We start from the raw sequence: 57,671 nt of genomic DNA, 5'->3' as shown, positions 1-57,671 counted from the left end.
GCTGCCAATACCACCAGATGACTGAAACTGGACTTGTGGATATTGCTTACACAGATCGATATACAGCTCAACATTGGAGCCCTCTAACGTGCCGTCTCGAGAAATGTCGGTACACAGCACATGCTTCAAGCCCACAGTCAGGTAATCATCAACCAGTGCTTCAATGGTCACTCCTGAATCTTCCTGCCAACCTGAAATAGCCACTCGCCTAACGCCTTGTTCATCGATATTAATGTCCAATGCGAGAACAATTTTTTCTGCGCCGTACTTTTCCATCCAGCCTTTGACCAGTTCAGGCTGCTTGACGGCTGTAGAGCCTACGACAACCCGCTGAGCCCCCGCTTCTAGCAAATCAACCACATCTTGCTCGGTTCTGACACCACCACCGATTTGAATATTGGCTGGTGTGCTCGCCAATAACTTAGCAATCAAATCTAGTTGTCGTGCTGAGGTATCTTTGGCGCCCGTTAAATCCACTAAATGCAACCAATTACCACCGGCTTGGTGGTAGAGATTGAACTGCTCAGCAGGATCGACTTTGTATTCTGTCACTTGACCATAGTCACCTTGAAATAGGCGAACAACCTGGCCTTCTATTAAATCTAATGCTGGAATAATCACGATAAATTCCTTTTCCTACGCTCAGAACGGTCACTACAGTTCTAAGAAATTTTGAATGAGTTTCGAACCGGCTTTGCTTGAACGTTCTGGGTGAAATTGAACGCCATAATAATTGCCACTTTGAAGTGCCGCCGTAAATGGAGTTCCGTAGTCACATTGCCCAATCGTGTATTCACCTACTGGCATCGCAAAACTATGGACAAAGTAAAAATACTCGTTCGTTTCTATACCTTTAAACAGCGGGTGATCAGGTGTCGCTTGAACGGTATTCCACCCCATATGAGGCAGCGGTAAATCGCCGGTTTGTAAGCGTTTAACTTCGCCTTCACACAGACCTAAACACTCGACAATTTGATCCGCTTTTTGACCTTTCTCCTGGGAAGCACGGCCCAAAAGCTGCATGCCTAGGCATATACCTAGCAGTGGTTTATCCACTTTTTTAACCAGTTCAATGAGATCGCGTTCTTGCAAGTTTTTCATTGCTTCGCTTGCGGTTCCCACCCCCGGTAGAAACAGCTTATCAGCGGCCAACACCACTTCTGGTTGCTTTGAAATCGTAACCTTGTAGCCCAACCGCTCGATGGCAAATTTCACTGAAGAGACGTTCGCACATCCTGTATCAATAATGACGACTTTCTGATCGCTCATAATACTTCCTTATTAAAGTACGCCTTTACTGCTCGGTAGTTCCGTTCCTTCCACTTTAATCGCTTGGCGAACCGTGCGACCAAACGCTTTAAACAGGCTCTCAATAATGTGGTGATCGTTGTCACCAGCCGAGGATAAGTGCAACGTACACGCTAATGTATCAGTGAGTGAGCGGAAGAAATGAACCACCATTTCTGTCGACAAATCACCAACTTGCTCTCTTGAGAACTTGGCATCAAATTTAAGGTAAGGACGCCCAGACAGATCCAGGGCACATTGCGCTAGACACTCATCCATAGGCAAACTAAAGCCAAAACGCCCAATGCCTCGTTTGTCACCTAAGGCTTCTCTAAGCGCTTCACCAAGGGCAAGAGCGGTATCTTCGATAGTGTGGTGATCGTCAATGTGAAGGTCGCCTTTGACATCCAGCTTTAATTGAAAGCCGCCGTGAGTGGCGATTTGATCCAGCATATGGTCAAAAAAGCCCATCCCAGTATCAATGCTGTTTCCACCGGTTTCATCCAGATTAACGAACACATTAATATCGGTTTCTTTGGTAGTACGAACGACTTTTGCAGTACGCGCATTGACCGTCAAGTCTTTCAGGATCTGTTTCCAACCCATTGTCTCAGGGTTGTACTGAATACCACGAATCGCCATGTTTTCAGCGAGCTGCAAGTCTGTTTCTCTGTCACCTATGACCACGGATTGAGCGAAATCGACTTTGCCACCCTGAAGATACTCTTTCACCATACCTAGCTTAGGCTTACGGCAAGAGCAATTATCTTCATCAAAGTGTGGGCAAATTAGCACGTCGTCAAAAATAACGCCTTGAGATTCGAAGATCTCCATCATCATATTTTGCGGTGCATCAAAGTCAGCTTGCGGGTAGCTATCTGTTCCTAAGCCATCTTGGTTAGTCACCATAACAAGGCGGTAACCCGCTGCTTGAAGTGATAGCAGGCTAGGAATGACGAACGGTTCCAATTTCAACTTATCTAAGCGGTCTACTTGGAAATCGATCGGAGGCTCAACAATTAAGGTGCCATCACGGTCAATAAATAATATTTTCTGTTGCTTACTCACACGAACTTCCTTTTAAAAAATAGTTTAGGCAAATAGGCTTTGCCCTAAAATACCTAAGCGTAGTAATTTCTAATAAAACCCAGTGTTTTCTCACACTCTTCACGATTACCAATACTGATACGAACGCAATTTTCGATTGGAGAGTTTCTTAATATGATGCCACTGTCCCAAGCGGCTTTGAATAGAGCATCACCATCTTGGAATTTCACCAATAAATAATTGCCCCAGCCCTCAAAGACCGTAAGTTGAGGCAAGACCGATAAGCCAGCCTGCAAATACGCTCTGTTCGCACTTAAATCAAGGACTTGATATTTCGCTCGAGCGAGCCCAGTTTCTGATAACGCTTGTTGTGCAATTTCAGCCACAGGAATCGGCACCGGATAAGGCGCGATAACCTTAAGAAGTACGTCGATGATTTCTTTGTTAGCGAGTGTAAAACCGCAACGTAATCCAGCCAATGCAAAAGCCTTAGATAAGGTACGTAATATCGCCAAATTTGGATATTGAGCTAACAAATCAACCGTTGACGCCTCAGGGCAAAAATCGATATACGCTTCATCCATGACAACAATGGCGCGATCTTTGGTCATTTCAAGCAAAGAAACAATATCTTCCCTTCTAACTAAGTTACCGGTTGGATTGTTAGGGCTGCATACGAAAACGAGCTTTACCTTGTCTAAGTTTTGTTTGATGCCCTCAAGATCCAATTGCCAATCGGAAGTAAGAGGGACGACCTTTCTCTCCACGCCAATGGTTTCAGCACTGATCGCATACATCCCATACGTTGGTGGGCAGTATAGAATGGCGTCTTCATTTGGTTCACAGAAGGCGCGAATTAAAAGCTCAATTCCTTCATCTGCACCCCTGGTTGTCAGCGTTTGCTCAGCAGTCACATTCGCGTAATCAGCATAAGCTTGTATCAAAGCCTTTGGCTGGCATTCGCTGTAACGGTTCAATCGAGCAAAATCTGTTTTGTATTCATTATTAAATGGAGATTCATTGGCATTAAGCCAAACATCCCCAGTGCCACCAATACGTCTTGCTGACAAATAAGGCGTTAAAGCCTGAACTTGCTTGCGAGCGAGCTTTTCCATCAGCTTTCTCCTTGCGCCAATTTTTCAATGCGAATAGTTACCGCGCGTTTGTGCGCATCTAAGCCTTCCGCTTCCGCCATTATCACAACGGTTGGAGCCAGTAGCTTAAGTCCATCTGCAGTGAGCTCTTGAACCGTCATTCTCTTCGAGAAATCGGCTAAGCCCAAGCTTGAATACGTTTTGGTATAGCCATACGTTGGTAATACGTGGTTCGTTCCAGACGCATAATCACCGGCAGATTCAGGAGACCAGTCACCTAAGAAAATCGAACCTGCATTATCAAGCAACGGCAACAACTCACGCGGGCTTTTCGTTTGAACAATCAAGTGCTCTGGACCATAGTAATTTGAAATAGATATCGCTTGTGTCACCGAGTCAGCAATAATCACCAAGCTCGATGCTAATGCCTTTTGGGCAATATCTGCGCGCGATAGTTCTTTTAATTGTCGCTGGACCGCATCGGTCACTTGGTCTGCGATTACCGCCGATGGTGTCACTAATACGACTTGTGAATCTGGACCATGTTCAGCTTGGCTAAGTAGGTCTGCCGCAATAAAGTCAGCGTCTGCTGTCTCATCGGCTAGAACTAATACTTCTGACGGGCCTGCAGGCATATCTATCGCTGCACCACGAAAATCATTGCTCACCTGCCTTTTCGCTTCTGTTACATAAGCATTTCCAGGTCCGAATATTTTGTCCACTTTCGTGATACTTTCCGTCCCATATGCCATCGCTGCAATCGCTTGACCGCCACCAACGCTGTAGACTTCATCGATTCCACATAGCTTCGCAACATATAAAATTTCATCGGCAATAGGCGGTGGAGAGCATAAAACCACTTTACGGCATCCTGCTATTTGAGCGGGAACCCCAAGCATTAAGACTGTTGAAGGTAGTGGCGCGCTGCCACCTGGAATATACAATCCAACCGTATTAATGGGCCGTGTTACTTGCTCACAAACCACACCTGGTTGTGTTTCGACACTCAATGGCTGAGGTATTTGTGCTTTATGGAACTTTGCAATGTTGCTATACGCTTGTTCAAGCGCAGCTTTTATTTCGTCCCCAAGCTTCGCTGATGCTGACTCGATTTCGTCGCTTGATACGCGTATAGAATCCAATTCAACGCCGTCAAATTTTTGGGTCAGTTCTTTAAGCGCTTTATCGCCTTCGTTGCGGACATTTGCAATGACGTCTGATACCGAGGCGGTAATGTTAGCGCCTTCTGTAATGGCTGGACGCTCCAATATCGAGTCTTGTTGAGATTCGCTTAATGATTGCCAAACAACTGTTCTCATGGACTTACCCCATCATTTTTTCAATTGGAAGGACAAGAATCGAGCTTGCACCCAGTTCCTTCAACTGTTCCATTGTTTCCCAAAATAGGTTCTCAGTACTCACTAGGTGAACAGCGACTTTCTCTGTATCAGAGGACAATGGCAATACTGTTGGATCTTCTGCTCCTGGGAGAAGCGCTTTAATTTGCTCTAGCTTCGATACAGGGGCGTGAAGCATGATGTACTTCGACTCTTTCGCCTGTTGGACGCCTTGCATACGGGTCAATAACTTATCGATAAGTGCTTGCTTATCAGCATCAAAGTCACCGTTGCGTTGAATCAATGTTGCTTTAGATTTGAAAATGACTTCCGCTTCTTTTAATCCGTTCGCTTCTAATGTGGCCCCCGTCGAGACTAAATCGGCAATGGCATCGGAAAGGCCAGCGCGAGGAGCGACTTCTACCGATCCCGTTAGCATACAAGCACTGTAGTCAACACCTTGCTCATCCATAAACGCTTTTAATAGCTGAGGGTATGTGGTTGCAATGCGCTTACCGGCGAGATCTTGAGGGCCGTTGTACTTTTCATCTTTATTGATAGCAATCGATAAGCGACAGCCACCAAAATCTAAACGTCGTAACGCTACATACTCGTTAGGTTTACCCAGTGCTTTGCGATCTAGGCGAACTTCTTCAAGTTCATTTTCACCAATGAAACCGAGATCAACCACACCGTCCATAATCAAGCCTGGAATATCATCATCACGCACAAGAAGCAGATCTATGGGCATATTCAGTGAATGAACAACAAGGCGTTCGCCCATCACGATAAATTTCACACCACACTTCTTAAGTAACTCTTGGCACTCTTTACTCAAGCGACCTTTCTTTTGAATAGCAATTCTTAGACGTTGTGTTTGCATTATTTCTTCCCTGTACAAATTGTTGAATTTATTAAATTTCGTTCAAGCTTAAAACTAAAAAACCCTCGGGAGACTGCATGTCTCCCGAGGGTTTGAATCTTGTTTTACCAATTTCACCTCCGGGAGCTTCTGCCTCCCGGGTATGCGTATATCTCCCCGAAAGACTAGATAGGGTGATGATGGTGATGAATATTCATAGTAATATAACGCATACTTATTGGCTCTGCTAATGTTGCTTCGTTGATAACCACACTAACTAAGCTATGTATCATTTGCAACCTTTAATTAGTACTTTTTAGTTTTTATTTGCTTTCCACAAAAAAAGAAGGCCTAAGCCTTCTTTTATATAGATAAGTCGTTAGAACTAAGCGTTTTGGTAACTTGTTACTTTTGATTTTGCAATCACGGACATTGCAAAACAAACCAACACAAAGGTAATCAGTGACGCTAGGAACGAGAACAATACCGACGCGGTAATACCCAGCACAATGAAGCCAATACACGACACCAACGCAACCGACAGTGCGTAAGGTAATTGCGTGGCAACATGGTCAATATGATTACAACGAGCACCCGTTGATGACAAAATAGTCGTATCTGAGATTGGAGAACAGTGATCACCAAATACAGAGCCAGCTAACACTGCGCTTAGCATCGGTAGCATCAGTGCAACATCCGTTGCGCCAGCCATATCACCCGCTATAGGCAGCATAATGCCAAACGTGCCCCAAGAAGTGCCCGTGGAGAAAGCCATTAAGCCAGATAATAGGAATAAAATAACCGGCAACCACATTGGGCTAATACTACCTTCAATCTGAGAAGATAAATAAGCACCGGTGTTCATGTCACCAATAACGGTACCAATCGTCCATGCGAAAATAAGAATCAAAATTGCGCCAAACATAGACTTAGCACCAATCCAAAGCGTCACACCAATATCACTAGGCGACATTTTTTGTTTTAGCACAGTCACTAACGCAACAACAAAACCCGTAATGCCACCATAAATAAGTGACATACCAACGTCGGTATTTTCAAATGCCCCCAATAATGAGAAAGCTTGACCGTCCGCCTTAAGCGCAGAACCACCTGTGTAAAGCATGGCAGAAACCGTCGCGACGATAAGACACAGAATCGGTAGGACCAGATCCGATACCTTACCGTGTTCACTTTCTTGAATATCTAGCTCTTCATTTAGTTCATGAGCTTGTGGTAGATCGGCTTCTTTATCCCCATCAAACCCACGGCCTTGAGATGCTTGAATTTCGTGTTTACGCATTTGCCCCACATCAAGCTGGAACCAAACAACCGCAAATACCATTAAGAGAGCAAACACCGCATAGAAGTTCATTGGGATCATGCGCACATACGCACCGATCGCTGAATACTCAGTGACACCGTGAGAAATTAATATTCCACCGACAATCGTCATGATGTAAGCACCCCAACTTGATGCAGGCATCAACACACACATTGGTGCGGCGGTAGAGTCGAGGATGTAGGCAAGTTTTGAGCGCGAAACATAATAGCGATCAGTGACGGGCCGGGAAATAGCGCCCACAGCCAAACTGTTAAAATAATCATCAATAAAGATGAATACCCCTAAGCAGGCGGCTAGCAGTTTAGAACCGCGTTTACTCTTCACACGAGTTTGTGCCCACTCGGCAAATGCTCGAGTACCGCCAGACATGGTTAAAAGAGCGGTCATCATGCCTAATAAAAGCAAGAAACCAACGATACTCATATTCCATGAGTTAATGCTTCCGTCTTCAATAAAGACACTTGATACGGTTTTACCGACGTACCCGGCCATGCCGGTGGCGGAGTAATCAGTAAGTAGCAACGCACCGAGTACGATGCCGACACCAAGCGAAATTAGAACGCGGCGGGTAATAATAGCAAGACTTAACGCCACAATTGGAGGCAAGAGTGACAAAGGGGATGATGCAAAATCGATTAAATTCATGATCTTCAAAAACCAGTTAGTAATGGCAAGAGATCTACTGCAGAAAAATTTCGTGATAGTAACTCATCGAAATTTCATTGAACGAAGTGAAAGGCTAACAATGACAAAAACCTAACTCTACAGTAGCGCTCCATAGTGTAAAAATTATAGACTATGGCAGTGATGTACCTATTGAGTACACCCCCAGCAAAAGGTGATGATTTCACACTTTCACTTCGGCGAAATAGCCTTTTAATGTTATTCATTGGCATCACCCCAATAACATCGACTCTTCTATCTCGCGCCTCTACCGTGCAAGGCATAAAAAACCGCCGTTACTTTAAATTAACAACAATTTAACTGGCCTCACACTTAAAGAAGATTCTATTGTACTTACAAACCACCTCTTTGCAATATTTAACTCGAAATAAGCTATCAATAATAAATTTTATCCACCAACAGTGCTAACACTCCACGCGCTTTATTATGCAACACGTGAAATACGTGAACTGTTCGACTATTTCTATTAAGGCAAACTTTTTTCTAATATCTGATACAACAATTACCTCTATTTACATTAATATGACGATATATAATCTATTTATATGCTAGTATTTATTTTGATTTCATTATTGTGTTAAATCTATTTGCAGATTAATATCAGCCAATACAATTTATTTTCATAGGAATAGACATGTCGGAACTATCAAAAACACTATTAAATATTCGTAGCCTTCGTGCCTTTGCTCGCGAATTAACCTTAGAGCAACTAGAAGAAGCCTTAGATAAATTAACGATTGTTGTTCAAGAGCGTAACGAAGCTGAAGCTGAAGAGCGTGCAGCTAAAGCGGAACAAGAACAAAAACTGGCCGCTATTGCTGAACAGATTTCAAAAGACGGTATTGATGTTGAAGCGCTTATTTCTGCGTTATCCGGCGAAACAAAAACTAAGACGGGTAAAGTAAAAGCTAAACGTGCTCCTCGCCCTGCAAAATATAAGTATGTAGATACTAATGGCGAAGAAAAGACTTGGACCGGTCAAGGCCGTACACCTTCTGCAATTCAAACTCAGCTTGATGCGGGTAAATCATTAGAAGAATTTGCACTTTAATTTCGTTTTTAAAACATCATTAAATATAAAAGGCTCCTTTAAAGGAGCCTTTCTCTTTTATCGTTCCCAATAAGATTCTTCTAAGCTGTCTTCCCTTTCAGGTAAACCCTTCGATAATCTTGGTGAATGCTGAGCTAATACTTCATAGCTCGCTCTATTAGAATATTTACACACTTGTGAAAACGATGAGTAAGTCAGAAATGTATGAGCATGCTTACTTGAGTTTGGAATATTTTCACGGTGATATGTGTTAGCAGCCATATCATGCAGTAACGCAGAGAGGGCGGCATCTCCTGCCCCATTGGTATTTTTAATTTTCTCTGGCCCGCCCATATATGGCGCTATATGTGAATACACCTTAATCGGATTATCACACATAGATTTCGCTGCAGGTCGGCTAAACTCATATCGATTAAATTCAGCAATCGATCCTGGCATTAATGGTAACGACGTTTCTCGTTTCGCCGCATCTTCCGTATAGCCCGCCATAAATAAGCCAACAGGGCCAGCCGTACATAAAACTAAATCAACCCAATTCAAAGTAATATCTGCAGCGACTAAAGGATCGTGTTCACCGGTTAAAGCTTCCGATTCTTCTTCATTCATTGCAACAACGGAAATATGTTCTTTTAAAAATTCTTGCCAGAATAAAGGATCATTCTGAATAACGTATTTTGTTCCTAACGTTAATACGACTGGGACATTATTCTTCTTTGCATACTCAATTGCTTTCATCGTTGCTAGAGGCATTGGGTCGCCCTCTTTACAGCGAACTAAATAAGCGGTGATAACCAGAGCTGAAGCATTTTTAAATATAGATTCAGGAATACTGTCTGGATGAAGTTGATTCATTTGACCTTCACTGATTGCAAAAGTCCGTTCTCCATCTTCCGTTATCAAAGCAAAACATCGCCCTATTGCGCCATCAACACCTTGCAGATGATTAAGATCCATTCGGCTCGACGTATTGCATAAATATTGATAACCATAACTGCCAATTTTAATATCTTGGCTCATCACCCCTAATAAAGTAGAACGGTCATCGGCTAACACGGAATAATTATGCAGCGTATTCCCAATGGTTCCGCCAGCATGTTCATTCGTGATGAGCTGCTCTTTTTTTAAATGATTGTATAGCGCTTCAGCGGTTGCATCATCAATAACTAATGAGTGCCCTTTGCTCAAATTATATTCTTCAATAAGATCAGAGGTTACTTTCGCTTCGATATCAACAAGCGTTTGATCAATGCCAATAATATGGGTTTGTGACATTTTTTTACTTTCTTGAGCTTGACTCACTAAAGGATCACGAGCGTGAACAGGAAAATAATGCTTGGATTTGCGTTGACCAGGGAATTTCATAAGCGACAGTTCGTATTAAGGATGAAGGGTGGATTCTACCGCGCTCAATAACACGCGGCAATCTAGCTAATTATAGCAAACGTTTGCGATGATGAAATTTATTCACCTTCCATAAAGCTCAGGTCTGGTAGACGATCTAAATGCTCTGAATAACGTTTTAAATTGAACTCGCCTTCATTTTTCATGACATCAAAAATCTCTATCGACATACAACATGCCATCATTGCAACCGCATCATCACGTGAAGTCCCTGTCATCATCAGGCGCATCAGCGTTTCTTTTACCTTCATTGGATTTCCATCTTCAAGCTGATTCTCAATCACTTGAATAAGCTCTTCTTCTTGCATGAATTCGTTTTGTTCAGACATTTTATGGCCTCGTTATTCGTTTCGTCGCACTATGCCATAGCTGAGCAAATAACTTCTACATTAATACGATTTTTTTCATCAAATGACGTTATGATTCTAGCCTAGAAACTGTCACCGCTTTCCTGTTTCTGTTAGAATCTGCGACCAGTTATAGTAAGTGGTAATAAGTCATGTCAAACAACAGCCAAAAGAAAGTCATTGTCGGAATGTCTGGGGGTGTCGATTCATCCGTTTCAGCGTATCTTCTTCAGCAGCAAGGTTATCAAGTCGAAGGCTTGTTCATGAAGAATTGGGAAGAAGACGATAATGAAGAGTATTGTACTGCGGCTGAAGATCTCGCTGATGCTCAAGCTGTCTGTGACAAATTGGGGATACACCTGCATACCATCAATTTTGCTGCAGAATATTGGGATAATGTGTTTGAGTACTTCCTAGAGGAATATAAAGCCGGAAGAACCCCTAACCCTGATATTCTTTGTAACAAAGAGATTAAATTTAAAGCATTCCTCGATTTTGCTGATGACGTGCTTGATGCTGATTATATTGCAATGGGCCATTACGTTAGCCGTACCTTTCCTGAAGGCGAAGGGAAACCACAAATGCTTCGTGGCCTAGATAGCAATAAAGATCAGAGCTATTTCTTATATACATTAAGTCATGAGCAAGTGGCCCGCAGCCTTTTCCCTGTTGGCGAACTAGAAAAACCCGAAGTGCGTCGAATTGCTGAAGAGCAAGGGCTAATTACTGCAAAGAAAAAAGACTCTACCGGTATCTGCTTTATCGGCGAGCGAAAATTCACCGATTTCTTATCGCGTTACCTACCTGCTCAGCCAGGTAAAATCGAGACACCAGAAGGCACTGTGATTGGCGAACATCAAGGTTTGATGTATCACACCCTAGGCCAGAGAAAAGGCTTACACATTGGCGGCCAAAAAGGCGGCGGCGGTAATGAAGAACCTTGGTATGTAGCAGAAAAAGATCTGAAACGTAACGTTCTTATTGCGGTACAAGGTGGCGATCACCCTCTTCTAAAATCTCAAGGGTTGATAGCATCACAGCTTCACTGGGTAGACAGAAACACGATCACCGAGCCACTCACCTGCACTGTGAAGACTCGCTATCGTCAAATAGACATTAAGTGCACCATTATCCCTATGGATGATGAAAACATTAAAGTCATTTTTGACGAACCCCAAGTTGCTGTCACACCTGGCCAATCCGCTGTCTTTTATTCAGATAATGTTTGCCTCGGTGGCGGTATTATCGAACAACGTATTTAACTAATTCGTAAACTGGAGTACTACTACGTGGCGAATTCTCTGTATGACCGTACTATAGCCTTTGCTGGTATATGCCAAGCTGTTTCATTAGTTCAACAAGTAGCCAAAGATGGTGAGTGTGATAGCGATGCCTTTAAAACCTCACTGCATGCTGTCATTAATACCAGCCCCAATAGTACCTTAGATGTGTTCGGCAGTGAGCAAGATCTAAAACTTGGGTTGCAGTGTTTGGTAAAAGGAATCGACAGTACACCCGCGGGCAGCGAAGTAACTCGCTATATCATCAGCCTAATGGCTCTCGAGAAAAAACTCAGTTTACGCAATGATGCTATGTCTCAGCTCGGTGATCGTATACAGATGTTGGAGCGACAGTTGGACCATTTTGAACTGCTTGATGACCAAATGCTCAGTAACCTAGCCAGTGTTTATCTGGATGTGGTTAGTCCTATAGGCCCTCGTATTCAGGTTTCTGGAACACCAGCTGTCTTGCAGCATACGACTAACCAGCACAAAGTTCGTGCATTATTGTTGTCGGGTATACGCAGTGCGGTTCTTTGGCGTCAAGTTGGGGGCAAACGTCGCCACTTAATTTTTGGTCGCAAGAAAATGGTCGAACAAGCTCAGATTCTATTAGCCAGAATGTAGCCAGGCTGAACATATACACAGCTTGCGAACTATCGCGAGCTGACTTTTTAGCCAACTCACTGTCTCTATTCGCTCAATGTAACTTTCGCGCAAACGATTGCGCAATATTCGTGACAACAAGAGCAGTTATTGGTATAAAGCTCACAATTATTTAGAAACATAAGTTTTGAAAACACAAATTTTGAAACTCAATTCAGGAGAACACCATGGATTTGTCAGCGTTAACTGCTGTATCACCGGTAGATGGCCGTTACGGAAGTAAGACGATTGCTTTACGCAGCATCTTTAGTGAGTTTGGACTACTAAAGTACCGCACTATTGTCGAAGTTCGTTGGTTACAAAAGCTTGCTGCAACGGCAGGTATTGCTGAAGTTCCAGCGTTTAGCGCAGAAGCGAATCAATTCCTAGATAACATTGCAGCGAACTTTAACGAAGAAGACGCAGCACGTATCAAAGAAATTGAACGCACGACTAACCACGATGTGAAAGCGGTAGAATATTTTCTAAAAGAGAAAGTCGCAGACAACGCAGAGCTTCATGCGGTTAATGAGTTCATCCACTTTGCATGTACTTCAGAAGATATCAATAACACGTCACACGCACTAATGCTAAAAGAAGCGCGTGAAACGGTTATCCTACCTGAAATTAAAAACATCATTGACGCGATTAAAGCACTGGCTGTTGAATACCGCGACATTCCATTGCTTTCTCGTACGCACGGTCAACCTGCCTCTCCAAGCACAATGGGTAAAGAGATGGCAAACGTTGCATACCGTATGGAGCGTCAATACAAGCAGATCGCTGATGTTGAAATTCTTGCAAAAGTAAACGGCGCGGTTGGCAACTACAACGCGCACCTTTCTGCTTACCCTGAACTGGATTGGCACAATTTTAGCGAAGAGTTCATCACTGAATCTCTTGGTGTAAGATGGAACCCATACACAACTCAAATTGAACCTCACGATTACATCGCTGAGCTATTCGATGCGATTGCACGTTTCAATACGATTCTTATCGATTTTGATCGTGATGTTTGGGGCTATATTGCTCTTGGTCACTTCAAACAGAAGACCATCGCTGGTGAAATCGGATCGTCGACGATGCCGCATAAAGTAAACCCTATCGACTTTGAGAATTCGGAAGGTAACCTTGGTCTAGCGAACGCAATGTTTAACCACCTATCTCAAAAGCTGCCTATTTCTCGCTGGCAACGAGACTTAACCGATTCAACGGTATTGCGTAACCTAGGTGTGGGTGTTGGCTATGCAATCATTGCTTATACTTCGACGCTTAAAGGTATTAGTAAGCTAGAAGTGAACCGTGAAGCACTATTGGCAGATCTTGATAAGAACTGGGAAGTACTTGCTGAGCCTGTACAAACTGTGATGCGTCGCTACGGCATTGAAAAGCCTTATGAAAAGCTTAAAGAGCTTACTCGTGGTAAGCGAATCGATGGTGAAGCTATGCGTAACTTTATTGACGGCCTTGAGCTTCCTGAAGCTGAAAAAGTGCGTCTAAAAGAGATGACACCCGCTAACTACATCGGTCAAGCCATTGAGCTAACTGATAAGCTATAACTGACACATTGCCATTGTAAACATGGCAAAAAACAGTAGAAAGTAACAAACAACAAAAAGGGCTCTAATGAGCCCTTTTTAATCTCTAATTATTTGTCACCCTTAAACCCTCTTGTCTCTGAATAATAAGGTTTAAGTCGATTGACTAGCCAGCCGTGTTTAGCTGTAATCGTAGCTTTTTAACGCTGCAATACGCTTATCCAACGGCGGATGACTCATAAGAAGCTCAGTCATAGAGCGCTTACCATTAATACCGAAGGCCATCATAGAACCTTCTAATTGGGGTTCGTGACTGACTTTCAAACGCTCTAGAGCCGCAATCATTTTATGGCTTCCCACCAGCTTCGCAGCACCATAGTCAGCATGAAATTCGCGATGACGGCTGTACCACATGGTAATAAAGCTTGCTAGGAAACCAAAAACCAGTTCCAGCACCATCGAAACACCAAAGTAAACCATCATATTGCTACCCCCCTCCCCTTCATCATTGTTATTTGATGCAACAATGTTGGCGATAAAGCGGGATAAGAAAATAACAAACGTATTGACGACACCTTGCATCAGCGTCATCGTGACCATGTCCCCATTAGCGATATGGCTAACTTCATGGGCGAGTACCGCTTCAGCCTCATCGCGCGTCATGCTGTGGAGTAACCCGGTCGACACCGCGACAAGTGAATCATCTCGCTTTGCTCCGGTTGCAAAAGCATTGATATCTGGCGCATCATAAATCGCTACCGTTGGCATCCCTATACCAGCCTGTTGAGATTGACGACTCACGGTTTCCATCAACCAATGTTCCGTTTCATTTCGCGGGCTTTCAATCACAACACCACCCACAGAGCGTAAAGCCAACTTCTTTGACATCAGCAGCGAAATAAACGAACCACCGAATCCAAATACGGCAGCCATGACCAATAAGCCAGATAGACTACCTGGTTGCATTCCCGTTACAGCGTAAACGATATTAAGTACAACACTTAGTACAAGCACCACTGCTAAGTTAGTGGCTAAAAACAGCATTATCCGCTTCATTCTTTCTCTCCGATGGGAAGCTTACACGACATGATAATAGAAAACTTTATCACTTATATTTATACATATAGTTTAAAGGGAAATAAAACAAGGTTAAGTGCTAAATTGAAACATTTGTTTTCTATTGTAATGCACGAGGTTACATATTGATTAGACTTTAGTCTTATTGCGCTTTGAGACCAAAGATAATACATTTTTACTATACATTTAGCCCCCAAAGAAAAGGACAATTTTATGGTGGAAGCTAACAACTATCAAATGGCGATTGATCTTCTTTGCTGTCATCTTGGCATCACTGAAAAAGAAGCAAAACAGCAACTGGGTATTAAATCGGACCAAGAAATACAGCAGACGGCCTTTGATACACAACAAGCACTCATGGGCTTAGTTCAAGACAAATAAACCGTTCGTTATCTTTACCGAAATAGCGCTGTTTTAGACCGATAATGATAATTTAGATACATAGTTCAAATACATAAAAAGAGGGCTGCAAAAAATGCAGCCCTCTTTTTATTGTGTTATCTCTGGTTATTGTTTTGTTTCTATTTATTGTGGCAGTGCTCGATTTTCACTACTGCAATAACTTATCTAAATCAATAAATCGACCAAGATCCGTTCGCTTCGCCGCTGGGATGTATGGAATCTCACCCAGTTTTGGTGCACCTAACTGAGCTTCAAGCGTATCGATAAGTTCAGCGTAATGCTCAGTACCCGGATTAACACGATTCGCCACCCAACCTACGATGTTGAGCCCGTCCGCTCTGATCGCTTCCGCCGTCAAGACAGAGTGACTTAAACATCCCAATTTAATTCCTACCACCAAAATAACCGGCAGTTGCTCTTGCTTAACCCATGTTGATAGATAATCCGTATCAGAAACCGGCACTCGCCAGCCGCCTGCACCTTCTATAAGAACAACATCCGCCTTCTTTTTATGCGACGCCAGCTTTTCACTCAATACCGCATAATCTATTTCTACATTTTCTCGTTTCGCAGCGATATGCGGTGAACATGCTAACTCTAAAGCGTATGGGTTGATATCATCATAATGTGTATCGAGTGTTGCCGCTTTTTGCAAATGAAGCGCATCTGAATTACGCATGCCTTCTTCTGTCTTATTACTTCCAGCAGCCACTGGCTTATAGCCAATCGTATTTAACCCTTTAGTAGCTAAAGCATGTAAAATTGCTTTTGACGCTACGGTCTTGCCTACATCGGTATCCGTACCAGCAATAAAAAATGCATCAATCATCGTTGAATTGCCCCTAAACATACCTGATATGTAACAGGTAGTTGATTGAGATGGTTTTTAAAGACTTGGTACTCATGTTCCACTTGAATCAAAGCCTTACGACTTGTTAGTCCTCTTGAGCGGCCATTGACATGGTTAGCGCCAATACCCTTGAGATCACGCATCACTGAAAACGCAGAGTCGTACCAAATAGTGATTTCATCGAAGTCTAGTTGAAGATTGTTAAATTGAGATTGAGCTAACGCAATTTTTACCTGATTAGGTGATATAAACGTATTTATATGTTGATTTTTATCAACCTTTTCCCAAGACATCTTTAACTCTTGCAACGAACCATCTAACAACGTCGAAAAAAACGCTTCGCCTTTTGGTTTCAATACGCGATTTATTTCTTTAAGAGGGACGGACAAATCTTGGCACCACTGCAACGCTAAGCTCGAAAAAACATAATCAACACGGTTTTGATTGAGAGGAAGACTCTCAGCATCAGCAACACAATATTGGATGCTTTTATCACCGCACCTCAGCCGAGCCTGTTCAAGCATCGATGCCGATAGATCAACGCAAATAACGTAAGCGCCTCGTGACAGTAATTTTTTTGAAAAGTACCCAGTGCCACAACCTAAATCAACCACGACTTTCCCTGACAGATCCAAAGGCATACGCTCTAATAGCTGATTACCGACATCGCGCTGAAATACAGCATGTTTGTCATAGCTTGCTGCAGCCTTGCTAAACGCAGCAGCAATGTCGCTCTTATCGGGGACACTTCCTAACAGCCATTCATTTTGATTTTGGGCACTGAGCGTATTCAACATCCGTTTCATTCTCCGAGTATTTTCTGAAGGCCATTCGTTAGCTGCTTCACCTGATTGTCTGTATGACTGGCCGTTAGGGTAATACGTAAACGACTCATGTTTGCTGGAACAGTAGGTGCACGAATCGCCGTAACACCCAAGCCAAGTTGCTCAAGTTTCTGAGCGGCTGACAGAGCCTGATCACAACCACCTATGATGATCGGATTGATTGGGGTCTGCGTTTCTATAACTTGCTCAAACCCGCTCAGTTGATCATTCAGAATCGATTTTAGATTGAACAGTTTTTCTCTACGCCAGTGCTGCGTTTGAATCATATGTAAAGCATGAGATAAAGCATAAGCTTGTGCGGGTGGTATCGCGGTTGAATAGACATGGTGCCGAGCAAACTGGGTGAGGTAATCGCCCACATCGCTATCACAAAGAATCGCTGATCCTGATAAACCAAACGCCTTACCGAAGGTCACAATAAGAATGTTGGGCTTTACCTGGTGGATATCACAACTGCCTTTCCCTTCATCCCCTAATACGCCAATCCCATGGGCGTCATCTACGGCTAACCAAGCGGTTTCACCGATCAGATTCGAGATGGATTGCAGTGGCGCTTTATCGCCATCCATACTAAACACACCTTCGGTAACAACCAATTTATTCGCTGTTTCGCTCATCGGATCCTTTAGTAATGAAGCCAAATGATCGGTATCGTTATGTCTAAATCGACGCATTGCAGCGGGTGACAGCATTCCCGCCTCCATCAGCGAAGCGTGGTTTAGCTTATCCTGATAAACAACATCGGATTTTTCTAACAATGTGAATAACAGCGCTTGATTCGCACTGAACCCCGATGAAAAGAGTATGGCTCGCTCAAAAGCCAACCACTCACACAGCGCCCGTTCAAAATTCTGATGGGCGGGTGTAAAACCTGTCACAAGGGGTGAAGCGCCACTGCCACACCCATAAATATCCAGGCCTTTGTGCCAAGCTTGAATCAGTTCACTATCGTTCGCTAACCCTAAATAATCATTACTGGAAAAGTTGATCAGTCGTTGGTTATTTCTAGTCAGCTCTGCGGTGTTTCCATTCAGCGTCGGCAGCAAAGATCGAGTCAGGCTTTGTGAACGCCTTATGTGCAGCGCTTTCTCTATTCTGCTGTTAAAGCCTTGGTTCATAGAGATTACACTGACGCTTCGTAAAACAAGTCGTCTTTCGTCGGGCGAGAAGCAACGCGCTCTGTCACGCGATCAAGTAATTCACTCTCTTGAATCTCATCGGGTTTTTGAACCACTTGCTGGCTATTAATGCCCAGTTTCTTAAATAGCTGCATATCGCTGTCTTCACCTGGATTTGGCGTGGTCAGTAGCTTGCATCCGTAAAAAATAGAGTTTGCACCGGCCATAAAGCACAGAGCTTGCATTTGCTCGTTCATCCCTTCACGCCCAGCCGACAGGCGAACCGCAGACTTTGGCATCATAATTCTGGCAACAGCGATTAAGCGTATGAAGTCAAATGGGTCAACATCATCGACTTCTTCAAGGGGGGTCCCTTTTACTTTAACCAACATGTTAATTGGCACACTCTCTGGTTGCACTGGAAGGTTCGCCAGCTCAACAAATAAGCCTGCGCGATCATTGGTGCTCTCGCCAAGGCCGATAATGCCGCCAGAGCAGATTTTCATTCCTGCGTCACGAACATGAGACAAGGTATCCAAACGATCTTGATAGGTTCGGGTGGTAATGATGTTTCCATAGAATTCTGGCGATGTATCCAAATTATGGTTGTAATAATCAAGGCCAGCGTCAGCCAGTACTTTTGCCTGTTTAGGCTCTAGCATGCCAAGGGTCATGCAGGTCTCTAGCCCTAGCTCTTTGACACCTTTGATCATTTCGGTCAGGTGCGGCATGTCGCGTTCTTTCGGATTTTTCCACGCGGCGCCCATACAGAAACGGGTTGAGCCCGCTTGCTTGGCTTTCTGCGCGGCATCCAGTACCCGGTCTACTTCCATCAAACGTTCTTTCTCTACACCGGTTTGATAACGAGCGCTTTGTGGACAGTATTTACAATCTTCCGGACAAGCGCCCGTCTTAATAGAGAGTAAAGTACTGACTTGGACATGATTATGCGGCTGAAATTCCCGATGAACGAGCTGTGCTTCAAACAACAGATCCATGAATGGTTTTTGCATTAATTGCTGAACTTCTGCATGAGTCCAATCGTGACGTATTTGCACAGCGCTTTCCTTATTAAGTAATTCATCATTATTGTTATGGATACTTGGCTAGTGTACTGATAAGCGATAGACTGTCAACAGCATAAAAACAAACAGGTTTACACTTGTACAAAAAACAAACAGAGAGTTTCTTTGCATGGATCTAGACTTCGATAAAAATCATATTTGGCACCCCTACACTTCGACCATTAACCCTTTAACCTGTTATCCGGTAGTGGGCGCTGAAGGTGTATTTATTGAATTGGAGACAGGAGAACAATTGGTGGATGGTATGTCTTCCTGGTGGTCGACGATTCACGGCTACAATCACCCTCATTTAAACCAAGCGGCGCATAACCAGATCGACAAGATGTCTCATGTCATGTTTGGAGGCATGACTCACAACCCGGCTATTGAACTGTGTAAGAAGCTTGTTCGCTTAACTCCCCCTAATTTAGAGAAAGTGTTTTTGGCCGATTCCGGCTCTGTTGCGGTTGAAGTCAGTTTAAAAATGGCGCTGCAATACTGGCATGCGAAAGGTCAGCCGAAATCAAAGTTCCTAACCCTACGCGATGGCTACCATGGGGATACATTTGCCGCAATGTCGGTAACCGACCCTGTTAACTCAATGCATTCTCTATATAAAGGATTCTTACCCGAGCATATTTTCGCGGACTCGCCAAAAATCGGATACTGGCAAGAATGGGATGACTCAGATCTCGATGATTTCAAACTCAAGCTAAGGGAACACCACAACGATGTAGCCGCGGTAATCCTGGAGCCCATCGTTCAAGGTGCAGGGGGAATGAGAATGTATCACCCTGAGTATTTGAAAGGCGTGCGTAAACTTTGCGATGAATATGGGGCGCTGTTGATTTTAGATGAAATCGCCACGGGCTTTGGCCGCACTGGCAAGTTGTTTGCTTGCGAACATGCTCAGATTGAGCCAGATATACTGTGTGTGGGTAAAGCCTTGACTGGCGGGTATATGACTCTCTCCGCAACCATCACTACCAGACACGTCGCTGATACAGTATGTGCGGGTGAAGCCAGCTGCTTTATGCATGGCCCAACCTTTATGGGGAACCCACTGGCTTGCGCTGTTGGCGCGGCAAGCTTAGAACTGATTGAGCAAGGAAACTGGCTAGCGCAGACTAAAGCTATTGAAGCACTATTTTCTCAGCAACTGCCTAAGTTACTCGAATATGAGCAAGTCAAAGATGTTCGCTGGCTGGGTGCGATTGGTGTGGTCGAGACACATCAGAACGTGAATATGGAAGTGATACAGGCCCACTTTGTTAAGCAAGGGGTATGGATTCGTCCATTTGGCAAGCTCATTTATATGATGCCCCCATTTATCTCCAGTGCAGATCAAATAAAGGTACTGGTTGACGCTATATCGACTGCAGTGCAGTCATCGCAGTGCTTTATAGAATAGCTCTTTGTAACCCCGCTCATCCAACGCCAATACATTAAGCCAATATAGGTAAGCTACCCCACCCAAGTATGTTCACATCAACAAAAAGAGGAGCACTAAGCTCCTCTTTCTATCTGTTCTCAAGTTATAAATCTCTTCAGATTTAAGTCTTTATTCTTGATCGATCATCCAACGGCGGAATTCTTTTTTCTCAGATTTTGATGCTTTGAGATACCAAGCTTTCAGTTGGTCTACATTCTGAGTATCTTCGATAGCCAACTTAGGCTGTTCATTGGCGATAGCCTCTGTCGCCACTTTGCTCTCAGCTGACGTTGCCACTACTGCGGTTGTTGTGGCGACAGCTGCTACACTAGCAGGGGCGACAGTTGCTTCCGTAAGCACACCATCGACAAAGAAGATGCCTTTATCTTCATTGTAATCGCTGACGATCGTATCTAGGCCCATAAATGGTAACATGCCTTTTTTCTTGGGTAACGGCTCTTGGCTGTAGCTTAGCTCGGTTCCATCTTGGGTAATACGCCACTGAGGAGATTTCGACTTAAATGCACTCTCTGCTTCAATGGTACTTCTTGCCACAGGATGATTAATCTTTAGTTCATCACCCGTTACGACCAAGTTCACGACATAAGGATCGGATGTGAATACTTCTTTACTATTACCCCGGCCAAGCTCTTTATCCATACGCACAATAAGCTGAGTTTCACCTTCTAACACGTTATTCTTGCCAATTTTAGCTTCTGCTTTTTGACCATTAATATAGAGAATGGACACACCCTTCGCAGGAATTAATGTCGCCGCATTCGTTGAAAATGCCATTATGCACGCGATAGAAATGGCCAATTTAATTTTATTCACTGTCAGTTAACTCCCTGAACTCGTATCCTATACTTAATATCGTCTCACTGTATCACGTTGATATCGTGACGAAAACTATATAAGTCGCTGTTTACAAAACTAAAAAAGCCACCTTGCGGTGGCTTTTCATAATTACGATATACTAGGCTTGATTAGAAGCTAGCTTTAACACCAACTGCAAAACCAGTATCGTCTTCGCTTACGTCGTTTCCACCAACTTCAACATATGCTGTTGTGTTTGGAGCAAAACCGTAACCAGCGTTTACAAACCAGTTGTCTTTGTCTTTAGAGTTAGCCACGTCAGTGCCTGTAACACTGTAACCAGCACCTATAGTTACTGCATCGATGGTGTAATCAGCAGCAAGTGCAATTGTATCGGCTTTAACTTTATCAGCACCAACTTCTTTGAAATCAACTAGGTAGTAACCAATCTCAAGGTTAAGGTTTTCAACACCAGCGAAACGAGCTTCTAGACCCAAGATTGAATCATCAGCTTGAGGCTGCGCAGTAGTAACTGTGTTTGAGATAGTGTAGTTACCATCTGGACCAGATACAACTACGTCAGATGTTTTTGATGATGTGCGGTTTTTAAGCGTTGCGTCACCGTAGTATGCTGTGAAATCAAAATCTGCTACACGAACACCCGCTTTAAGGTCAAGGTAAGAACCGTCTTTACCCATTTGATCTACGCTTTTCTTGTCTTGAGCAAGAGCAAGAGTACCGTAGAACATACCTGTGTCGATGTCGTAACGAGCCATTTCGTCAGCACAGAAAGAGCTCTTGTTGTTGAAGAAAGAAGTTACACCGAACTGGAAATCTGAACCAACACCAGCATCATCTAGAGCGCCACAAGTGCGACCAAATTTAATTGAACCGTAAGACTGAGAGTACATTGCTACGTAAACGTCGCCAACATCAGCACTGCTGCTTTTTCCATCAGTTACATCACCAGATGCACCGTCAAATTCCCAGTAACCACCAAATTGGAATTCGTCGTTCACTGCGTAACGAACGTCAAAACCAAAGTCTGCATCTTGAATTTCTTGAGTGAATTCTTTATCCACACCGATATCTTGTACGTAAACAACTTCGATGTCACCTTTAAGGTTAACGGTAACGCCTTCGTTGTTGTAAACTTCGATGCCTGCGTTCGCAGACGAAGCTGCAACCATAACACTTAGTGCTAATAGAGTCTTTTTCATGTTAATCCACTGCCTTTTCGTTAGATGGGAAATCCTTATCCGGTTCCCTTTATTTTGATGGTGGCTCAAGCTCTTATGGCTTAATGTCACCGTCTCTAAATTTCGTGGTCTAGATTGCAAAAGATAATCCTGCGTGTCAAATCTTCTAAAAATTTACCTAAAAAAACGTCAAAGCAATAAAAATCAATAAGTTACACTAATTTGTGCTTTTTTTTCGAGTCACATCTTAGCTTTTGGCGTAAAAAATAAAAAATTTAACAAACCAAAAATTAGATTAAAACCCTAAAAATCTTACCAATAGGTTAATAAATCAGAATATTTAACCGCAAAACCCATCTAGCTGGAGGTTTATATATTTTTAGTTATAAAATTAATCTAACCCCATGAAGGTTCAACTTTTTTTTGTGAACAAGATCCATTTTTTAGCTAATAGCATTCAATTTCGTGAACTAAGTACACACTAGAGATTTGTGCTAACATCGTCAGGTCACTATTTAGGTCACCGTATGTCAACCAGTAAAATTCAACAATCTATCCGCAAAAGTTATCAAAACCTGCAATTTCAGCTCGATAACTTTGTCCCTCGTCGAGCGCAGAACTATCTTGTTGCAGAAATCACAAAAACACTTTGTGGTGATTATCACAAAAAAAATCGCATCCTCGTTGGCGAAGCCGGAACCGGAATCGGTAAATCTTTGGCCTATTTAATGGCAACAATTCCGATTGCTGTCTTCAATAATCGTAAGGTTGTTATTTCGACGGCCACGGTCGCATTGCAAGAACAATTAATTAACAAAGACCTGCCGCTTTTTCGACGCATTACCGACCGAGAGTTTTCTTTCATCTTGGCGAAGGGACGACAACGTTATTGCTGCGCAGAAAAATTGGCCTCAGCGAGCGGTGTCGATGGTGGTCAGTTGGCCATGTTTGAATCGAAGCCCCAAAAAAATGAGCTTGATTTACTTCAAACCATGTATAAGTCACTGGTGGGTGGGAAATGGGACGGGGATAGAGACTCATGGCCAAAACCAATTCGTGATGAATTATGGCAATCGATCGTCAGCGATAAGCACAGCTGCAATAATAGTTTGCCCGCTCATCGTTCTTGCCCTTTTCAAAAAGCACGTTCTGAACTAGACAAAGCCGATGTCATTATTGCTAACCACAGTTTAGTCATGGCCGATGCTGATTTAGGCGGCGGTGTCATCCTTCCCGAACCTGAAAACACCATTTATGTTTTCGATGAAGCGCATCATTTACCTCGCGTTGCCCGCGACCATTCTTCAGCGTCAGCCAGCTTAAAAGGTGCAGCAACCTGGCTAGAGCGACTGAATAAGCTGGTCAGTAAGTTTGCTAACTTAGCGGATGAAAAACGAGTCGGTCGCTTCCAAAACCAGCTTCAAGATTCCATTCAGCAATTAATTCCCTCTTTAACTCAACTCAGTCAGCGCTTTGACCCTTCATTATTTGAAGAAGGGACCTATCGTTTTGAAGGAGGAGAACTCCCTTCTTGGCTAGAGAAAGAAGCGACAGAACTAAAGCAGCTGTCCAATAAAGGGGCTCAGGCCGCGGCAAAAGTAGCGGATCTGATCGCTGAGCGGTTAAAAGACGGAGAGCTATCGAGCAAGTTGGCAGAGCCTGCATTAGCAGAGCTGGGTTTTTACCTGCAACGGCTTGAAAACCTCGCTCAAGTTTGGACTCTCATGGCAGAACCAACACGCGAAAAAGGAGCGCCACTTGCACGTTGGATAGAAGTATCGAAAGAAAGCGACAGTGATTTCACGGTCAACGTTTCTCCTCTTGAAGTCGGTTGGCAGTTAGATCAGCAACTATGGAGCCGTTGCATTGGCGCTATTTTGGTTTCGGCCACAATGCGAGCGCTCAACTCCTTTCGCTTCTTCTGCCACCAGACAGGAGTCAGTGACAAACCCGATTCAGGCACTCAATTTTTAGCACTGGCTTCCCCTTTTGATTATCAAAACCAAGCTGAGCTGATTGTACCTGAAATGAAATATGAGCCTCAGGCGCCTCAATTTACTGAATATCTTATTGAAATATTGCCTAAGCTAATTGAAGACAAGAAGGCCAATCTTGTTTTATTCTCTTCTTACTGGCAAATGAACCAAGTTGCTGAAGGCCTTGCAAAAGGTTTTATTAAAAAAGGTTGGGCGATTCAAGTTCAAGGTGACAGCTCTCGCAACGAAATCCTAAACAAACACAAAACGTTGATTCAATGCGGGAAGACAAGCGTGCTGTTTGGTACGGGGAGCTTTTCTGAAGGATTAGATTTGCCAGGGGAGCTATTGGAGAATCTCATCATTACCAAGATTCCTTTTGGTGTCCCTACCTCACCTGTTGAGCAAGCGCACGCGGAATATATTGAACAGCGTGGCGGAAATCCGTTTATGCAAATCAGTGTGCCTGAAGCCAGTAAAAAACTGATTCAATCGGTTGGGCGTTTACTGCGTAAAGAACGAGACTCTGGTAAAGTGTACATCCTTGATCGCCGCATAGTGACAAAACGCTATGGGAAGTCGTTGCTTGATTCACTTCCGCCGTTTAAAAGAACGATAAAATAGTGCGTATTGCCGTTTTTGGTTCGTTCGTTTTGATTCTCACGGCTTTGGTTCTCACTGCTTTTAATTCACACAGGCCCAATAATAAACCGGCCTCGACAATAAAAATAAAATAGAAGAATAGTTTATGGAATTAATAGAGCCGACCATGCTGGTTGTGCTAGCGCTGGTCGCTTTTGTCGCTGGTTTTATTGACGCTGTCGCAGGCGGTGGTGGAATGCTAACCGTACCCGCCCTGCTTTCACTTGGGTTACCCCCACATATCGCGTTAGGAACCAATAAACTGGCGGCCACCTTTGCTTCTTCGACGGCTGCTTTTACCTATTACAAGAAAAAACTGTTCAAGCCTAAATTCTGGCGGCATGCGTTTGTCGCCACCTTATTTGGTGCAATTTTTGGGACGTTAATTGTTGATGCAATAAGCACGGAGTGGTTAGAAAAAGGGCTTCCTTTGATTATTCTCGCCTCCGCGGTTTACACCATTTTTCATAAAACGCCCCATTCAACTAAGAATGTCTTGCCAAAGTACACACCATCGATTCGCAAGAAGCAGATTATCCAGGGGCTAACATTGGGGTTTTATGATGGTGTCGCAGGGCCTGGAACTGGCGCTTTTTGGACTGTGAGTTCTATGGCGTTGTACCGCCTCAATATTCTATTAGCTTCTGGCCTTGCTAAAGCAATGAATTTCACCAGCAACTTTACCTCTCTTGTCACTTTCGCTGTTCTTGGCCACATTGACTGGGTACTTGGGTTAACCATGGGTGTTTGTCTTATGGCGGGAGCCTACGTGGGAGCACATTCAGCTATTCGATTTGGCGCTAAGTTCATTCGTCCTGTCTTTATAACTGTAGTGAGTGTATTGGCCGTAAAACTAGCGTATGAAGCATGGTTTGTGAGCTTATGATGGCCCCTGAAATCGTAACCCCATGGAACGAGTCGTATAATCTATGAGTCATTTTTCAAACTTAAAGCCCATTCTTGAACAATTGGCACATCAGGCCGCGCAATTAGATCGCTCTCGTGGTGAGCATCATAAACCCTTGTTCGATGAGCGCCTTTTTCATTGCCACGGGAGATTGCTGGTCCCTTGCGTCACTGAAACCCAGTCGACCTTTAAAACCATCATTCGTGAAGAACAAGCGAAAAAACTCACGGCCGATAGAGCGGAGTTTTTATCTGAACGTTTGCTCGCTCAAATAAGCGCTATTCAGAGAGAGCTTTCAACGCAGGGTATTCGCAAAAGTGAACCCAAGCATTCAAGCTACTACCGAAAGCCGATTAATGCACTTTATCAGGAACTGGCTCAACACCAGGAGTGGGAAATTCGCCTGCGTGATATGATAATAGAGAAACAGCTAGAGCTATCTCAGGCCCCTTCTTTTCATCAACAGCAGGCTCAGCAATCTTTACTTGCCACGGAACAAAGGTTACAGCGCTGCCAAGAAGCCAAGCTAAAGATAGAAAAGCAAATTACCTTTAGAGAAAAGAACCAATAATTATGTCTTACGAAAATATCCCGCATGAAAAGATGCCGAATGAAAATAATTCTCCGCTGGACAACGCGCCAGATGAAATCAAGTTGGCTGTGGATCTTATTTATCTTCTTGAATCCAACGAAGTCGATCTAACAACCGCCCTAAAAGCCATAGAGATAGTCAAGTCAGATATTGAATCCAAACTGTCATCACGTCTGTAGTCATTGTCATTGTAGTCACGCTATTTATACCCACCCTTAAATTGGTAAAAACATGTATCAACTTTCGTTTTCCCTAGATTCCTTTCTTGCTGAGTTTTGGCATAAAAAGCCCACCACTATTAAAGGAGGATTCGCACGTTTTGAAGACCCAATCAGCCCTGAAGAGCTGGCTGGCCTAACCATGGAAGAAGAAGTCGATTCTCGCTATGTGTCTAATTTTGATAATAAATGGATTGCAGAACATGGGCCGTTCGATGAAGCGAAGTTCAGCCAATTGCCTGCCTCACACTGGCAATTGATCGTGCAAGCCGCGAACCATTGGCACGAGGGCGTTGCTGAGCTATCTCACGCTTTTAAGCATCTGCCTCAGTGGTTGTTCGACGATCTCATGATCTGTTATTCCGAAACCGGTGGCGGAGTTGGCCCACACATCGATCAATATGATGTATTTATTATTCAGGGCAGTGGTAGGCGTCACTGGCGAGTTGGAGATAAAGATGTCGGGCAATACAAAGAAACGCAACGTGCGGCAGCCCTAAGACAAATAGAAGGATTCGATGCCATCATTGATGACATTCTAGAGCCTGGTGACATTTTGTATATTCCACCCGGTTTCCCACATGAAGGTGTCGCATTAGAGCCTTCGATGAGTTATTCGATGGGATACCGCTCACCAAAAGAACAAGAGCTGGTCAGCAACTTCGCCGATTATGTGTTAGCTCATGATATTGGGGATGTGCATCTTCACAATCCAAACTTGAAAACGCAAGCTCAGCACGGAGAGATTCTTTCTAGTGACCTCACTCTGCTGACAGAAATGCTAACACGAGCGATAGAAGAACCGGATACGCTCAAGGACTTTATGGGCAGCATGCTAAGCCAATCTCGCCATCAGTTAGCACTGTATCCGCCAGAAGACGTGTGGCAAAGTGAAGAGATCTCTCTACAACTCGCTAACGAGGTGACCTTTATGAAAGTCTCTGGATTACGTGCGTTATACAACGAGTCAGAGCCATGTGTCGCTTATATCGATGGCAACATGTTTAAAGTTGATTTAGAACAACAGGACTTTTTACACAGGCTTTGTAACTCTGACACGTTAAGTGCTTCGGATTTTAATCGACCAATCGGGAGCGCCGACATCGCTCTTCTTACTGATTTAGTAAACAAAGGTTACTGGTATTGTGACGAGCAGGTGTAAGCCTCAGATAGCCGCCTAGATTCTAGGCGTGCGAACCTCTTGTGAGTGATTTTCAATTAGCATCCGAAGGCGTTATATTCTCTTTCGCCAAGAACACCGTTAATCGCTCCATTGAAGGGATAGTTTAGCGATATGAGCTCATCATTAAGCCAAATAACCTTATTACCTGTTAACTCCTTTCCTTGGTCGAGCATGGCAGCGAAAGGCTCTAATACAATAACCTCTGCGCCTTGTCCCGCCATCCACAGCGAACATCTGCTTGAACTCGCCCCACACCCAGAACTCGGTTTCCTACCATTGGCTAGCGTCCTTTCAAAGAAGTATGCTCTGTCTCAGCTTAGAACGAGTCATACTAGGGCTTGTTGATATTGTTTATAATCTTCTGCGTGCTTTCAGAAATGCATTGCTAGGCTTCAGATACGAAAAAGCCCCTGATAAATCAGAGGCTTAAAATGTGGCGGTGAGTGAGAGATTCGAACTCTCGATACGTTGCCGTATACACGCTTTCCAGGCGTGCTCCTTCAGCCACTCGGACAACTCACCGTTTTGTGTGTTAACGTTATGCGTTAACGAGGCGCTAATTTAATGATTCTGCTCTACTTGGTCAAGTGCTATTGCTAAAAAAAGCCATCAACATTGATTAAGTGCTTACTAATTGACATTTAAGCGCATTTTTTCAGCAAAATGTCTTAGGCCTGCGGACAGTATCCTGGAACCTTAAACAACTTACGGCACGTATCTAGGAAGTATCCGTAAAGTACTCCCATCCCACATGAAACAACTGCGTTACTGGTCACTGCTGTCATGATTTGATCACTCGATGCTCCGACAACCAATAAAATCGCCGCGTAAACAGGAGATTGAAAAAGCACATAAGCAAACAAATCCGCAATATTCTTCACTAAGCCAGTATCAGAAATCCTTCTTCCCTGTCTCAATACGTAATCTCTAAATAACCCGTATGGCCATGCAATCGCTATATTGACTGGGATCGAAAGAGTTCTCGACGCCAAAGATTGCTCAAATGTCATACCAGAGATAAAAATTTCGATAATCATCCCCGATAAAAAACAAAATACTACCATCGCAAACGTATCTGCCGCAGCATGACGGATACAAAAAGGGGCGCGGGCTTTCATGGTCTTCCTCTGCAATATAAATAACTGGTTAAATAGCAAGTAGCTAACACAACAAACCAGCCTTGTAATTCAGGCTGGATTATTTCGCTATTAGAACACAGTAATTGCAGATATATACTTCGAATTTAAAATAGATCGGTAAATAAATAACTAATATTGAATGAAAAACTAGATACTCAAACTAGAAAACAAGATATAGCTCACTTTTCAATCAATTCCACCCGGTGTTGTGTAAGTTAATTACAGTACTTACTGAGCATTACGGTTATCACATCAACATCTTCGGTCTGGGGCTGCTCTTCCAATTCCAAACATCGAACAATTTCCTTGAGCTTATCCATCAATACTTGATCTTCGTAAGGAGTAAGAGTTATCGCAATGTCCTCAATAATCTCTTTCGCTTGAAAGAAATGTTGATTATCGAGCTCAACATAAAATCGAACCAATACCTCTTCTGATATGAGAACTTCTGAGCCCAAGCTCTTTTCTGAATGGTATTGATAAAGCTTGGAAGCATAACGGTAAAGGGCATCATCAAGTGCAGACTCATCTATCGGTTTGGAAATAATGTAATCAGTACCTGCACTTAGCATTCTTTCTCTTGTTTCGATAAACACATCAGCTGTGCACCCAAATATCAGCACTTTATTACGATCATCATTCATAGACCGAATGTTTGATGTCGCTTCAACGCCGTCCATTACTGGCATATGATTATCCATCAAAATAAGATCGTATTGTGTTTGAGCGACCGCCACCAGCGCTTGCTCGCCATTTTCAACACAATCACATTCGAAGCCTTTGCCTTTCATAAAAGTTTCAATGATGATGGTATTGGTTCTATTGTCTTCAACAATCAAGACCTTTAGCCCACTGTAGTTCAACTTCCTATGAACATTCAGTTCAACTGAGCCAGAGGACGTCGCTTCTATCAATAGCGAAACTTCGAAACTGGTGCCAATTCCCATTTCACTCGTAACGGAAACGCCTCCCCCATTAAGCTCGACGATCTGTTTCACGATCGCAAGCCCTAAGCCCGTTCCACCAAAGCGACGCGTGGTACTCGATTCGGCTTGCTCAAACGGTTTGAAAACACGGCTTTGTGCTTCTTTAGAAATACCAATACCTGTATCTCTCACTTTTATCAAAAGATGTAATTGCTCCCCGACCATCTTTTCCTTTAAATAAACCTCTACAAATCCTCTAGAGGTGAACTTAACGGCATTATTGAGTAAATTGAACAATATCTGTCTAAGGCGTGCTTTGTCTGCGTTGTACCAGCGCCCCGATGGAATCTCAGAGTAGACTTTGAATTGGAGACCTTTTTCGGTACACAATGTGTGGTAAACGCTGTTGATGCTGCCGATGATAGAATCAATAGGAAAAGGGGTTCGTTCGAATTCTAAATGGCCTTGTTCTATCTTGGAGAAATCCAGTATTTCATTAAGTAATGTCATCATATGCTCGCCTGATTCTTGCAGGCTTTTTAGATGCTTACGTTGGTCAGGCGTTAAGTTACTTTTCAGCAAAATTTGTGCCGTACCCAATACCCCATTCATTGGCGTTCGAATCTCGTGAGATAACACTGCTAGAAAGGCACTTTTCGCTTTGGTCGATGCCTGCGCTTTCACTTTTTCAGCTTCTAAATACACCGTTTTTTGATTGAATGTGTCGATAAGACGACGGATTTCATCGTTACTTCGATAAGCGACTTCAATGATGCCCCCCTCTTTAGACGCGTCGACTTTCTTTGCGATCAAGACAATCGGTCTTATTAAGAACTGATTGATCAGGTAATAGCCAGCCATAACGCACAATAATAGGATTGGCATGATACTGAGCTCTATACTGGTTACCAATGCATACACATTGTCGTTGACGGTTCTTTTTGCATTAACAACGTCTATCATCCATTTAAATTCGCCAAATTGGTGAGAACTGATATAGATAGTGTCTGATTTTTTAAAGTTGTGCTCGGTAATGACCTCATTCAATCCATCGCGAAGAATAAACCCCAAATCATGCTCTTTGGCATTGTTTTGAATAAAGTCGATCAAATCAGCCAAAGACAGATCCACTGTTGCCACGCCAGAGAATTGGTCATCAATATAATAGGGAGAAGTAATAGAAATCATCTGGATGTGGGTGTAGGCATCAATATAGACCTCTGACCAAAAAACACTTCCCTTCGGCGCATCAACCGCAACGGTATACCATGCTTCTTGAACGTAGCCCCCAGTACTTGGGTTATTCCATGACTTGATATTATCTACCTGCCCATCACTGGAACGATTGTAATAAAGGCTCATGTAAGGAATATCTTTATCAATGGTGTAAGGTTCAGGCCAAAGCCCACCACTCTCAACTGCACCGTCTAACGTTTTAAATAATGAGCTTAATATCTTGGCTTGAATCTTCTGTGAGTGATTGGCCTCTCCAATACTCGCGATTCCGTGAAGAACGCCAATTGCACTGTTGAGTGGTTGTTCTAATTGAGAAGCCAACAGCTCTGTTTTTAAGTCTAAGCTTTGCTCTAGCTTTGACCGCACTAGGGGTTCAACAACGAGGTAGGTCACCGTGCCGATCATAGCGATAAAGAAAAACAAATAGACGCCAAGCGCCAAAATGCTTTTTCTTTTTAGTGAGGAACTGATTTCCATATAATGACTTGAATTATTTTATGTTTATTAAAAATTATAGTGAATATTATCGGGCATCAAGTCTTTTTCGTTAGTATTTGAGTTGGTACTATAGGAATAACATCAATTCAAACCAATGGATCTATTTTGACTTTAGACAATATCCTCTCTTTACCTGAGCTAGAAGGAAAGCTTCTTAATGAAGCAAGAACGCAAGGGTTTGTAGCCTCAATGGCTGCTGCACCAAACGTCCTCCCACCTGAAGAGTGGCTACCGTTCTTGTGGGGAGGAGCAGACACAGCACCCTTTAGCGATGGTGAACAGCTTGAGCGTTACGTCGAACTCGTCATTCAAATTTGGAACTCATACCGCCCTGCGCTTTTAGATGGCAATTGGGAATGGCCAAATCTATGTGCACTCGATGAAGAAGATATTGTCACTAAACAAACCCGAGATTTTTGCGAAGGTATGCTGCAAGGTTGGCAATTAGCACGTGACGACTGGGAAACCATCATGCCTGAGCAAAGTGAAGACAATGCGCTTCTTGGCGGTGTATTGCTGTCGTTAAGCATGCTTTACGATCCTGAAACGTCGGTTAGCACGCTTGCTGAACAAGGCATCGAAGGGATGGAGCAATTTGAAGAAATTTTTAATGCCATTCCAGTAATGCTTTGCGGGTTGACTCAGCGTGGTGTTCTTTTAGCGGAACAGCAATAAGCGTTTGTATTGGGCTAAAGAGTTTTCCAAAAACAAAAAAGCCTACTTAGATAAGTAGGCTTTTTTATTTCACATGTCTATATTGATTTGTATGGCTTTTTACATCGTGCTTTCTAGTTGAAGCTCCGATACGTCCATCGGCACAACATAAAATAGCTATGTTCGTGAAGCAGTAGCCTGATAAAGAAGAGGATTAACCTCTATGCATTGCCTTTAACTTTAATATTGAGCTGCTCAGCAAAATCTAGCATACGATTTAGAGGGATCAACGATTTCACTCTTAACGCTTCGTCAACAAAGATCTCATGCTCATCACCGCCGTCACGCAGAGCCGTTTCTATCGCTTTGAGGCCATTCATCGCCATCCAAGGGCAATGTGCACAGCTGCGACAGGTAGCGCCCGCACCGGCTGTTGGCGCTTCTACTAGCTCTTTTTCTGGTACTAATTGCTGCATTTTAAAGAAAATACCTTTATCGGTAGCAACAATCAGTTTCTTTTGAGGTAACTCTTTCGCCGCTTTTATAAGTTGGCTTGTCGAGCCCACGGCGTCAGCAAGTGCAACTACACTGGCTGGTGATTCCGGGTGAACCAAAATAGCGGCATCTGGGTAAACCGCTTTCATCTTACGCAGTGCATCTGCGGAAAATTCATCGTGAACAACACACTCACCTTGCCACAGCAACATGTCTGCGCCGGTTTTATTTGCAATGTAAGAGCCTAAGTGTCGGTCGGGACCCCACAAAATAGGTTTATCTTCACTGTCGAGTTGTTCAACAATTTCTAAGGCGATGCTTGATGTCACGACCCAATCGGCTCTTGCTTTAACCGCCGCAGATGTATTTGCGTATACCACAACGGTGTGATCAGGGTGGGCATCACAAAAAGCCGAGAACTTATCAGCAGGACAACCAAGATCAAGGGAACACTCGGCCTCTAATGTTGGCATTAAAATGGTCTTTTCTGGGGTTAGAATCTTAGCCGACTCCCCCATAAATCGAACACCGGCAATAATGAGTGTGCTGGCTGGATGACGATTACCAAACTTGGCCATTTCTAACGAATCTCCCACAAATCCGCCCGTTTCTTCAGCGAGGGCTTGGATTTCAGGATCGGTGTAGTAATGCGCGATCAAAACCGCGTCTTTTTCGACCAGTAGTGACTTGATGCTAGCAATATAGGTTTGCTTTTCAACATCGCTCAAAGGGACTGGTTTTTGAGGAAATGGGTATATTGTTTCAACTGTGTCTAATATGTGGCTCATTGCTCTTGCTCTATGCAACTTCCATGAATCCAAGCATTGTACACCTTAAACATGGCCTGAATCAAAGGAGTTTGGGCCAATAGAAAAAGAGGCGGAATAACCACCTCTTCTAGACAAGCAATTTAGGCAGATATTGCCGTAAACTATAAGTTTTGTTGTGCTAATTTTGCTGATGAACTGTTTGGGTATTCATCCACAACTTGCTGATAGTATTTTTGTGCTGCTGCTTGATTATTATTTCGCTTGGCAATGTCACCAAGCTTAACTAATGCATCGGCACGTTTGTTAGAATCTTGGTATGACACAACCGCAGCAAAACTCTTGACGGCTTCTTTATCTTGTTTCTTAGCGAAATAAAGTTGCCCTAGCCAATAGTGTGCATTCGATGAAAATGAAGAATCTGGAAAATCCACCTGAAACTGTTTCAGTGCAACGATAGCACCCGCGTAATCGCGCTCTTTAAGCACAAGATCGACGGCATTTTGATAGGCGGTTTGCTCATCAACATTGCTGCTGAATGTCCCTACGGGTTGTTGTGTGTCGGAAGAATCAACAACAGGCGCTTCAACGGTCTTAATTTCGGTGCGGACTTTGTCTAATTCTATAAAAAGCTCACGCTGGCGCTGCAACATTTGCTGCATATCATAGCTGTTCTTTTCAAGTTGACCACGAAGATCACTGATCTCCATCGACATGTCGTCAATTTGTTGCTGCATAGTCAATTGAACACGATTTCGATTATCTAGCAATCGCTCTAGACGTTGGATATCGGTTTCAGAAGAATTCACTGTACGTGCTGATGATGTGGTGGCTGGAGCTGTATTGCTTAAGTCCGATACTGGAGCTGGTGCAGCGTAAGATGTATTGGCTGCACTTGCCAGTAACATAAGCGTTAAAACTCGCTTTGAGTTACTGAACATGAGGCTATTCCTCTATTTGTCTTGTCGCATAACTTGTCTTGCAGCATAAGTGTATTGATAACCTAGGTGCAATTTATCACCTAGGTATAATAACTACTTAAGCACAATGCGAAAATTAGTATACAAGAACTGAACGACGGTTCTTAGCGTATACTTCGTCAGACTGACCAAGTAGAAGAGGTTTTTCTTCACCGTAGCTAACGATAGAGATTTGGTCAGCTTGTACACCAAGTGCTTGTAGGTAGTTCGCTACCGCTTGTGCACGACGCTCGCCAAGAGCGATGTTGTACTCAGGAGTACCGCGCTCGTCTGCATGACCTTCGATAGTAACTTCTAGGCTAGCATCTTTACTTAGGTAAGCCGCGTGTGCTGCAAGCATTTCTTCGTAATCGCCAGCAATAGTCGCGTTGTCGAATGCAAAGTAAATAGTTTGAGTTTCACGCAAAGCTTGTTCTTTAAGCTCTTGCTCTGTTAGCTCACCGTATGAATCAACTGGAGTCACTACTGTTGTATCTACCGTGTTCTCTGAACCTGAAGTTGATTGATTAGTCTCTGTACCTGAAGCACTTGTTGCTTCATCGCTAGAGCTACAAGCTGTTACTGCTAATACAGGAAGAGCAATGAGTAGACCTTTAAGAACTTTATTAAGCTGCATTATATTTTTCCCTTAACTAATTAATACTTATTTACTATAAAAACGGTGACCAAGCAGGTGCTCTTACGCGCCCGTTTGTTTCCGGTAATCTAGCTTTAAAACGCCCATCTATCGAAACCATCGAAAGTACATTCGTTTTATTATAGATAGAACTGTATATGACCATACCACCATTAGGTGCAATACTTGGAGACTCGTCAAGCAATGTACTTGTCAGTATTTGCATTGCACCAGTTTCTAAATCTTGTTTGGCTAAATTAAACCCTGAATTACTTCGATTCACCATAACAAGGAATCGACCGTCAGGGGTAATTTGACCTCCTAAGTTTTGGCTGCCTTGCCAAGTCAGACGTTTGGTCGAACCATCTGCCAAATTTACGTTATAAATCTGCGGTCTACCACCTCTATCAGAGGTAAAGATTAATGATTTTCCATCCGGATGCCAATACGGTTCCGTATTATTTGATCTACCACGAGTAATTTGCGTCAATTTCTTTGAACTCAAATCAAAGGTATAAACCTGAAGAGACCCAGTTTTTGATAATACCAACGCTAACTTATCACCATCAGGAGAAAACCTTGGTGCGCCATTATGACGAGGGTACGAGGTGATCTTCTCCCGTTTCCCGGTATAAATATCCATGATGAAGATTTCAGCTTGCCCATTTTGGAAACTGACGTACGCGAGTTGTTTTGCGTCAGGTGACCATGCTGGTGACATCAACGGTTGTTTAGAACGTAGCACTAATCGTTCGTTATAACCGTCATAATCCGCAACTCTTAATTGGTATGGATATGGGTCTTTATCTTGTACTACAACATAAGCGACACGAGTCAAAAATGCGCCACGTTCGCCAGTCAGCTCTTTATACACCAAATCGGAGATTCGGTGCGCATATTCACGCAATCTTGGGCCTGGTACGGTTGCTTTCTTATTAAACAGAACATGATCTTTGGAAAGCACTAATTGGCCATCTTCGCTTAATGCTTTACTCTGACCTTGGGTTAGCTGACCACGAACAACATCTACTAACTGGTAATTGATGACGTAATTATCACCCTCGCCTTTCGAGATGGTGCCCGTCAATAAAGAATCAACACCAAGGGCTACCCATGAATCAAAGGCTATCTCAGATTCTGAATAAGGCGTTTGTGGCATGTTGCTTGTGGCGACAGGGCTGAATTTTCCGCTGCGCTGCAAATCCGACGCTATCACCGCCGATACGTCATGGGGCAATGGCTTTTCACCTTGCCATTGGAATGGCACAACGGCGATGGGTCTTGCGGAATCGATACCATCAGTAATAACCAGCTCAAGTGCCGCATTGGCTAATTGAACTGAGCTCGATAGTAACAACAAACATCCTAAAATTATTCGCTTAATCACTCGCTTTTCCTTTATGATTGTTACAGTTCAACGGTTAAATTAATGTCTTTCAATCGTTCAACGACACTGGGCTGATCAACCGGCAGTGGAAACGAATTTACTTTTGCTACTGCTCTTTTCGTTGCTGCACATAAGCGATCATCACCGTTGACAATCGATAATCTTCCCAATAGAGCATTGTCGCCTGCGGGTATCAAGCGAAGGTTAACTCGACAAGACTTTCCCTTAAAGCTGTCCTCGATCAGCAGGTTTTGTTCGATCATTTGCTTATACATATTGCCGTAACGAGCGGCTTCTGATTGGGCAAATTTTGATTGCGCCGAAGAATTGCGCTCATTCTCCGTTTCCATACCTGCGAAAATATCATTCAACGCAGCTTCTTGCTCTTTGCGTTCTTTTTCAAGTTGCTCTAAACGAAGCTTTTCTTGGCGAGCTTTTTCTGCCGCCTCTTTTGCGGCCTTTTCTTCTGCAATTCGAGCTTTCTCCGCCCGTTCCGCTGCTTCTTTTGCTTCTTTTGCTGCTTTTTCTTGGACAAGGCGTTCTTGTTCAGCCTTGGCAATCGCTGCTTTTTGTTTCGCTATTCGCTCTTCTTCTGCTCGCTTATTTTCAGCCTCTTTTAGCTTGCGTTCAGCTTCTAACTTTTTGGCTTTCTCTCGCTCTTTCTTAACTCGGGCTTCTTCCGCTTTGCGTTCTTTCTCGACCGCAGCGCGTTTTTTCTCAGCTTCACGGGTTGCCTTGGCTTCTGCCGCTTGTTGTTCTTTCAATTTGCGAATGCGTTCTTCTTCCGCTTTGCGATTCTTTTCTAGCTGCTCGCTCTCTCTCTTTAGCTTATCTAAACGAGTTTGTTCTTTTTTCGCCGCCTCTTCTCGCTGGCTACGAATTTTTTGCGCCTGCTGTTTGACCAGGTTCGGGTCGATAACAACCGCTTGAACCATCTGACCACTAGTCTCAGGCTCTGACATGCTAAAGTCTGAGCCCCAAAGCAAAGCAACAATCAGCACGATGTGCATTGCTAAAGAAATAACAATGGGATTCCGATAATTACTGTTTTTTGAGTTAGTTTCTTTCATGAGTAATGCGGATCTAATCCCTTAATTCCGTTAACAGGCCAACCTTAGGGATACCTGCACGGCTTAGTTCATCAAGCACTAACACGATATCTGCATACGGTGTTGCTGCATCACCACCGACCGCAACCGGTGAGTCAGGTTTAATCGACAGTTCTGCTTTGACTCGAATGATCGCATCCTGCATTGAAATGCCACGCTGAACTTCTTCGTCGTTCACGCTCAAACCTAAGACGCCATCTTTATCAATCTCTACGATGATAAAGCTGCTATCGGTGTCACCAGCAAGTTCCGATGCGGCTTTTGCACTGCTCGTTTGTGGTAATTCGACATCGACCCCCTGCGTCACAAATGGTGAGGTTGCCATGAATATGATCAGCAAAACCAACATAACATCGATGTAGGGTACAACGTTTATTTCCGCTGTCATCTTACGTTTTTTTGGTTGATAACCCGCCATGGTTAATCCCTACCTGCCATTGCTTGGCGGTGCAAAATACTGTGGAATTCTTCAGAGAAGGTCGCGTAGTTATGCTCAAGTTTACCAACATTACTGCTAAAGCGGTTGTATGCCATGACAGCTGGAATCGCGGCAAATAAGCCCATTGCTGTAGCAATAAGTGCTTCGGCGATACCCGGCGCAACCATAGACAATGTTGCTTGCTTAACCTCACCCAATGCGATGAAGGCGTGCATGATCCCCCATACCGTACCAAATAGGCCAATGTATGGACTAATAGAACCGACGGTAGCCAAGAAAGGCAAGTTAGTCTCTAGGTCATCAACTTCTCTTGCAACGGCTACGCGCATCGCACGACCTGTTCCTTCCATGATAAATGCGGGTGAATCTGCATTGGATTTACGCAGGCGAGCAAACTCGGTAAAGCCAGAATAAAAAATCTCTTCTGTGCCCGAAAGATTATCTTTTCTTTTTTTAACGTCTTGATAAAGAACCGCGAGATCCGTACCTGACCAGAATTTATCTTCAAATGATTCGCTGTCTTTAGAAGCTTGAGACAAAATTTTACTGCGCTTAATGATCATTGCCCAAGAAGCGACTGACATGCCAAGCAAAATCAACATAACTAATTGAACTAGAATACTGGCTTCTAGTATCAGTTCTACAAACGAAATATCAGCAGTCACTTTCTATTAACTCCAAAGCTATAGATTGAGGCATTGCTTTTGGCCTCATTTTCACATTATCGATACATGCTACCTTAACCGTCGCTTTACACAATGTCTTCCCGTCGAGATTTACGATCTCTTGACAGAAGGTCATTGATGCTTTTTTCTTTACTGCGATGGTGGTAACCACATTGAGTTGCTCATCAAGGCGGGCGCCCTGCAAAAAGTCGATATCCATATGTCGCACGACAAACCCGATATTCTCTTCAAGTAAGCGGTGTTGTGAGACCCCAATACTTCGAAGCATTTCGGTTCGTGCACGTTCAAAATATTTCAGATAATTAGAATGGTATACCACTCCCCCAGCGTCTGTGTCTTCGTAATAGACCGTGACTGGCCAGCTAAAAACTGAGGCACTTGGATGCAAAGTAATACCCATTGTCAATTAAATATTGGATGTACTATAACGCAAGTTATCACTATTAGTACAAGTGCTATCAATGGTTTTGCTCCCTTTCAGATAAAAAATTAGCGCTGCCTCAAAGAGGTAGCGCTAACTTGGATGTTATTTCATCATTTAGTAGCAAAAATTGTATCGACTTATGTCCCATCATTACAAATGAAACCAAGCGGTCTCTCTGTTATTCGCTATCTTTATCCATCATTTCTGAATGCTCTAACCAAAGAGCGTTAATGATGCCAAATGCACAGGCAAGTAAAATGCCTAAAATCCATGCAAAATACCACATACGTTACGCTCCTTAATAAAGTGAGTTTTTGTTATCTTCGATAAACTGGTTATTGATACGGCCAAACATCTTGTAGTACGTCCACGTTGTGTAGGCCAAGATAACAGGTACCATAACAAATGCGACGGCTGTCATTAAGTTAAGAGTCAGCTCACTCGACGTTGCATCCCACATCGTTAAACTGTGGTTTGGAAGCAAATCTGAAGGCATCACAAACGGGAACATGGCAAAGCCAGCCGTCAGAATAATACCCGTATTCGCTAAACTGGAAGACAGAAATGCAAAGCCAGCTCGGTCAATTTTAGCAAACAACACCGCTAACAGGGCACCAACGATACCCGTTATTGGCGCTAACCACATGGCTGGATACGCATAAAAGTTGTTCATCCAAGCGCCCGCTTCTCGGATCACTTCTTTGTTTAGCGGGTTAGAAGGCGCATTAGTATCGATAATACTTGTCACTACGTAGCCTTCGATATTCTGAATCCAAACTCCTGCCGCCACAAACGTGACCACAACAACCAAACCCATGATTTGCGCAATAGAGCGAGCTCGTGAATGCACTTCATCGGTAGTCTTCATTTGCAGCCAGGTCATTCCTTGCAGCAAGATCATAGACAAGCTAACAAGACCACATAGCAATGCAAATGGGTTAAGCAAGCCAAAGAACGAACCGTGGTAGGTCACCATCATAAAATCGTTGAACTCAAAGGGAACACCTTGTAGAAGGTTACCAAAAGCAACACCAAATATGATCGGTGGCACAAATCCGCTGATCGAAATACCGATATCCCATGATTTGCGCCACTTTGGATCTTCAATTTTTGAACGGTAATCCAAACCGAGTGGTCGCAACCACAACGCTGCCAGCGTCACCATCATCGCAAGGTAAAACCCTGAGAATGACGTTGCGTAAACTTGTGGCCAAGCGGCAAATAACGCGCCACCCGCCGTCACTAGCCATACTTGGTTTCCATCCCAGTGGGGTGCGATGGAATTAATCATCACTCGTCGCTCAGTATCGGTTTTCCCGATAACAGGGATCAGTGCGCCAACACCCATGTCAAAGCCATCTGTAATGGCAAAACCGATGAGCAATACGCCAATCAATACCCACCAAATCAAGCGTAAAATTTCGTAATCAAACATGTCACTACTCCCTGCTATGCTTCAACTTGACGGTTAAGTTTCTCTTCGTGTGATAGTTCACCCTGCTCAAAGTGATAGCGGCCGGTTTTTAGGCTGCTTGGTCCTTTGCGAGCGAACTTCAGCATCAGATACACTTCCGCAATTAAGAAGACAGTGTAAAGCGCGATAATCATAAACAGTGACGTCCACAATTCACCCATTGTTAGGGCAGAAGCCGCAACGTTTACGGGCAAAATTTCACCGACAGCCCATGGTTGACGACCATATTCAGCAACAAACCAACCCGCTTCAACTGCAATCCATGGTAATGGAATACTTAGTAGAGCCGCTTTTAATATCCACGGTTTTTGTTCGATTTTTTGACGACACGTCTGAATAAACGCAGCACCAAACACAAACAACATGATAAAGCCACAAGCAACCATAATACGGAATGACCAGAATAACGGCCAAACGGTAGGAATAGAGTCATCAGCGGCCGCTTGAATGTGTTCTTCAGTTGCATCAACGACATTATCGGTATATCGCTTCAGCAGTAAACCGTAGCCTAAGTCCACTTTGATCTCATCAAATGCAGCTAGGTTTTCTTCACTGCGATCGCCTTCACGGATTCGCTCAAGCAATTCGTAAGCCACCATACCGTTACGAATGCGCACAATATGTTCATCACGCAGGTCACGTAAGCCCGTCACTTCGGTATCAAGAGAACGTGTAGCGATGATGCCCATGACGTAGGGGATTTTCACCGCGTAATCCGTTTCCATTGTTTCCTGGTTCGGAATACCAAAAACGGTAAAACCAGCCGGAGCTTCTTCGGTGTGCCATTCAGATTCGATAGCAGCAAGCTTCACTTTTTGTACGTCACCGAGCTCGTAGCCAGACTCATCACCTAAGATGATCACCGACAAGATAGCCGCCATACCAAATGAAGCAGCGATAGCAAAAGAGCGACGAGCAAAAGCCACATCACGACCTTTCAGAAGGTAGTAAGAACTGATACCAAGAACAAACATCGCACCTGTCACGTAGCCAGAAGCGACCGTGTGAACGAATTTAACTTGAGCAACTGGGTTAAGCACAACTTCCGAGAAGCTGACCATTTCCATACGCATGGTTTCAAAGTTGAACTCTGCACCGATTGGATTTTGCATCCAGCCATTAGCAACGAGGATCCACAACGCAGAAAAGCTTGAGCCTAGCGCAACGAGCCAAGTCACAACTAAGTGCTGACGCTTTGACAGCCTTTCCCAACCAAAGAAGAAAAGCCCCACAAAGGTTGATTCTAAAAAGAAAGCGACTAACGCTTCAATGGCAAGAGGGGCACCAAAAATATCACCCACATAATGGGAGTAATAAGACCAGTTAGTACCAAATTGAAATTCCATTGTTAGGCCAGTAGCTACACCTAACGCAAAGTTAATACCGAATAACTTACCCCAGAACTTAGTCATGTCCTTGTAGATTTGTTTGTCGGTCATGACATACAGAGACTCCATAATGGCAAGCAAAAACGCTAAGCCTAAAGTCAACGGTACGAATAAGAAATGGTACATCGCTGTTATTGCAAATTGGAGACGTGATAGTTCAACTACGTCCAACATAATTACTCCTATGTGTCGGCTGAGTGACACTTTCTGTGCAATAAAGCCCTTAACGAACAATGAGGTCGCGCAGGGTGTTACGCAAAGTTTATTTTATTGTTAATTCCGTGTTACACCGTAACGGTGAAGAGCAAATCGATACTACTCCTGAATGTTAAAAAATTCAAAATAATTTGAGTATATTGTGAGATTGATTGCCAAGAAAAGACTTAGAAGCTGTAAATTAAGGAATATTTATTTTACAGCTCTAAAAAATATTTGAGTGGAATTGTCATTTGTAACAGAGTGTGTGAACAAAAACCTCAAAATAACCAAACTATTTGAGGTCACTGGAAGCGGAGCGACGTCAATGATAGGCAGTTCAAAGCCCTAATGCCGTTCACTAAAAAAAATTTCGTTCTTACTTATTAGGGTGTGTTCTTTCCTCTCACCTTTCCATTTAGACATCACGACCTGGCCTTAAGAAGCATTCATAAAAAAATCCAAGTGCCTGAGAGACACTTGGATTTTTATCGCGCTGGAAGATCATTCAACCAAGAACTTAAACTTTGAATTGACTCACCAACTGCTGCTGCTTCTCCGACAACGTATTAATTTGATTACCAATCGATTCTGACTCACCCGCCTGGCTAACAATTTGTGCGCTTAGATCCCTAATATTCGACACACTCTGGTTCACTTCTGCCGAGACCGTTTGCTGCTCTTCTGCCGCTCTAACAATTTGGCTATTCATATCATTAATCGCTGCGATCGCGGCAAAGATATGACTCAGCTCTTCAACAGCGGTATTAACCTGACTGGAAGAGTCATGAGCAAGTTGGTGACCTTCTTGGATCGTTGCAACAACGTCTTGGGTTCCACGCTGGACTTTATCAATCACACCTCTAATTTCACCAACAGACGCCTGAGTACGACTAGCCAGGTTTCTTACTTCATCCGCCACCACGGCAAAACCACGCCCTTGCTCGCCGGCACGAGCCGCTTCAATGGCAGCATTGAGAGCCAATAAGTTTGTTTGTTCTGATATGCCCTCAATAACCGTCAATATCTCGGTAATATTGGCGTTATTTACGGCCAGCTCTTCAACAATAGGGACGGCTTGCGTCATTTTACTGAGCAGTGCACCCATTTCAGTCTGAGAGCTTTCAATCACTTTTTGTCCGGTGACCGCAGCATCATTAGCATCGGCAGCAGCTTGCACGGCTGTTTCTGCATTTTGTACCACCATGCTCGCCGTTTGTGTCATCTCTTCAGATGCAGTTGCGACTAAATCCACTTCTTTGAATTGAGATTCACTGCTCGTTCGAGTTGCCATCGCCGCATTTTTGGCTTCAACCGTCGTTTGGGCAACATCATTGGTTGTCACCACCACGTCTTTGATTGTTGACTGAAGTTTTTCCAAAAAGAGATTAAAACCCTTAGCCAGTTGGCCTATTTCATCTTGCGACGTAACGTTTAGACGCTGAGTAAGATCACCCTCACCTGACGCAATGTCATCAAGGCGTACCACCACTTCTCGAATTGGTTTGACAACGCGTTGCGCCAAAATAGCAATAAGAGCCAAACCAACCAGGACAAATATCCCGCCCGTCAATAATTCACTTTTTACACTCGACGCTAAGTTGCCAGACAGAACTTCATCTAACGCGACGGCATCGGCGACAACCACCGAGCGAGGCATTTCAAAAATAACGCCCCAGGTTTGATTGGCGACCGTCATTGGAGCAAAAACCGTTAGCCATGAATCATCATTACTCCAACTTGTCGTTAGCTCGCCGCCAAATAACAGATCGGTCACTTTATCGCGACTTACAGTACTACTTTGAAACGCACTTCCAATCACGAGACTCGGATCGTCACTCGCAATCAAAGAACCATTCAAACTGATGATAAATAATCGGCCACGTCCTTCAAACAGACTTGCATCGGATTCAGCGATTACGTTAGTCAGTTGATCGAGTTTAAGATCAATACCAAAGAAGCCGATTGGAACCTCGTCAACAAGAATGGGAACAGAAATGGATGAGGTAAGAAATTCTCTATCTTCTTGGGTAATGAGCCTGGGTGTTGAGACACAAATCTCACCACTTGCAATTGGGCAGTAAAAACGCTCACTTTCACTTTCTTGTGCCAAGGACTTTTCTGATAACACATTAGCAATGATATTTTCGCCGTTTTCTGCCGTTTTCCAATAAGAAGCAAATCGGCCAATGTCATTGGAACCTACATAATCGGCGTTTACATAATTACCATCTTCCCCATCCAGAAGATCCGGTTGGAATACCAGATAAGCCCCTTCGATGGCATCGAACTCAGCAACCGATTGACGCACCATTTCATCCAAAGCGGTACGTAATTCTTCACTTGAACCAAAGTTTTCTTCCGTATTTCGTTTGAAAAATAACGCGTTTGAAGCCAGCATTTCAGCTCGGTATATCGCTTCATCGAGAAATTGAACAACCTCAGTAGCGTTCAATCGAGCGCGCGTTTCAAGAAGCTGCTGAGATTTGTCTATCACCGACGTTGAACTTTGAGCGGTGATGACCTTTTGATTCCCTATCGCGTTGTAAACGGAGAACCCGACAAGAGATAATGAAGTGATCAGTAGGCAGCAACCTGCTAAGAGGGTTATTTTCCACTGTACGGAAAGAGTTCGCATCTTACATCCTTATAAGCAAACAGTATGAAATTTCGGTTAAAATAGTCCTGACCATTAGAATTAAAGCACACTGTTTTACTCCGTCAATCAGAACTTTACTTAAATGTTAATATTGTAATCAGTAACCACATAATATTTTATGTGTTTGACCGTTGTCCTCATTATAAGAGGTGATAGAATCCTACTTTGCCTCTTCTATATGGATGACTTATGAAAATCATCAGCTTTAATATCAATGGCCTTCGTGCTCGTTTACATCAATTACAAGCCGTTATCGACAAACACCAGCCGGATGTTATAGGCCTACAAGAAATCAAGGTTCACAATGATGCATTCCCCCTTGAAGCGGTTGAAGCCATGGGTTATCACGTCTATTTTCACGGACAAAAAGCACACTATGGCGTGGCCATGTTGTGTAAAAAAGAGCCTATTTCAGTCACGTATGGATTCCCAACCGACACGGAAGACCATCAAAAGCGCATGATTATGGTTACCGTTGAAAATGACAAGGGTGAACCTGTAACCGTGCTTAACGGCTACTTCCCACAAGGCGACAATATTGCTCACGAAACTAAATTCCCTTATAAAGAGCAGTTTTACAAAGATTTAATGACTTACCTTAATGTTAACCACAGTAATGATGAAAAACTGGTGGTGATGGGCGATATTAACATTAGCCCGATTGATGCTGATATCGGCATTGGGGAGCCAAACAAAAAGCGTTGGTTGAAAACAGGTAAGTGTTCATTCCAACCCATCGAACGTGAATGGTTAGCGACTCTGCAGCAATGGGGCCTTGAGGATACCTTTAGAAACTTGCACCCAACCGTCGATGACCAATACTCGTGGTTTGACTACCGCTCCCGTGGCTTTGACGACAATCGAGGGTTACGCATTGATGTTGTCTTAGCTACGCCTTCACTGGCCGCTCAATGCATCGACGCTGGCATTGATTACGAGCTGCGAGGTATTGAAAAACCGTCAGACCATGCGCCCATATGGTCAACCTTTTCTTTTTAGTACTTTGTGCATTGAGTGCCAAGAAATTGAGTACCAAAAATAAAACAGGCTTCTTCTTAGAAGCCTGTTTCTCGTTTCGCTAGTTGCCATGAACGAATCATCTAGAAGAGTAGCAAAATGGCTTAAAGCACTAGCTAAGTGGTCTAAGGTACGCTAGAAAACGTTTCTCAGCATGTTTAAAGCACCACAGAATAATAAACGTCAAGCCCATGTAAAATAGTCCTGCGGCCAAGAACGATTCAAACGGGGCGTAGTAACGAGCATTAACGAGACGGGCTGCACCGGTTAAGTCCATAATAGTCACAATACCTGCCACTGCACTGCCGTGAAGCATGAAGATCACTTCGTTACTGTAGGCAGGAAGTGCGCGACGCAATGCGCTCGGCAGAATGATTCGACGATATGTTTTCGACATGCTCATTCCATACGCTTTTGCGGCTTCCACTTCACCCTTCGGCAAACCGTTAATCGCACCACGTACAATTTCCGCCGTGTACGCTGACGTGTTGAGGACAAACGCGACGAGCGCGCAAAACCACGCGTTTTCCCACAATGTATCCTTCACTGGGAAAAACTGGTCCATACCGTAATAAATCAAATAGAGCTGCACTAACAGCGGTGTGCCACGAAAAAAGTAGATGAATGTCCAGGCTGGCGCATTCCAAAAGTAATTAGGGCTGTTTCGGGCTATCGCTAAAGGGATGGCGATGGCTAAACCTAGCACTAAAGCGCAAGAGACAAGCCAGGTTGTTGTCCACAAACCATGAAGATAGATAGGAAAGCTATCAATCAGTAAAGAGAAATCCATCATCTACCTCGCATGAATGCTGAATTTACGCTCGACCAACTTAAGTAACCCCGTTGATACACTCGTAAAGAATAGGAAAATCACAGCAACCGTCATATAAAAAGTAAAAGGCATTTTCGTTGAACCCGCAGCTAATGAACTGACTCGGACCATGTCCTCAAGCCCAATGATTGAAACCAGAGCCGTGGTTTTAAGCAAAACCAACCAGTTATTACCAAACCCTGGTAACGCGTGACGAATCATTTGTGGAAGCAAGATGCGTCGAAACGCCAGAGGACCACTCATTCCATAGGCTTTTGCCGCTTCCATCTCACCTTTATCGACCGCCATAATTGCGCCGCGGAAGGTTTCAGCCATGTAAGCACCGAAAATAAACCCGATGGTTAACACCCCGGCGACAAAAGGACTGACATCGATGTAATCAGGTAAATACGCTGTCCACTCGTGATCTGGATTAGACGAGGTAAACCATTCGTTAATCCATTCATTGGTCGAGTAGAGACTATTATTCAATAAGATTTGCCCACCAAAAAAGATAAGCATCATGAGTACTAAATCAGGAATTCCACGAATGACTGTGGTGTAGAGAGTCGCGATTGCCCTTGCCCAACGATATGGGGCTAATTTGGCTAAAGCGCCGAGCATACCCAGTACCATAGCTAGGATGAGCGATAGAATGGCGACTTCGATAGTTAAAACGGCCCCTTTTAATATTGAGGCTTCGTATCCTTGTAAATCTAACATAGGTTAGTTCCTAGTCCCTAGGTTGTAGTAGACGCGAATATCCAGCTGTTGGGTACATCAATTGACTAGGAACCAACAGCCAGATATCGGCTTAGCTATTACTGGCCATATACGTCGTAGTTGAAGTATTTTGCAGCAATCTCTTGATACACACCTTTCTCACGAAGCGAAAGAATCGCCGCATCGAGAGTTTTCGTTAGGTCTTTATCTTGTTTGCGAACTGCGATACCAAAACCATCACCGAACCATTTAGGATCCGTTAACGAAGGACCAACAAATTCGTACGCTTCACCGCCCGCTTTATTGAGAACACCTTCTTCAAGTGCAGAGGCATCACCAAGAACAGAAACAATGCGACCGTTAGCTAGGTCAAGGTAGGCTTCGTCAAAAGAGCCGTAACGTACGATCTCTACTGCGCTGCCATAGTTGTCAGTTAGGTACTTATCGTGTGTTGTTGCACGTTGAACACCAATCTTCACGCCTTCAAGCTTGTCGAAGTTAAGCTCAGCGCCTTTTTTAGCGATAAATTTATTTGGAATAAGCGCGTATTTACCAGTGAAATCGATACGCTTCTTACGTTCTTCTGTAATCGACATTGCTGCGATAATGGCATCGTATTTACGAGCAAGTAGCGATGGAATAATACCATCCCAATCTTGAGGTACGATCTGACATTTCACTTTCATCTCTTCACAAAGTGCATTTGCCATATCAACGTCAAAGCCTTTGAGTGAACCATCAGCTTCAGTCCAGCTAAATGGAGGATAAGCGCCTTCAATACCAAAGCGTACTGTTTTCCATTCCTTCGCTTGGGCCATACCTGTCGCCGCTGTTGCAGCAATCGCTGCTACTAGTAACCACTTTTTCATTTCCATACTCCTGTGATTGAAATTTACTTCTATAAAGTTTGATTTTTATGTGTTTTGGGTTGTGCTTACAATTCCACTAAACCAGTTTCCTGATCTAGTAGATCGAAGATATAAATTGCTGTAAACGCTCAGATTCTGGTGCTGTAAATAGCTTAGCTGGGTCGCCTTGCTCTTCAACGATACCTTGATGTAAGAACATAACATGGTTAGAAACATCACGGGCAAACGCCATTTCATGAGTAACAACCAACATAGTGCGCCCTTCTTCGGCAAGATCTCGCATAACACCAAGAACCTCACCAACAAGTTCTGGGTCTAATGCAGAAGTCGGTTCATCGAACAGCATCACTTCTGGATCAACCGCTAAAGCGCGAGCGATTGCTGCACGTTGCTGTTGCCCACCCGATAAGTGACCAGGGTAATAATCTTTTCGTTCGTACAAGCCCACTTTCTTTAACAACAATTCAGCATTTTCAATGGCTTGAGCTTTGGGAACACCGAGAACGTGTACAGGCGCTTCAATCACATTTTCCAATACCGTCATGTGCGACCATAAATTAAAGCCTTGAAAGACCATAGCTAGCCGAGAACGAATTCGTTGAACTTGTTTTTCATTCGCAGGAACCGCTTCACCCGAACGATTCTTTTTCATATCGATCAATTCACCATTGACCCAAATATCACCAGACGTGGGAGTTTCAAGTAGGTTTATACATCGCAGAAAAGTACTCTTGCCTGAACCGGAAGAGCCAATGATAGAAATAACATCGCCTTTATGTGCCTCTAACGAAATGCCTTTCAGTACTTCATTTTGACCAAATGTCTTGTGTAGTTCCTTAATATCTAGCGCTGGTACTTCATTCATGCGCTCGTACTCCCTATTTCGATATGACTGCTGGGCTCCGCCCACATTGCGATTCAAACTAGCACCCCTTATTGATAGATGCAACAAATTATTAACCTGTCTTTTTGAAATATATAGCTACTTTATATGAGTAATAATTCAAACATCAGGCTAATAATCTACCAAAGACGCATAAAATGAATAATTTGAATCATTATTCCAACATTGCAAATGTTAATGGATTTATAAAAAATAGATATAGTTCAACATTTGTAAACCTTTACTTATCTTGTTCACTACGTTTGTTTCAAAAATCACTCGTAATAGAATGTAGCTTACTTTCATTATCAATATTTTTTATGTAACTTAATTTCAATATCAATATTACTTTTACACACATCTCCCTCAGTTCTGTAGCTTTATTTCACAATGTTTTATAAAGTGATCAAGATCAATCAAGCCATATAGCAAGCGGGGTAAACTCGCAAAAAATCGAAAGTGTAAACAAACACTACATGCTTTATCTTTAATTGAGAATTAACACAATTATCTCGTACCACTCCAGCAACTTACTATTAACGAGTTGCAGGTTTCGGATTGAACAAATGACTACTTTTATTATGAGGAATCTATGTCAGACGCAGTGAATAAACCGCACTCTGATTCGGATATTGAGAACAAGAGCTACCAAGAGCTCCACCGTCCAGCATCTGAGTTTGCTAGCCGTTCAGACTATTTAGATCATGAACTGCAAATTATGAAACCACGCCGCTTTGGGCTTAACCTGCCTGGTCGTGATTTCCGATTTGAATTAGAAGACTTAGTACCTGCCCTTGCTGGTACGATTGGTATTATCGCCATGTACTCTGCGGTAATGATGTCTTGGGCTGATGGCCTAACGGCGGCATGGGATCATGTTGAGCTAGGCAAGGACTTCGCCATTGAAGTAGCCCGTGTTGAAATGCTTATCCCAGCGTTACTGTTCTGTATCTTGGCATCTGGTATATTTAACCCTAGAGCAAACTTAGCCGGTAACCACGGCCCGATGATTCCTCTGATCGGTAGTATCGCTCTTGCTGGTGCCCACCCTCTTGCGCTTGCTATTTTATTAGGCGTTTTCGGTTTGTTGCTCAGTTACTTCAAAGGGGGATCCAAACTGGTTAACCTCACTTCCCAAGGAACAGCTGGGGGGTTATTAATATTCCTCGGCTTTACTGGTGTAATGAGCCAAATAGGTTCGATTCAAACATGGGCAACAGGACTTCAGTCTTCTACAGTGGAAGCCGGCAGCCTTGGCTACATTGGTTTAGTGGTACTAGGCATCAACATTGTGGTTTACGCGATTCTCGCGAAGATCAACATGCGTTGGTTGGCGATTCCTGTTTGTGCGTTCACCGGCCTTATAATTGCTTTAGGCCTTGGAGCGGGTTTTGACCTTACGTTCGAAACAGAAATGGGCTTACCTAATCTAAACCCTGTTTACTGGTGGGGAAGCACAGAACAAGGTTGGCAATTAGGTCTTCCTAATCTGGAACACTTCATTGCATCACTTCCATTTGCCATTCTTGCGGTTGCGATGTGGTCGCCAGACTTCCTAGGTCACCGTATCTTCCAAGAACTGAACTACCCACGTAAGACTGAAAAAGTATTAATGGACGTGGATGACACTATGACCATGTGTTCTTTCCGTCAAATGGTGGGGACTGCAGTAGGTGGTGGTAACATCACATCATCTTGGGGAACGTACATGATCCCGGCTGCAATCGCTAAGCGCCCTATTCCTGCTGGTGCGATTTTACTGGGTTCACTGTGTATTATTGTTGCAATCCTCGGTTTCCCAATGGATGTTGCGGTATGGCCTCCAGTGATGCGTGTTGCTCTTCTTGTGGGGGTTTTCTTACCTCTGCTTGAAGCAGGTATGCAGATGGTCAAAGACACGAAGGATTCTCAAGCTGCGGGTATTTGTATCTTCGGATCAGCGGTTGTTAACCCTGTGCTAGCTTGGGCACTGACGATGCTTCTCGATAACAATGGTTTGATTGGTGATAAAGAGCGTGCTTCTAAATTATCATTCGTAGACAAAATTGTGATTCCAGCTGGCGTACTCATCATTTGTTTGATTGCTATGCTTGCTGTTGGTATGTTAGAAAGTCAGTACGGGCTTAAAGCCTGGCTGTAGATTAAAAAAAAGTTAGGGTGATGGCGTTCATCACCCTTTTTTTTCAACTTTATTTTACTTTTATTGATTTAGTTTAAGTTTTGTAAAAATATTTTAGAGTATGATTCGCCCATGTCGTGAGTGTTGTTATCCAAAATTTAATGCCACACTCGATGTAAATGGCAATATGTATAATTTTCGAGATGCCAGTTTCTACTATTATAGATATTGTTATTAATGTGAGTACTGATCTTCCTCTGAAGATAGCTGTTCATACAGTGAACCCAGTACGTGTTTTTTCTACTAAAAAGGTAGGTATGTCATGGCAGAGCAATTTGCTAAAGCTTGGGAAGGTTTTGCTAACGGTGATTGGCAAAACGAAGTAAACGTTCGTGATTTTATTCAAAAGAACTACACGCCGTATGAAGGCGACGAATCTTTCCTAGTTTCTGAAGGTACTGAAGCAACTAACGTGCTTTGGAACAAAGTAATGGAAGGTATCAAACAGGAAAACGCAACGAAAGCACCTGTTGATTTCGATACGTCTGTTATTTCTACCATCACTTCCCATGATGCTGGTTATATCGAACAAGACCTAGAAACAATTGTTGGTCTACAAACAGAAAAACCACTAAAGCGTGCCATCATCCCTAATGGTGGTGTACGTATGGTTGAAGGTTCTTGTAAAGCATATGGTGAAACTCTTGACCCTATGGTTTCAAAGATCTACTCAGAATACCGTAAAACGCACAACGCAGGTGTTTTCGATATCTACACACCTGACATTTTAAAATGTCGTAAATCAGGTGTTCTAACAGGTCTTCCTGATGCATACGGTCGTGGTCGTATCATTGGTGACTACCGTCGCGTAGCACTATACGGTGTAGACTTCCTAATGAAAGACAAGCAAGCTCAGTTTGCTTCTCTTCAAGAGCGTTTCGAAAATGGCGAAGATCTCGCTGCTACAATGCAACTTCGTGAAGAAATCTCTGAGCAACACCGCGCTCTAGGCCAAATGAAAGTAATGGCTGAGAAATACGGCTTTGATATTTCTGGCCCTGCTCAAACAGCTCAAGAAGCAATCCAATGGACTTACTTCGGCTACCTAGCGGCAGTTAAATCTCAAAACGGTGCAGCAATGTCTCTAGGTCGTACTTCGACTTTCCTAGACGTGTTCATAGAGCGTGATATTGCTTCTGGTGCTATCACTGAAGTTCAAGCTCAAGAAATGATTGACCACTTCGTAATGAAGTTACGTATGGTTCGTTTCCTACGTACTCCTGAGTACGATGAGCTATTCTCTGGTGACCCAATCTGGGCTACTGAGTCAATGGGTGGTATGGGTGTTGATGGTCGTACACTGGTTACGCGTTCAAACTTCCGTTTCCTAAACTCGCTATACACTATGGGGCCTTCTCCAGAGCCAAACATCACGGTTCTTTGGTCTGAGCAGCTTCCAGACGGCTTCAAACGTTTCTGTGCGAAGGTATCTATCGATACGTCTTCTATCCAGTACGAAAATGATGACCTAATGCGTCCTGACCTAGGTTCAGACGACTACGCTATCGCATGTTGTGTTTCACCCATGATCGTTGGTAAGCAAATGCAGTTCTTCGGTGCTCGTGCTAACCTTGCGAAAACAATGCTTTACGCAATCAACGGCGGTGTCGATGAGAAGCTGAAGATGCAAGTTGGCCCAGTTGGCGACAAGATCACTGACGAAGTTCTAAGCTACGATGACGTAATGGGTCGCCTAGACACATTTATGGATTGGTTAGCAAAACAATACGTGACTGCGCTTAACAGCATCCACTACATGCACGACAAGTACAGCTACGAAGCGTCTCTAATGGCTCTTCATGACCGCGATGTTCGTCGTACTATGGCATGTGGTATCGCAGGTCTTTCTGTAGCGGCTGACTCTTTATCTGCAATCAAATACGCAACGGTTAAACCAGTGCGTGATGAAGACGGCATCGCGATCGATTTCGATATCGAAGGTGACTACCCTAAATTTGGTAACAACGACGCACGCGTAGATGACATCGCATGTGAACTTGTTTCTACGTTTATGGGCAAAATCCGTAAACTTAAGATGTACCGTGACGCTATTCCGACTCAGTCTATCCTTACTATCACTTCTAACGTTGTGTACGGTAAGAAAACAGGTAACACACCTGACGGCCGTCGTGCTGGTGCTCCTTTCGCTCCTGGTGCTAACCCAATGCACGGTCGTGATGAGAAAGGTGCTGTAGCTTCACTGACTTCAGTAGGTAAACTACCGTTTGCAGACGCACAAGATGGTATCTCTTACACTTTCTCTATCGTGCCAAACGCACTAGGTAAAGAAGAAGATAGCCAACGCGCTAACCTTGCAGGCCTTATGGATGGTTACTTCCACCATGAAGCTGGCGTTGAAGGTGGCCAACACCTTAACGTGAACGTTCTTAACCGCGGTACACTAGAAGACGCTGTTAAGCACCCTGAGAAATACCCACAGCTAACTATCCGTGTTTCTGGTTATGCTGTTCGCTTTAACTCTTTAACTAAAGAGCAGCAAGCTGACGTAATCGCGCGTACTTTCACTGAATCTTTATAAGATTTAGCGAAACATAAAGCGTAGAAGCCCTGCTTACTCATTCAGTAAGCAGGGCTTTTTTCCGACTACAATTCACCAAAAATCGTTGTTAAGTCTATTAATTCGATTACACGCACAGTTTTAACGCTTCATTATTCTATCGCTCACTTTGGCGTGTTTTTTGCTGTACTATTTAGAGTCAGTAATCAGTTGTAGTACTAAAATGAAGTCTCAAATTCTCCTTGCTTTAATTATCGCCTCGTCAAGTGTTACCGCATCTGAACGATCCACCGTTTCATTTTCTCTTGATAACGATGGCATCTTTGGGGTCGACCAAGATTACACCAATGGTATTTTTCTCTCTTATACCTCTGGGGCAATCAATACTCCTTGGATTCTTACCCCTCTAAGCTTATCCGTTTGGGGAGCCTCTCCCTTAGACAAAGTCGAGTTTACGTTAGGGCACAAAATGTGGACGCCTTCAGACATTGAAGCAATGGAACCCCTTGCCAATGACCGGCCGTATGCAGGTTACTTCCATGGTGAACTTAACTTCATCAGCCTTCACCCACAGCAAGCTCAGCGATTTAACCTCACTCTTGGTGCAACCGGTGAAAATTCATTGGCGGGTCAAGCACAAAAATTAGTTCATAGTATTACTGGATCTGACGATCCAAACGGTTGGGACTACCAAGTTGATGAAGGTCTGGTCGGCAGTGTTGGCTATCTATCGCACTTTAATTGGGGGCGCAGCCGTTCATTCGGTAATACTGAATTGGAAGTGTCTAACGTCAGCGAAGGTAATATAGGGAGCTTTAGAAGTGATCTTTCTACTGGGATGATGTTTCGATGGGGTACGGACCTTGGCGGCAACATGGGCGCTGCCAACATTTCAACAGAAAATCCATTTCGACCCGGTATGATTGGCGCGTCTAATACTGCTTGGTTTGTCTTCACTGGCATTGAAGGTCGCTATCGATTCAACGACATCACCATTGAAGGCGAACGACCTAATATTTCGAATCCTGAGAACTACCCAAGCACTCTTGAAAACTGGCAATCTACGGCGGTCTTAGGCGCGGTTTGGTACAACCAATACGTCGGAGCCAGTTTAACCGTCACCGCAAAAACCCCCGATTATAAAGAAGCACCAAGCTCGATATACGGTACGGGCGGTCTCGCGCTATTTGCCTTTTTCTAACCTTTACTTGGTAGGACAGTCGGTAGGATAGCCGACAGAATAAAAACCACTTTATAGATCCGACTACCCTACTAACAGCGAAACTGGCTAAATATTGAAGCGTTCGCAGTCTGAATTCAGGCTGCTTGAACGTTGATCCACCAACTCGCTCGTCTGTCTTAACTGTTCATTATTGTTTTCGAGTTCTTTCATTGCTGATGATATCTCTATCATGTTATTTGCCATTGATTGACTGGTCGTAGCAAGCTCTCTTATTGAGGCGAATATCACTTCGGTTTGATGAGCGGCTTCATCGGCCTTTTCAGTGATTTGGCCTAATGCTGTCATTGCTTCGTGGCCTTTTTCTTGACCCGCCTGGATAGAAGATTCAGATTGCCCAATGTACTGAATCACTTCAGCACTCTCTTTTTTCATGGTTTCAATCGTCCCTGAAATCTCACCAACTGCATCAACCGTTCTCACCGCCAGGTTCCTGACTTCATCGGCAACCACGGCAAATCCTCTCCCCTGCTCACCAGCCCTTGCCGCTTCTATCGCCGCATTCAAAGCAAGTAGATTGGTTTGTTCCGCAATCCCGTTAATAATCTCCATGACGGAATCCACTTTTGAGGAGGCGGTTTCTAGCTGTTGGATATGCCCTGCTGCCGACTTCAGTATATTGTTGACATCTTCAAGGGAATCAATGGCTCCTTTAATCACCGTCGCCCCTTCCTCTGCAGCATTGGTCGATGACTTACTCACATCAGCAACAAACTCCAGCGAATTAGACACTTCTTGCGTGGTCACACTGACTTCTTCCGTCGCAGACGCTAACAACTCGGTTTGTCCTAATACTTTCGACTGATTGTGTGCCAACGTATCTATCCCAGTATTCAGTTCTGCCGCATTGACTGACAATGCATTACTGCTATTTTGTACACCATGAACCAATTCACCCAGATTTTCACAACTTTGATTAATCGTCATCGCCAATTGGTTAAATTCATCGTTATCGTTCGGACCTATCTTCATTCTCTGTGATAAATCCCCTTTCGCAACGCCGGAAAGAATCGTACTTATTTGCTTAACTGATCGTGTTAGCGTGCCACTGATTGTGATAAAAATGGCAATAGTAAATACGGCTAATGCCGCACACGCTATAAGTACCGACCATTGGGTTTGAGCCGCACTTTTCTCGGCCTTTCCAATGTATTCAGTCGTAATACTGGCTAACGTATCCGTCACATCGCCTATGACCGTCTTTAAGCGTAATTCACTTTGAAATAAGTTTTGTTCAATCGCTCCGATTTCTTGGGAAAGCTCGGCAACTCTAAGAAAGGTACTTTTCATCGCTTCAATCTCTTTCTCATAGAGATCGAGCATCGCATAGGTATTCGACATGTTTACGAACATTGCCATCGCTCTATTGAACAATGTGAGATTTTTTTCGTTAGGCTGAAGTAGATAGTTTTGTTGCGCTTTAATCATGACCTGAAAATCTGAATTCAAAGTCACCATACCGGTTTCTTCAATTTTCATTTCAATGGTTGTCGCCAGCGATTTTAACTGGCCTAAATTCCCCTCATCTACACTGAATCCGAGCTCTTCCTTCACCGTTAACCATGGAATGAGTGTTTGATAAAACTCTTCCACACTACCCGTCAGGCCATCAGCCTGCTGAATCAGACCAAGCGCCTTTAGAAAAATAGCATTTTCATCGGCTAACTGCTTAATTTCTTGTATCGTTACCTTAGTCTTTTCTACTTCACTCGCGTTAAGTGAATCGATGTCAGCGGCAAGTGTCAGTAACGCACTTTGTGTTTTGTATATCGAAATCGAACCAGCAGCGACATCGCCACTACGGATATATTGTGACCCCATTACAGACAAACGATTTGAGGTAAACAAACCAAGGCTGATGAAGCCAATAGACAGAATAACTAAAAAAACGGTTATTTTTTGTCGTTGAGATAACGCAAATACTTCCATGAGACACCCTTATCTACTACTGAGATAAACAACTAAGCAAAAGTTATGTAACCAAATTATTATTAATATCTTTATTAACTATAACAACTCTATAACACATGACCTGTATAAGGCGATTTATTTTTAATAACTATTCTTAGGGCATGTTGATCTTTCGAGCTGAATTTTGCAGCAACTTGATGGGTATTTAGACA

General features: G+C 43.5%; 52 protein-coding genes, 1 tRNA gene, 1 riboswitch and 1 other annotated feature (1 of these 55 running past the window's edge). Of the genes, 17 read left to right on the top strand and 36 right to left on the bottom strand.

Annotation, left to right across the window (positions count from 1 at the left end; all coding sequences use genetic code 11):
* The 7 genes from hisA to A1QO_RS11475 all read right to left on the bottom strand — a co-directional run.
* Positions 1-621, bottom strand: the 5' portion of a protein-coding gene (gene hisA / locus A1QO_RS11505) for a 1-(5-phosphoribosyl)-5-[(5-phosphoribosylamino)methylideneamino]imidazole-4-carboxamide isomerase (RefSeq protein WP_017034910.1). The gene continues 117 nt to the left of window position 1, outside the view; the window shows 621 of its 738 coding nt (coding positions 1-621); it begins with the start codon at positions 619-621; its stop codon lies beyond the left edge, outside the window.
* Positions 622-654: 33 nt separating this feature from the next.
* Positions 655-1,269 (bottom strand): imidazole glycerol phosphate synthase subunit HisH, encoded by a 615-nt coding sequence (gene hisH, locus A1QO_RS11500; RefSeq protein ID WP_017034909.1) that lies wholly within the window; start codon positions 1,267-1,269, stop codon positions 655-657.
* A 12-nt stretch (positions 1,270-1,281) separates the two neighbouring features.
* Positions 1,282-2,355 (bottom strand): bifunctional histidinol-phosphatase/imidazoleglycerol-phosphate dehydratase HisB, encoded by a 1,074-nt coding sequence (gene hisB, locus A1QO_RS11495; protein WP_017034908.1) that lies wholly within the window; start codon positions 2,353-2,355, stop codon positions 1,282-1,284.
* Positions 2,356-2,408: 53 nt separating this feature from the next.
* Complete coding sequence (gene hisC, locus A1QO_RS11490; protein ID WP_017038970.1) at positions 2,409-3,449, bottom strand: histidinol-phosphate transaminase; 1,041 nt, start codon at positions 3,447-3,449, stop codon at positions 2,409-2,411.
* Positions 3,449-4,747 (bottom strand): histidinol dehydrogenase, encoded by a 1,299-nt coding sequence (gene hisD, locus A1QO_RS11485; RefSeq protein WP_017041606.1) that lies wholly within the window; start codon positions 4,745-4,747, stop codon positions 3,449-3,451. The genes hisC and hisD overlap by 1 nt, the downstream gene beginning before the upstream one ends.
* Positions 4,748-4,751: 4 nt before the next feature.
* Positions 4,752-5,648 (bottom strand): ATP phosphoribosyltransferase, encoded by an 897-nt coding sequence (gene hisG, locus A1QO_RS11480; protein ID WP_017034905.1) that lies wholly within the window; start codon positions 5,646-5,648, stop codon positions 4,752-4,754.
* Positions 5,649-5,701: 53 nt separating this feature from the next.
* Positions 5,702-5,837 (bottom strand) — a sequence feature (His leader region).
* Positions 5,838-6,012: 175 nt separating this feature from the next.
* Positions 6,013-7,614 carry a Na+/H+ antiporter NhaC family protein gene (locus tag A1QO_RS11475; RefSeq protein WP_017034904.1) on the bottom strand — a complete coding sequence of 534 codons (1,602 nt, stop codon included), beginning with the start codon at positions 7,612-7,614 and terminating at the stop codon, positions 6,013-6,015.
* Positions 7,615-7,729: 115 nt separating this feature from the next.
* A riboswitch (Lysine riboswitch) is annotated at positions 7,730-7,911 on the bottom strand.
* A gap of 376 nt (positions 7,912-8,287) precedes the next feature.
* On the opposite strand from A1QO_RS11475, the gene A1QO_RS11470 reads away from it, so the two are divergent.
* Positions 8,288-8,704 carry an H-NS family nucleoid-associated regulatory protein gene (locus tag A1QO_RS11470; RefSeq protein WP_017034903.1) on the top strand — a complete coding sequence of 139 codons (417 nt, stop codon included), beginning with the start codon at positions 8,288-8,290 and terminating at the stop codon, positions 8,702-8,704.
* A gap of 57 nt (positions 8,705-8,761) precedes the next feature.
* Here A1QO_RS11470 and A1QO_RS11465 read toward each other — a convergent pair whose 3' ends face one another.
* Both A1QO_RS11465 and A1QO_RS11460 read right to left on the bottom strand, forming a co-directional pair.
* Entirely contained in the window at positions 8,762-10,066 is a 1,305-nt protein-coding gene (locus A1QO_RS11465) for an inosine/guanosine kinase (RefSeq protein ID WP_017034902.1), read from the bottom strand.
* A 98-nt stretch (positions 10,067-10,164) separates the two neighbouring features.
* On the bottom strand, positions 10,165-10,434 hold the full coding sequence (locus tag A1QO_RS11460) for a hypothetical protein (protein WP_017034901.1): 270 nt from the start codon (positions 10,432-10,434) through the stop codon (positions 10,165-10,167).
* Positions 10,435-10,604: 170 nt separating this feature from the next.
* On the opposite strand from A1QO_RS11460, the gene mnmA reads away from it, so the two are divergent.
* From mnmA to purB, 3 genes are all read left to right on the top strand, one after another.
* Positions 10,605-11,714, top strand: coding sequence for a tRNA 2-thiouridine(34) synthase MnmA (gene mnmA, locus A1QO_RS11455; RefSeq protein ID WP_017040622.1), 1,110 nt, complete (start codon positions 10,605-10,607; stop codon positions 11,712-11,714).
* A 27-nt stretch (positions 11,715-11,741) separates the two neighbouring features.
* Positions 11,742-12,359, top strand: a complete 618-nt coding sequence (hflD, locus tag A1QO_RS11450) for a high frequency lysogenization protein HflD (protein ID WP_017034899.1) — start codon at positions 11,742-11,744, stop codon at positions 12,357-12,359.
* 206 nt (positions 12,360-12,565) lie between these two features.
* Positions 12,566-13,936: an adenylosuccinate lyase gene (gene purB, locus A1QO_RS11445; RefSeq protein WP_017034898.1), complete on the top strand. Its 1,371-nt coding sequence runs from the start codon at positions 12,566-12,568 to the stop codon at positions 13,934-13,936.
* Between the two features lie 159 nt (positions 13,937-14,095).
* Here the strand turns inward: purB and htpX are convergent, their stop codons facing one another.
* Positions 14,096-14,971, bottom strand: coding sequence for a protease HtpX (gene htpX / locus A1QO_RS11440; RefSeq protein ID WP_026026769.1), 876 nt, complete (start codon positions 14,969-14,971; stop codon positions 14,096-14,098).
* A 234-nt stretch (positions 14,972-15,205) separates the two neighbouring features.
* On the opposite strand from htpX, the gene A1QO_RS20450 reads away from it, so the two are divergent.
* Positions 15,206-15,373, top strand: a complete 168-nt coding sequence (locus A1QO_RS20450) for a hypothetical protein (RefSeq protein WP_017034896.1) — start codon at positions 15,206-15,208, stop codon at positions 15,371-15,373.
* Positions 15,374-15,542: 169 nt separating this feature from the next.
* On the opposite strand, the gene bioD is transcribed toward A1QO_RS20450, so the two are convergent.
* The 4 genes from bioD to bioB are packed head-to-tail and all read right to left on the bottom strand — an operon-like array spanning position 15,543 to position 19,265.
* On the bottom strand, positions 15,543-16,223 hold the full coding sequence (gene bioD / locus A1QO_RS11435) for a dethiobiotin synthase (RefSeq protein ID WP_017034895.1): 681 nt from the start codon (positions 16,221-16,223) through the stop codon (positions 15,543-15,545).
* On the bottom strand, positions 16,220-17,041 hold the full coding sequence (gene bioC / locus A1QO_RS11430) for a malonyl-ACP O-methyltransferase BioC (RefSeq protein WP_017034894.1): 822 nt from the start codon (positions 17,039-17,041) through the stop codon (positions 16,220-16,222). Before bioC ends, bioD begins: the two co-directional genes overlap by 4 nt.
* Before the next feature lie 5 nt (positions 17,042-17,046).
* On the bottom strand, positions 17,047-18,207 hold the full coding sequence (gene bioF / locus A1QO_RS11425; protein ID WP_017040483.1) for an 8-amino-7-oxononanoate synthase: 1,161 nt from the start codon (positions 18,205-18,207) through the stop codon (positions 17,047-17,049).
* A 5-nt stretch (positions 18,208-18,212) separates the two neighbouring features.
* Positions 18,213-19,265: a biotin synthase BioB gene (gene bioB, locus A1QO_RS11420; protein WP_017034892.1), complete on the bottom strand. Its 1,053-nt coding sequence runs from the start codon at positions 19,263-19,265 to the stop codon at positions 18,213-18,215.
* A 136-nt stretch (positions 19,266-19,401) separates the two neighbouring features.
* On the opposite strand from bioB, the gene bioA reads away from it, so the two are divergent.
* Entirely contained in the window at positions 19,402-20,682 is a 1,281-nt protein-coding gene (gene bioA / locus A1QO_RS11415) for an adenosylmethionine--8-amino-7-oxononanoate transaminase (RefSeq protein ID WP_017040482.1), read from the top strand.
* Between the two features lie 150 nt (positions 20,683-20,832).
* On the opposite strand, the gene A1QO_RS11410 is transcribed toward bioA, so the two are convergent.
* Both A1QO_RS11410 and A1QO_RS11405 read right to left on the bottom strand, forming a co-directional pair.
* Positions 20,833-21,537: a DUF2057 family protein gene (locus tag A1QO_RS11410; RefSeq protein WP_017041605.1), complete on the bottom strand. Its 705-nt coding sequence runs from the start codon at positions 21,535-21,537 to the stop codon at positions 20,833-20,835.
* A 152-nt stretch (positions 21,538-21,689) separates the two neighbouring features.
* Entirely contained in the window at positions 21,690-22,739 is a 1,050-nt protein-coding gene (locus tag A1QO_RS11405) for a porin (protein WP_017040051.1), read from the bottom strand.
* A 506-nt stretch (positions 22,740-23,245) separates the two neighbouring features.
* On the opposite strand from A1QO_RS11405, the gene dinG reads away from it, so the two are divergent.
* The 6 genes from dinG to A1QO_RS20445 all read left to right on the top strand — a co-directional run bounded on the left by dinG (position 23,246) and on the right by A1QO_RS20445 (position 28,581).
* The gene (gene dinG, locus A1QO_RS11400; protein ID WP_017034888.1) at positions 23,246-25,318 is read left to right on the top strand and encodes an ATP-dependent DNA helicase DinG; all 2,073 of its coding nucleotides are present in this window, start codon (positions 23,246-23,248) and stop codon (positions 25,316-25,318) included.
* 124 nt (positions 25,319-25,442) lie between these two features.
* A complete protein-coding gene (locus A1QO_RS11395) occupies positions 25,443-26,222 on the top strand; it encodes a sulfite exporter TauE/SafE family protein (protein ID WP_017034887.1) in 780 nt (259 codons plus the stop codon).
* Positions 26,223-26,265: 43 nt separating this feature from the next.
* Positions 26,266-26,814: a primosomal replication protein gene (locus A1QO_RS11390; RefSeq protein ID WP_017040050.1), complete on the top strand. Its 549-nt coding sequence runs from the start codon at positions 26,266-26,268 to the stop codon at positions 26,812-26,814.
* Between the two features lie 2 nt (positions 26,815-26,816).
* Positions 26,817-27,014 carry a pleiotropic regulatory protein RsmS gene (gene rsmS / locus A1QO_RS11385; protein ID WP_017034885.1) on the top strand — a complete coding sequence of 66 codons (198 nt, stop codon included), beginning with the start codon at positions 26,817-26,819 and terminating at the stop codon, positions 27,012-27,014.
* A 52-nt stretch (positions 27,015-27,066) separates the two neighbouring features.
* Entirely contained in the window at positions 27,067-28,215 is a 1,149-nt protein-coding gene (locus A1QO_RS11380; RefSeq protein ID WP_017040049.1) for a cupin domain-containing protein, read from the top strand.
* A 132-nt stretch (positions 28,216-28,347) separates the two neighbouring features.
* Positions 28,348-28,581: a hypothetical protein gene (locus tag A1QO_RS20445; protein ID WP_198927230.1), complete on the top strand. Its 234-nt coding sequence runs from the start codon at positions 28,348-28,350 to the stop codon at positions 28,579-28,581.
* Between the two features lie 89 nt (positions 28,582-28,670).
* Here A1QO_RS20445 and A1QO_RS11370 read toward each other — a convergent pair.
* The 3 genes from A1QO_RS11370 to A1QO_RS11360 all read right to left on the bottom strand — a co-directional run bounded on the left by A1QO_RS11370 (position 28,671) and on the right by A1QO_RS11360 (position 32,014).
* Positions 28,671-28,758: transfer RNA gene (locus A1QO_RS11370), tRNA-Ser, on the bottom strand.
* A 146-nt stretch (positions 28,759-28,904) separates the two neighbouring features.
* Positions 28,905-29,354, bottom strand: a complete 450-nt coding sequence (locus tag A1QO_RS11365) for an L-alanine exporter AlaE (RefSeq protein ID WP_017034882.1) — start codon at positions 29,352-29,354, stop codon at positions 28,905-28,907.
* A 236-nt stretch (positions 29,355-29,590) separates the two neighbouring features.
* Positions 29,591-32,014: a hybrid sensor histidine kinase/response regulator gene (locus tag A1QO_RS11360; RefSeq protein ID WP_050990371.1), complete on the bottom strand. Its 2,424-nt coding sequence runs from the start codon at positions 32,012-32,014 to the stop codon at positions 29,591-29,593.
* A gap of 126 nt (positions 32,015-32,140) precedes the next feature.
* On the opposite strand from A1QO_RS11360, the gene A1QO_RS11355 reads away from it, so the two are divergent.
* Positions 32,141-32,710, top strand: coding sequence for a UPF0149 family protein (locus A1QO_RS11355; RefSeq protein WP_017040048.1), 570 nt, complete (start codon positions 32,141-32,143; stop codon positions 32,708-32,710).
* A gap of 200 nt (positions 32,711-32,910) precedes the next feature.
* Here A1QO_RS11355 and nadA read toward each other — a convergent pair whose 3' ends face one another.
* From nadA to A1QO_RS11295, 12 genes are all read right to left on the bottom strand, one after another.
* Entirely contained in the window at positions 32,911-33,972 is a 1,062-nt protein-coding gene (gene nadA, locus A1QO_RS11350; protein ID WP_017037326.1) for a quinolinate synthase NadA, read from the bottom strand.
* 143 nt (positions 33,973-34,115) lie between these two features.
* A complete protein-coding gene (gene ybgF, locus A1QO_RS11345; RefSeq protein WP_017037325.1) occupies positions 34,116-34,892 on the bottom strand; it encodes a tol-pal system protein YbgF in 777 nt (258 codons plus the stop codon).
* Positions 34,893-35,007: 115 nt separating this feature from the next.
* Positions 35,008-35,547 carry a peptidoglycan-associated lipoprotein Pal gene (gene pal, locus A1QO_RS11340; protein WP_017034877.1) on the bottom strand — a complete coding sequence of 180 codons (540 nt, stop codon included), beginning with the start codon at positions 35,545-35,547 and terminating at the stop codon, positions 35,008-35,010.
* 34 nt (positions 35,548-35,581) lie between these two features.
* Positions 35,582-36,934: a Tol-Pal system beta propeller repeat protein TolB gene (tolB, locus tag A1QO_RS11335; RefSeq protein WP_017040047.1), complete on the bottom strand. Its 1,353-nt coding sequence runs from the start codon at positions 36,932-36,934 to the stop codon at positions 35,582-35,584.
* 20 nt (positions 36,935-36,954) lie between these two features.
* Positions 36,955-38,004 (bottom strand): cell envelope integrity protein TolA, encoded by a 1,050-nt coding sequence (gene tolA / locus A1QO_RS11330; RefSeq protein ID WP_017037323.1) that lies wholly within the window; start codon positions 38,002-38,004, stop codon positions 36,955-36,957.
* Positions 38,005-38,017: 13 nt separating this feature from the next.
* Positions 38,018-38,461 (bottom strand): ExbD/TolR family protein, encoded by a 444-nt coding sequence (locus tag A1QO_RS11325; RefSeq protein WP_017034874.1) that lies wholly within the window; start codon positions 38,459-38,461, stop codon positions 38,018-38,020.
* Between the two features lie 2 nt (positions 38,462-38,463).
* A complete protein-coding gene (tolQ, locus tag A1QO_RS11320; protein WP_017034873.1) occupies positions 38,464-39,147 on the bottom strand; it encodes a protein TolQ in 684 nt (227 codons plus the stop codon).
* Entirely contained in the window at positions 39,137-39,568 is a 432-nt protein-coding gene (gene ybgC / locus A1QO_RS11315; protein WP_017034872.1) for a tol-pal system-associated acyl-CoA thioesterase, read from the bottom strand. The genes tolQ and ybgC overlap by 11 nt, the downstream gene beginning before the upstream one ends.
* Before the next feature lie 202 nt (positions 39,569-39,770).
* The gene (gene cydX, locus A1QO_RS11310) at positions 39,771-39,878 is read right to left on the bottom strand and encodes a cytochrome bd-I oxidase subunit CydX (RefSeq protein WP_017034871.1); all 108 of its coding nucleotides are present in this window, start codon (positions 39,876-39,878) and stop codon (positions 39,771-39,773) included.
* A gap of 12 nt (positions 39,879-39,890) precedes the next feature.
* Complete coding sequence (cydB, locus tag A1QO_RS11305; protein ID WP_017040046.1) at positions 39,891-41,027, bottom strand: cytochrome d ubiquinol oxidase subunit II; 1,137 nt, start codon at positions 41,025-41,027, stop codon at positions 39,891-39,893.
* A gap of 14 nt (positions 41,028-41,041) precedes the next feature.
* The gene (gene cydA, locus A1QO_RS11300; protein ID WP_017040045.1) at positions 41,042-42,628 is read right to left on the bottom strand and encodes a cytochrome ubiquinol oxidase subunit I; all 1,587 of its coding nucleotides are present in this window, start codon (positions 42,626-42,628) and stop codon (positions 41,042-41,044) included.
* A 541-nt stretch (positions 42,629-43,169) separates the two neighbouring features.
* A complete protein-coding gene (locus A1QO_RS11295; RefSeq protein WP_017034868.1) occupies positions 43,170-45,287 on the bottom strand; it encodes a methyl-accepting chemotaxis protein in 2,118 nt (705 codons plus the stop codon).
* 210 nt (positions 45,288-45,497) lie between these two features.
* Here A1QO_RS11295 and xthA point away from each other — a divergent pair, with 210 nt between their 5' ends.
* Positions 45,498-46,307, top strand: a complete 810-nt coding sequence (gene xthA, locus A1QO_RS11290) for an exodeoxyribonuclease III (protein ID WP_017037319.1) — start codon at positions 45,498-45,500, stop codon at positions 46,305-46,307.
* A gap of 130 nt (positions 46,308-46,437) precedes the next feature.
* On the opposite strand, the gene A1QO_RS11285 is transcribed toward xthA, so the two are convergent.
* The 4 genes from A1QO_RS11285 to A1QO_RS11270 all read right to left on the bottom strand — a co-directional run bounded on the left by A1QO_RS11285 (position 46,438) and on the right by A1QO_RS11270 (position 49,593).
* Positions 46,438-47,115 (bottom strand): ABC transporter permease, encoded by a 678-nt coding sequence (locus A1QO_RS11285; protein ID WP_026027082.1) that lies wholly within the window; start codon positions 47,113-47,115, stop codon positions 46,438-46,440.
* 3 nt (positions 47,116-47,118) lie between these two features.
* Positions 47,119-47,859: an ABC transporter permease gene (locus A1QO_RS11280; RefSeq protein WP_017034865.1), complete on the bottom strand. Its 741-nt coding sequence runs from the start codon at positions 47,857-47,859 to the stop codon at positions 47,119-47,121.
* A gap of 98 nt (positions 47,860-47,957) precedes the next feature.
* Positions 47,958-48,728 (bottom strand): ABC transporter substrate-binding protein, encoded by a 771-nt coding sequence (locus A1QO_RS11275; protein WP_017037318.1) that lies wholly within the window; start codon positions 48,726-48,728, stop codon positions 47,958-47,960.
* Between the two features lie 94 nt (positions 48,729-48,822).
* On the bottom strand, positions 48,823-49,593 hold the full coding sequence (locus A1QO_RS11270) for an ABC transporter ATP-binding protein (protein WP_017034863.1): 771 nt from the start codon (positions 49,591-49,593) through the stop codon (positions 48,823-48,825).
* A 610-nt stretch (positions 49,594-50,203) separates the two neighbouring features.
* On the opposite strand from A1QO_RS11270, the gene A1QO_RS11265 reads away from it, so the two are divergent.
* The 3 genes from A1QO_RS11265 (at position 50,204) to A1QO_RS11255 (ending at position 55,509) form a co-directional block, all read left to right on the top strand.
* Positions 50,204-51,751, top strand: a complete 1,548-nt coding sequence (locus A1QO_RS11265; protein ID WP_017034862.1) for a DUF3360 family protein — start codon at positions 50,204-50,206, stop codon at positions 51,749-51,751.
* Positions 51,752-52,052: 301 nt separating this feature from the next.
* The gene (pflB, locus tag A1QO_RS11260) at positions 52,053-54,329 is read left to right on the top strand and encodes a formate C-acetyltransferase (RefSeq protein WP_017040042.1); all 2,277 of its coding nucleotides are present in this window, start codon (positions 52,053-52,055) and stop codon (positions 54,327-54,329) included.
* Between the two features lie 202 nt (positions 54,330-54,531).
* A complete protein-coding gene (locus tag A1QO_RS11255) occupies positions 54,532-55,509 on the top strand; it encodes a lipid A deacylase LpxR family protein (protein WP_017040041.1) in 978 nt (325 codons plus the stop codon).
* An 87-nt stretch (positions 55,510-55,596) separates the two neighbouring features.
* On the opposite strand, the gene A1QO_RS11250 is transcribed toward A1QO_RS11255, so the two are convergent.
* The gene (locus A1QO_RS11250) at positions 55,597-57,477 is read right to left on the bottom strand and encodes a methyl-accepting chemotaxis protein (protein ID WP_017037316.1); all 1,881 of its coding nucleotides are present in this window, start codon (positions 57,475-57,477) and stop codon (positions 55,597-55,599) included.
* Between the last annotated feature and the right edge of the window lie 194 nt (positions 57,478-57,671).

The organism is Vibrio genomosp. F10 str. ZF-129, from assembly GCF_000287055.2.
Lineage (GTDB): Bacteria > Pseudomonadota > Gammaproteobacteria > Enterobacterales > Vibrionaceae > Vibrio.
Note: the sequence above shows the minus strand (reverse complement) of the source record. Positions and strands in the feature narration are given on the sequence as shown.

Excerpts from the sequence above, each read along its gene's own strand:
- hisH (WP_017034909.1), bottom strand. The coding sequence starts at position 1,269 with ATGAGCGATCAGAAAGTCGTCATTATTGATACAGGATGTGCGAACGTC.
- hisC (WP_017038970.1), bottom strand. The coding sequence starts at position 3,449 with ATGGAAAAGCTCGCTCGCAAGCAAGTTCAGGCTTTAACGCCTTATTTG.
- hisD (WP_017041606.1), bottom strand. The coding sequence starts at position 4,747 with ATGAGAACAGTTGTTTGGCAATCATTAAGCGAATCTCAACAAGACTCG.
- hisG (WP_017034905.1), bottom strand. The coding sequence starts at position 5,648 with ATGCAAACACAACGTCTAAGAATTGCTATTCAAAAGAAAGGTCGCTTG.
- A1QO_RS11475 (WP_017034904.1), bottom strand. The coding sequence starts at position 7,614 with ATGAATTTAATCGATTTTGCATCATCCCCTTTGTCACTCTTGCCTCCA.
- A1QO_RS11470 (WP_017034903.1), top strand. The coding sequence starts at position 8,288 with ATGTCGGAACTATCAAAAACACTATTAAATATTCGTAGCCTTCGTGCC.
- A1QO_RS11465 (WP_017034902.1), bottom strand. The coding sequence starts at position 10,066 with ATGAAATTCCCTGGTCAACGCAAATCCAAGCATTATTTTCCTGTTCAC.
- A1QO_RS11460 (WP_017034901.1), bottom strand. The coding sequence starts at position 10,434 with ATGTCTGAACAAAACGAATTCATGCAAGAAGAAGAGCTTATTCAAGTG.
- mnmA (WP_017040622.1), top strand. The coding sequence starts at position 10,605 with ATGTCAAACAACAGCCAAAAGAAAGTCATTGTCGGAATGTCTGGGGGT.
- purB (WP_017034898.1), top strand. The coding sequence starts at position 12,566 with ATGGATTTGTCAGCGTTAACTGCTGTATCACCGGTAGATGGCCGTTAC.
- htpX (WP_026026769.1), bottom strand. The coding sequence starts at position 14,971 with ATGAAGCGGATAATGCTGTTTTTAGCCACTAACTTAGCAGTGGTGCTT.
- A1QO_RS20450 (WP_017034896.1), top strand. The coding sequence starts at position 15,206 with ATGGTGGAAGCTAACAACTATCAAATGGCGATTGATCTTCTTTGCTGT.
- bioD (WP_017034895.1), bottom strand. The coding sequence starts at position 16,223 with ATGATTGATGCATTTTTTATTGCTGGTACGGATACCGATGTAGGCAAG.
- bioC (WP_017034894.1), bottom strand. The coding sequence starts at position 17,041 with ATGTTGAATACGCTCAGTGCCCAAAATCAAAATGAATGGCTGTTAGGA.
- bioF (WP_017040483.1), bottom strand. The coding sequence starts at position 18,207 with ATGAACCAAGGCTTTAACAGCAGAATAGAGAAAGCGCTGCACATAAGG.
- bioA (WP_017040482.1), top strand. The coding sequence starts at position 19,402 with ATGGATCTAGACTTCGATAAAAATCATATTTGGCACCCCTACACTTCG.
- A1QO_RS11405 (WP_017040051.1), bottom strand. The coding sequence starts at position 22,739 with ATGAAAAAGACTCTATTAGCACTAAGTGTTATGGTTGCAGCTTCGTCT.
- dinG (WP_017034888.1), top strand. The coding sequence starts at position 23,246 with ATGTCAACCAGTAAAATTCAACAATCTATCCGCAAAAGTTATCAAAAC.
- A1QO_RS11395 (WP_017034887.1), top strand. The coding sequence starts at position 25,443 with ATGGAATTAATAGAGCCGACCATGCTGGTTGTGCTAGCGCTGGTCGCT.
- A1QO_RS11390 (WP_017040050.1), top strand. The coding sequence starts at position 26,266 with ATGAGTCATTTTTCAAACTTAAAGCCCATTCTTGAACAATTGGCACAT.
- rsmS (WP_017034885.1), top strand. The coding sequence starts at position 26,817 with ATGTCTTACGAAAATATCCCGCATGAAAAGATGCCGAATGAAAATAAT.
- A1QO_RS11380 (WP_017040049.1), top strand. The coding sequence starts at position 27,067 with ATGTATCAACTTTCGTTTTCCCTAGATTCCTTTCTTGCTGAGTTTTGG.
- A1QO_RS20445 (WP_198927230.1), top strand. The coding sequence starts at position 28,348 with ATGAGCTCATCATTAAGCCAAATAACCTTATTACCTGTTAACTCCTTT.
- A1QO_RS11365 (WP_017034882.1), bottom strand. The coding sequence starts at position 29,354 with ATGAAAGCCCGCGCCCCTTTTTGTATCCGTCATGCTGCGGCAGATACG.
- A1QO_RS11360 (WP_050990371.1), bottom strand. The coding sequence starts at position 32,014 with ATGGAAATCAGTTCCTCACTAAAAAGAAAAAGCATTTTGGCGCTTGGC.
- nadA (WP_017037326.1), bottom strand. The coding sequence starts at position 33,972 with ATGAGCCACATATTAGACACAGTTGAAACAATATACCCATTTCCTCAA.
- ybgF (WP_017037325.1), bottom strand. The coding sequence starts at position 34,892 with ATGTTCAGTAACTCAAAGCGAGTTTTAACGCTTATGTTACTGGCAAGT.
- pal (WP_017034877.1), bottom strand. The coding sequence starts at position 35,547 with ATGCAGCTTAATAAAGTTCTTAAAGGTCTACTCATTGCTCTTCCTGTA.
- tolA (WP_017037323.1), bottom strand. The coding sequence starts at position 38,004 with ATGAAAGAAACTAACTCAAAAAACAGTAATTATCGGAATCCCATTGTT.
- A1QO_RS11325 (WP_017034874.1), bottom strand. The coding sequence starts at position 38,461 with ATGGCGGGTTATCAACCAAAAAAACGTAAGATGACAGCGGAAATAAAC.
- ybgC (WP_017034872.1), bottom strand. The coding sequence starts at position 39,568 with ATGGGTATTACTTTGCATCCAAGTGCCTCAGTTTTTAGCTGGCCAGTC.
- cydX (WP_017034871.1), bottom strand. The coding sequence starts at position 39,878 with ATGTGGTATTTTGCATGGATTTTAGGCATTTTACTTGCCTGTGCATTT.
- cydB (WP_017040046.1), bottom strand. The coding sequence starts at position 41,027 with ATGTTTGATTACGAAATTTTACGCTTGATTTGGTGGGTATTGATTGGC.
- cydA (WP_017040045.1), bottom strand. The coding sequence starts at position 42,628 with ATGTTGGACGTAGTTGAACTATCACGTCTCCAATTTGCAATAACAGCG.
- A1QO_RS11295 (WP_017034868.1), bottom strand. The coding sequence starts at position 45,287 with ATGCGAACTCTTTCCGTACAGTGGAAAATAACCCTCTTAGCAGGTTGC.
- xthA (WP_017037319.1), top strand. The coding sequence starts at position 45,498 with ATGAAAATCATCAGCTTTAATATCAATGGCCTTCGTGCTCGTTTACAT.
- A1QO_RS11285 (WP_026027082.1), bottom strand. The coding sequence starts at position 47,115 with ATGGATTTCTCTTTACTGATTGATAGCTTTCCTATCTATCTTCATGGT.
- A1QO_RS11280 (WP_017034865.1), bottom strand. The coding sequence starts at position 47,859 with ATGTTAGATTTACAAGGATACGAAGCCTCAATATTAAAAGGGGCCGTT.
- A1QO_RS11275 (WP_017037318.1), bottom strand. The coding sequence starts at position 48,728 with ATGAAAAAGTGGTTACTAGTAGCAGCGATTGCTGCAACAGCGGCGACA.
- A1QO_RS11270 (WP_017034863.1), bottom strand. The coding sequence starts at position 49,593 with ATGAATGAAGTACCAGCGCTAGATATTAAGGAACTACACAAGACATTT.
- A1QO_RS11265 (WP_017034862.1), top strand. The coding sequence starts at position 50,204 with ATGTCAGACGCAGTGAATAAACCGCACTCTGATTCGGATATTGAGAAC.
- pflB (WP_017040042.1), top strand. The coding sequence starts at position 52,053 with ATGGCAGAGCAATTTGCTAAAGCTTGGGAAGGTTTTGCTAACGGTGAT.
- A1QO_RS11255 (WP_017040041.1), top strand. The coding sequence starts at position 54,532 with ATGAAGTCTCAAATTCTCCTTGCTTTAATTATCGCCTCGTCAAGTGTT.
- A1QO_RS11250 (WP_017037316.1), bottom strand. The coding sequence starts at position 57,477 with ATGGAAGTATTTGCGTTATCTCAACGACAAAAAATAACCGTTTTTTTA.